The sequence below is a fragment of the Streptomyces sp. NPDC057694 genome, assembly GCF_042799415.1.
Taxonomy (GTDB): Bacteria; Actinomycetota; Actinomycetes; order Streptomycetales; family Streptomycetaceae; genus Streptomyces.
Genome location: NZ_JBHVIX010000013.1, coordinates 118,391 through 174,226, shown reverse-complemented (window position 1 = coordinate 174,226; position 55,836 = coordinate 118,391). Strand labels below are relative to the sequence as shown.

Genomic DNA, 55,836 nt, shown 5'->3' with positions numbered 1-55,836 from the left:
GCCCCAGTCGCTGAGCACCGCGGCCGGCAGGTCGTGCAGCCGGTCCAGGATCATCAGCAGCCCCGGGCGGACATGGCCCGACGAGGTGCCGGGCCGGGGCGGCTCCTCGCCCGCGAGGTGGAACAGGTGGTCGCGCTCGACGTCGGTCAGCCGCAGCGCCCGGGCCAGCGCGCCGAGCATCTGCCGCGAGGGGTGCGAGCCGCGGCGCTGCTCCAGGCGCGTGTAGTAGTCCGCGGACATCCCGGCGAGCTGTGCCACCTCCTCGCGGCGCAGCCCGGGCGTGCGGCGGCGCGCTCCCTCGGCCAGGCCCACATCGGAGGGGCTGAGGCGGGTGCGGGCGCGGCGCAGGAAGTCGGCGAGTTCGGCTCTGTTCACCTCTCCAGCATCGCGCGGCGGCGGGCTCGTATCCAGCGCGCATCCAGGGAGTGCCGCTCCCTGGATAACCGCGTCTCTCCCGCCGGGCGACGGTTCCGCGCACGCTTCAGTCATGGCTCATGACAGCGATATCAAGGAGGCGGCCATGCTGACGTTGGTGACCGGAGCGACGGGACAGGTCGGACGACGGTTCGTGCCGCGGCTGCTGCAGAGCGCGCCGCAGGGCGACCGGGTCCGGGTGCTCGTACGGGACGAGGCGCGCGGGGAGCGGTTCGCCGAGCTGGGCGCGGAGGTCGTGATCGGCGATCTGCGGGACGCCGAGGTGCTGGGCAAGGCGACGGCCGGGGTGGACGCCGTGGTGAACGTCGCGGCGGCGTTCCGCGGGGTGCCGGACGAGGAGGCGCGGGCCGTGAACCGGGACGCGGCGATCGAGCTGGGCCGGGCCGCGGTGGCCTCCGGCGTGCGGCGGTTCGTGCAGGTCAGTACGGGGATCGTGTACGGGGTCGGGCGGGGCAGGCCGCTCGTCGAGACGGACGAGACGGTGCCGGGCGGGCATCTGTGGGGCGTCTACCCCGAGTCGAAGTGGGAGGCCGAGCGGGCGCTGGGCGCGCTGGAGGGCCTCGACGACCTGCGGATCGCGCGGCTGCCGTTCGTGTACGGGGACGGGGATCCGCATCTCGACACCGCGATCGAGTGGGCGCCGGCCTGGCCCGCGATGCAGCGGCTGCACATGGGGCATCACGCCGATGTGGCGCAGGGCCTGCGGCGCATTTTGTACGCGGATGGGGCCTCCGGCGTCTACAACATCGCAGATGACGCACCCGTGACGACGGTGGACATCCTTCAACTCGGCGGGGTCGACATCCCGTCGGACTCCTACGAGAAGGAGACCCCGGACCCGTGGCACGCGGTGCTGTCCACGACCCGCATCCGCCACGAGCTGGGCTACCGCCCCCTGTACCCGTCGGTCTGGACGGCCCGCGACGCCGGGGCGCTGTAGCTCCGCCAGGGGCGCGGGGCTGTATCGATTTGCGGCTCCGCCGCGTGGGCGCGCTCAGCCCCCACCGGGCGTGCACCCGCGAACGGCGCTGTACTGTCCGCCCATGAGGCGCTCACCCCGCGCCGTGGGTGCCGCCTTGCCCACCCTGCCGCCCCAGGCGGCAGATTGCCCAAGGCGGCGGCCGACCGGAGCGGCGGTGGGGGCGGCGGCCGACAGGCCGCCCGAGGCGCGGGCTGCTGGCAGCCCCGTCAGGGGCGCGGGGAACTGCGCGAGAAGCGGCCACCGGCCGTCAGCCGACAACGAACCCAGGGGCGCGGGGAACTGCGCGACCAGCCACGACGAGAGCCGCGCCTGAAGGCAGACCTCAGGCAACCCCCTTGATCCGCCGCACCAAGAGGGCCCCGGCCAACCCCACCCCCGCCGCCACCAGATAGAGCACCCGGTACCCGCCCAACTGATTCACCAGCGGCGCGGCCAGCGCAGGCGCCGCGACCTGGGGCAAGGAGTTGGCGATGTTGATGACGCCGAGGTCCTTGCCCCGGGACAGCGCGGCCGGCAGCACATCAGTCATCAGCGCGAAGTCCACCGAGGTGAACACCCCGAACCCGACCCCGAGCACAGCGGCGGCGACCACGGCCCCCGGCCACGTCTGCCAGAACGCCAGCATCCCCGTGGCGACAGCCATGAGCACACCGGCCCACAGCACGAACGGCTTGCGTCGCCCCACCCGGTCCGACCAGGCCCCGCCGACGACGACGGTGCCGAGCAGCGTCACCCCGTTCACGGCGGTCAGGATCAGCACCCCGGAGTCCGGATCGGCGTAGTGCAGCCGGTCGCGCAGGTAGTAGAAGAGGTACAGCAGCACCAGCGCGTTGCCGAGGTTGATCAGGAACCGGGTCAGCCACGCCCACCCCAGATCCGGATACCGGCGCGGGCTCAGCCAGAACCCGGCCGCGAACCTGCGCCAGGACCACGCGGGCCGCGCCTCGGCACCGAGCCGCAGATCCGCGTACCGCACCACGTACGGCACGACGCCCACCACGGTGAACACGGCGCACGCCACGTACCCGGCGCGGACCCCGCCCGCCACCGTCGCGAGCCCCGTCCCGGCGACCACGCCGAGGATCTGCGCGGCGCCGAGCCACCCGCCCACGGACCCGCGCTGGAGCCGCGGCACCCGGTCGGGCACGGCGGCGGTCACCGCCGCGAACGCCGCGTTCAGCGTCAGCTGCACCAGGCACCACCCGGCGAACAGCACCCAGACCGCGTTCGCCCCGCCGAGCACCAGCAGTGACAGCGCGCCGCCCGCCGCGCCCGCCACGATCCACGGGGTGCGCCGCCCGTACCGTGACACCGTGCGGTCGGACAGGGCGCCGAAGACCGGGTTGGCGGCCAGCGACACCACCGCTCCGACCCCGGTCACCCAGGCCAGCAGCGACTCCTTCGACATGCCGGTGCCCGGCGCGAACTGCTCGGACTGCCGGGCGAGCAGGATCTGCAACGGGCCGTACCAGCCCACCCAGATCGCCCCGTTGGCCAGCGACAGTGCCGCCGTCCAGCCGCGGCCGACCCGCTCGGACGGCTCCGCGAGCGCCGAGGCGGTCATCCCCGCTGCCGGCGCAACTGGTCCCGCAGCCATCCGTACGACGCCTTCGGGGTGCGCCGCTGCGTCGCGTAGTCGACGTGGACGAGCCCGAACCGCTTCGTGAAGCCCTCGGCCCACTCGAAGTTGTCCATCAGCGACCACACGAAGTAGCCGCGCACGTCGACACCGGCCTCGATGGCCCGGTGCAGTGCGCGCAGATGCCCGTCGAGGAAGGTGATCCGGTCCTGGTCGTCGATGCCGTCGTACGCGCAGCCGTTCTCGGTGACGACGAGCGGCGGCAGCCGGTCGCCGTAGCGCTCGCGCAGCCCGGTGAGGAGTTCGGCGAAGGCGTCGGGGACCACCGGCCAGTCGAAGTCCGTACGCGGATGGCCCTCGATCTGCCTTACGGAGAAGGGGAGTTCGGCGGGGAGGGTGAGCCCGGAGAACTCGACGTCCCCCGCTCCCGGGGCGCCCACCTTGGTCGGCTGGTAGTAGTTCACCCCGTACCAGTCGAGGGTGCCCTCGGAGATCGTTCTCAGGTCGCCCGCCACGTCCCCGCCGGGCATCGCCTCGGCGAACCCGTCCGGGTAGCGGCCGAGGATCAGCGGGTCGGAGAACAGCCGGTTCAGGAGGATGTCGTACAGGTCGGCGGCCCCGGTGTCGGCCGGGTCGGCGGAGGCGGGCCAGGTCGGGCCGTGCGAGTTGGCGACGCCGATGCTCGTGGCGCCGTGCTCGCGCAGTACCCGGGCGGCGAGCCCGTGCGCGAGGAGCTGGTGGTGGGCCACCGGCAGCGCGTCGAAGAGCAGCTTCTTGCCGGGCGCGTGCTCGCCCAGCGCGTGCCCGAGGAGGGTGTGCTCGGCCGGTTCGTTGAGGGTGATCCACCGGTCGACCCGGTCGCCGAGCCGGTCCGCGACCGTCGCCGTGTACGCGGCGAACCGCTCCGCCGTGTCCCTCGACAGCCAGCCGCCGGCCTCCTCGACCTCCAGCGGGGTGTCCCAGTGGAAGAGGGTCGGCACGGGCCGGACGCCCTGCGCGCGCAGCTCGTCGACGAGCCGGTCGTAGAAGTCGAGGCCGCCGGGGGAGAGCACCCGCGGCCAGGAGACCGAGAAGCGGTACGCGTCCACGCCCAGGTCGCGGATCAGCCCCACGTCCTCGCGGTAGCGGGCCACGTGGTCGCAGGCGGTTTCGGCGGTCGTGCCGTCCCTGACCCGGCCGGGCTCGGCGGTGAAGGCGTCCCACACCGACGGGGCGCGCCCGTCGACGGCGCCCTCGATCTGGTGCGCGGACGTGGCCACGCCCCACAGGAAGCCGGGCGGGAACGGGGGGAGCGCGTCCGGGGTAGCTGCCATGGGCGCGATCATCCGTACCGGTGGGTAGGAAGTCAACGCCCATGACAGCGACGGCAGTTACGCCCCTTCTTTGAATACGCGGCTGATCAGTCGGCGCTGTTCGTCGGTGAGGCGGGGGTCGGCGCAGTACACGGTCCGGCCGTCCACGGTGATGGTGTACCTGAACCCGTCCGGTACTCCGACGGGTGGCGTGTCCCGGCCTGCGGCCATCGCCTTCTCGGCGAGGTCGTGCCACTCGTGGGAGTCGGGCCGGCCCGCGGTGTCGATCTCGGCGTGCCGGTCGATCCCGGCGAATCCGCCCGTGCGCGAGACGTGGATACGCATGGATCCTGTCTACTCCACTCGGCGGGCCGGCGGGGGTGTGTCGTCGGGTGCGGGTTGCGTCGTGGCTGGTCGCGCAGTTCCCCGCGCCCCTGGAGATGCGCACTTCGTGCGGCATCTCATCAGAGGCGCGCCACCTGCCCCAGGTGGAGGCGCGCCCCGTCCCTCCAGGAGAGGCGCGCGAAGCGCAGCCTCAGGGGGAGGCGGCGCGAAGCGCCTGCCTCAGGGGCGCGGGGAACTGCGCGAGAAGCGGCCACCGGCCGTCAGCTGAAGGTCGACCCTTCAGGGGCGCGGGGAACTGCGCGACCAGCCCCCACCGGCCCGCAGACGGACGACAGCTCACCCCGCCGGGGCTACTGCGCGGGGACGCCTACCTGTTCCCAGGACTTGAGGACGGCGTCGTGTTCCTCGGCGGCGCCGTAGCGCGTCTTGGCGGACTTGGCCGTCGCGCGGGCGAAGTCGGCGAACGAGCTGTCCGGCTTCAGCTCACCGCCGGTGAGGGTGTCGAACCAGATCTGCCCGGCCCGCTCCCACGCGTTCCCGCCCAGCGCGTCGGCCAGGATGTAGAAGGCGTGGTTGGGGATGCCGGAGTTGATGTGCACCCCGCCGTTGTCCCGCCCGGTCGTCACGAAGTGGTCCATGTCGGCGGGCTGCGGGTCCTTGCCGAGGACGTCGTCGTCGTACGCGGTGCCCGGCGCCTTCATGGAGCGCAGGGCCACCCCGTGGACGCGCGGCGCGAGCAGCCCGGCGCCGATCAGCCAGTCGGCCTCGGCGGCGCTCTGGCCCAGCGAGTACTGCTTGATGAGCGAGCCGAAGACGTCGGAGACCGACTCGTTGAGCGCGCCCGGCTGGTCGTAGTAGGCCAGGTTCGCCGTGTACTGGGTGACGCCGTGGGTCAGCTCGTGGCCGATGACGTCGACGGGCAGCGTGAAGTCGAGGAAGATCTCGCCGTCACCGTCGCCGAACACCATCTGCTCGCCGTTCCAGAACGCGTTGTTGTAGTCCTCGTCGTAGTGGACCGTCGCGTTCAGCGGCAGACCGTCGCCGTCGATCGAGTAGCGGGAGAAGTTCTTCAGGTACAGGTCGAAGGTCGCGCCCAACCCCGCGTACGCGCGGTTGACGGTCGCGTCCTGGCCGACGGCGTCGCCCTCGCCGCGCACCTTGTGGCCCGGCAGCGTCGTCGTGTGACGGGTGTCGTAGATCGTGCGGTGGGGTGTCCGCTCCGCGCCGGCGTCGGCGTAGGAGGGGGCGGCGGCGCGGGTGCCGATGACGGTCGTCATGCGGCGGCGGGTGCGTTCGAGGGCGTCGCGCTCCAGGGACCTGCGGGCCCGGGAGGCGAACTCGGAGTCGCCGGAGCGGGCGACCTTGTCGAGGATGTGCGGCGGCACGATGGTGCAGAACACGGGCTCGACCCTGTCCGGGTTTCCCGAGGTGGGGTTGGCGGTCATGCGACGCAATGTGGCACTGGGTCATGCCGCTGTCACTACCTGGAGCCATGATTAGTGAAATAGAGGGATCGATCACCTCTTACCCGTTACCTTCTTGCGGTCCCGCATACTGATACGGGTTCTCGCGTCCGGCGCGGCTCGACTAAGGTGCGATGCATCATGCGTTTCGGGCTGCTTCTCCTTAGCTGCCGCGGCGAGGGCCTGTAGTCGAGGCCGACCCCCTCCCCGCGGAGTTTGGCGTTGCGCCGTCGGCCGACTGAAGAAGGCCACCTCTGAGGAGCCCCACGCATCATGCCGAACCACCAGCAGCCCAGCAGCATGCCGATCCGCAAGTACGGCCAGTACGACCAGGTGGACATCCCCGACCGCACCTGGCCCGACCAGCGGATCACGAAGGCCCCCCGCTGGCTCTCCACGGACCTGCGTGACGGCAACCAGGCACTGATCGACCCCATGTCGCCCGAGCGCAAGCGCCGGATGTTCGACCAGCTGGTCAAGATGGGCTACAAGGAGATCGAGGTCGGATTCCCCGCCTCCGGGCAGACCGACTTCGAGTTCGTACGTTCGATCATCGAAGAGCCGGGCGCCATCCCGGACGACGTGACGATCTCCGTACTGACCCAGGCCCGCGAGGACCTGATCGAGCGCACGGTGGAGTCCCTGAAGGGCGCCAAGCGCGCCACGCTGCACCTGTACAACGCGACCGCGCCCGTCTTCCGCCGCGTGGTCTTCCGCGGCTCGAAGGACGACATCAAGCAGATCGCCGTCGACGGCACCCGCCTGGTGATGGAGTACGCGGAGAAGCTGCTGGGCCCCGAGACGGTCTTCGGTTACCAGTACAGCCCCGAGATCTTCACCGACACCGAGCTGGACTTCGCCCTGGAGGTCTGCGAGGCCGTCATGGACGTCTACCAGCCGGGCCCGGACCGCGAGATCATCCTCAACCTGCCCGCCACGGTGGAGCGTTCGACGCCGTCCACGCACGCGGACCGCTTCGAGTGGATGAGCCGCAACCTGTCGCGCCGCGAGTACGTCTGTCTGTCGATCCACCCGCACAACGACCGCGGCACCGCCGTGGCCGCCGCCGAGCTGGGCGTCATGGCGGGCGGCGACCGCGTCGAGGGCTGCCTGTTCGGCCAGGGCGAGCGCACCGGCAACGTCGACCTGGTGACCCTGGGCATGAACCTGTTCTCGCAGGGCGTCGACCCGCAGATCGACTTCTCCGACATCGACGAGATCCGTCGCACGTGGGAGTACTGCAACCAGATGGAGGTCCACCCGCGCCACCCGTACGTGGGCGACCTGGTCTACACGTCCTTCTCCGGCTCCCACCAGGACGCCATCAAGAAGGGCTTCGACGCCATGGAGGCCGACGCGAAGGCCAAGGGCGTCACCGTCGACGACATCGAGTGGGCCGTCCCGTACCTGCCGATCGACCCCAAGGACGTCGGCCGGTCCTACGAGGCCGTGATCCGGGTCAACTCGCAGTCCGGCAAGGGCGGTATCGCCTACGTCCTGAAGAACGACCACAAGCTGGACCTGCCGCGCCGCATGCAGGTCGAGTTCTCCCGGGTCATCCAGGCGAAGACGGACGCCGAGGGCGGCGAGGTCACGCCGAAGGACATCTGGAGCGTCTTCCAGGACGAGTACCTGCCGAACCCGGCGAACCCGTGGGGCCGCATCCAGGTCCGGGCCGGCCAGACCACGACCGACACCGACGGCGTCGACACGCTGACCGTCGAGGCCGAGGTCGACGGCACCGAGCAGGTCCTGGTCGGTACCGGCAACGGTCCGATCTCCGCGTTCTTCGACGCGCTCCAGGCCGTCGGCATCGACGCCCGGCTGCTGGACTACCAGGAGCACACGATGAGCGAGGGCGCCTCCGCCGTCGCCGCCTCGTACATCGAGGTCGCCATCGACGACAAGGTTCTGTGGGGGATCGGCATCGACGCGAATACGACGCGTGCCTCGCTGAAGGCCGTCGTCTCCGCCGTCAACCGCGCGGCCCGCTGAAGCAGTTGACCTGCACTTTCCCGGCCCCGTACACCTACTTGCGGTGTGCGGGGCCTGGTCGTTTCTCGGCCATGGTCACAAGATCTCCGTGACCGGGGCGTGACCAAGGTGCTGACGCAGCCTCACCAATGTGGCTAACATCACGCCAACGCCGCGATGTTGCGGCGCCGTTACGGAGGTGTGCGACGTGCTGCCGAACAGGGGACTGGGGCGACGGACCGGGATCTCGCGGGTCCTGGGCGTGCACACCACATGGACGACCGTCGGCGACGGCGAGTTCTTCTGCCCGGGCTGCGGCGGCGACCGCAACTACCAGCGGCGCACCGGCCGGCGACGCTTCCTCGTGCTCGGGGTGCCGGTGCTGCCGCGCGGCGAGACCGGGCCCGTGGTGGAGTGCGCGGCGTGCCAGGAGCGGTTCGGCACCGACGCCCTCGACCACCCGACCACGCACCGCTTCTCCGCGATGCTGCGCGACGCCGTGCACACCGTCGTCCTCGCCGTCCTCGCCGTGGGCGGGGCCGCGCCCCGGACGTCCCTGGAGTGCGCGGTGGGCGTGCTGCGCGGCGCCGGGTTCGACGACACCTCCGAGGACCGGCTCGCGGCGCTCGTCGAGGCGCTGGTGACCGACGCCGGGCGGATGCCGGAGCACGCCGGTCCCGGCGCGTCCCTCGCCATCGAGCTGCACGAGGCGCTCGACCCGCTGGCACAGCATCTGGCCCCCGCAGGGCGGGAATCGATTCTGCTCCAGGGCGCGCGCATCGCCCTTGCCGACGGCCCGTACTCGGCCGGCGAGCGCGATGTCCTCGGCACCGTGGGCGCCGCTCTCACCATGTGCTCGGACGAGGTGGGCCAGTTGCTGGTGGCCGCCGCGCGGACGCCCAGCTGAGGGCTTGTGGCGGCCCTTAGGGTGGCCGCATGCCGTACGTTCCCGCGCTCCTCGTCATCGACATGCAGAACGCCCTGCTGCCGATCATGCACCGGCCCGCCGCCACCATCGCGGCCATCGCCGCCCTGCGCACCCGGGCGCGGGCGGCCGGGGTGCCCGTCGTCACCGTCCAGCACCACGGCGGCGACCTCGAACCCGGTACGGAGGGCTGGCGCATCGTCCCGGAACTCGACCCGGCGCCGGGCGAGCCGGTGGTCGCCAAGACGACCTCTGACGCCTTCCTGCGCACGGACCTCGCCACGGTGCTGGGCTCGCTCGGTGTCACCGAGGTGCTGATCACCGGGTTCGCCACGGAGAACTGCGTGGAGACGACGGCGCGGCAGGCGCTGAGCCGGGGGTTCGACCTCGTACTCGTCGCGGACGGCCATACGACGTCGGTCCGCCCGGCGGTGTCGGACTTCGTCCCGGCGGACCTGTCCATCGCCCACCACAACGAGATCTACCGGCACATCGACTTCCCGGACCGCCGGGTACGGGTGCTTCCGGCGGCCCGGGTGGACTTCGGCGCGCTCTAGGGCGTGCCCGCCCTAGGGCCTGCTGCCGACCTCGCCGCACTGCCCGTCGGACGGCGGCGGGGCGTGGTCGATGACGTCCAGCGTCTGGGGGCTGGTCGCCGCGAGCACCTTGCGGCAGATCTGCCCCAGCTGCTCCAGCTCCTGCGGGCTGAGCACGTCGATGACCGTCCTGCGCACCTCGCGCACGTGACCGGGAGCCGTCTCCACCACCTTGGCCATACCGCTGTCGGTGAGCACCGCCTCGACCGCGCGGTTCTCGGTGGGGCACGCGCGCCGCTGCACCCAGCCGAACTTCTCCAGCCGCCGCACGGCGTGCGAGAGGCGGGACTGCGAGCCGTTCGCGAGCTGCGCCAGCAGGTGCATCTGACGGGTCCGGCCGGGGCTCATGGAGAGCTCGGCGAGGATCGAGTACTCGAAGAAGTTGAGCCCCGCGTCCTGCTTGAGCTGGGCGTCGATCGTCGGTGGCAGCGCCATGAGCGCCCCGACCAGATGGACCCAGCCCCGGGCCTCCTCGCAGCTCAGCCAGGGAGTGTCGTCATCGCTCACGCCCCCAGCATACCGGGGTTGAACATTCAATCCAAAGGTGTCAGCATCGAGATTGAACATTCAATTCATGATTTGAGGAGTTCCCCATGAGTCTTCTGCGCATCGACGCCAGCATCCTCGGCCCCGCCTCCGCCGGTTCGGAGCTGGCCGACCTCGTCGTGGACACCTGGACCGCCGAGCACCCGCAGGAGCAGGTCGTCACCCGCCACCTGGGCACGGACCCGCTCCCCGCGCAGGCCTGGGCCGACGCCGTCAGCGCCGGGTACGCGCCCGAGGACCAGCGCACGGACGCCCAGAAGGCCGCCGTCGCCCTCGCCGCCGAACTCCGCGCCGAGCTGACCGACGCCTCCCAGGTCGTGCTCGCCTCGCCCTTCTACAACTTCGGCGTCTCCCAGCACCTGAAGACCTGGATCGACCTGGTGATCGCCAGCGGCGACCCGGGCGACCGGCTCCTTGAGGGCAAGAAGGTCGTCCTGCTCGTCACGCGCGGCGGCTCCTACGGCACCGGCACCCCGCGCGAGGGCTGGGACCACATGACCGACTACCTGCGCCGCATCCTCGTGGACGTCTGGGGCGCCGATCTCACGGTGGTGGAGCGCGAGTTCACCCTCGTCGGTGTGAACCCGGCGCTGGACCAGTTCAAGGACCTCGGCGCCGAGCTGAAGGAGAACGCCCAGACGGCCGCCCGCGAGGCCGGCAAGGCCCTCGCCGCCGCGCACTGACGACGGGCCTCCGGTGAGTTCCCCTCGCCCCGCAGCACGGTCACCGCGCTGCGGGGCGAGGGGCGGAGCCGAATCTCAGCGCGCGGCCCGGACGCCCCGGCTGACGAACGCCTGCCAGGCGTCGGCGCCGATCACGATGACATCGCCGCCGGTGACCTTGGAGTCCCGGACAGGGACGACGCCGGGGAGGTTGTCGGCTACCTCGACGCAGTCGCCGCCTTGGCCGTTGCTGTACGTGGACTTGCGCCAGTGGGCGGCGCCGGTGAAGTCGTGGGCGACCTCGACGCAGTCGCCGCCGTTGCCGTCGCTGTAGGTGGACTTGCGCCAGCTTGCGGTGCTCAGGTCGTACTCGCGCATCGTCTGTAGTCCTCCGCCGCCGATTCGACCAGGGGCAGGGACACCTCCGGCGACAACGCGGCGGCCCTGAGCTGATCGTAAGCCGTCTGTGAACGGTGCACCACGGCTGGATCGTCCAGCAGATTCCCCGAATACACGGCTTCTGTATAGGCAGTTGGCGGGGCGTCCTCGAACCGCATGAGCTTCAGCTGCCCCGTCATGATGGCGTACGCCCCTGCCGCGTACGGCAGTACCTGCATCACGACGACTCGGCGCTGCGCCAGCGCCACGATGTGTGCCAGCTGCTGGGCCATCACGGCGGGGCCACCGACCGGGATGCGCAGCACGTTCTCGTGAAGGATCACCCAATACACAGGGCGTGTAGCGCCCTGAAGGATCTGTGCGCGCTCCAGTCGGCCGGACACCTTCTCCTCGATGTACTCGTCCTCGGCGAATCGGTTCATGGAGAGCGTGATGGCCCGCGCGTAGTCAGCCGTCTGCAAGAGGCCCGGCACCAACGCCGGCGCGAACTCGCAGATCTCGGTTGCCGTTGCCTCAAGTTCCGCTGCGGCAGCGAAGTACTCGGCGTACCGATGGTCATCGATCAGGCTGCGCCACATGCGCTCGAAAATACCGTCGGATTGCAGGATGTCGTCGATCCTCTGGGCTACATCGAGCTGCGGCTTGCGAATTGCCTGTTCGAATTGGCCGATGTATCCGCCGGAGACGAAAACCTGTATGCCCAGCTCGACCTGAGTGAGCCCGGCGTCTTCCCGGCGCCGCTTCAGTTCCTGCCCGAAGAACTCCCAAGCCGCCTGCCGCGATCCATTGGACACCGCCAACCCCCAAGCTCTGCCCTGCACTTGTAGTGCACAGACCCCTCCTCACTGTAGATCCGAAGCGTCACCGTTGAGGCACGAAGCGTGAAATCGAATCGGGCAGGGGAGCCAGATGACGGGACGGACGAACCACTCGGCGCAGTGCGTGGAGGAGGCGGAGGAAACGGTGAACGGATTGCGGGCCGCGCTCGCGAGGGCGGGAATTGTGCTGCCCTCGCTCGGACTCGATCAGGGGTCAATCGCGCGAACTGCCCCGTGTCCCTCGGTGGAATTGGGGCGTTGTTCGGTTGACGCGGCGGCGCGCCTGGCTGCCGTGCTCAGGTCAGACCCGGACGACAGGAGCGCCACCGAATGAAACCGCCGATCGGTTCCTACGCCGTCGACACGAGCACGGGTCAGGTCGGCATGGTGATGGGGCACGAGGGGCCGTACGTACAGTTGCGGCCCTTCGGGGGCGGCCGGGAGTGGGACTGTCCGCCGGACGGGGTGCGGGAGGCGACGATGCGGGAGCGGCTGCGGGCCGCGACGTCGTACGCGAACCGTCGGAGCCGGGGCGAGGTGCCCTGAGGGGGCGGGCCGCTCAGAACGCGGGGAACGCGGCGCCGGACGGATGGAACGGCTCGCGTTCGCCCCGGAAGGCGCGCGAGGCCGCCCGCGCCGCGCCGGGGCGCAGTTCCTCGATCCGGCCGGCGGCGGCGAGCGCCGACAGGGTGGGGCCGCCCAGGTAGGCCGAGGCGAGCGCGGACACGGGGACGCGCACGTCGGCCGCCGCGGTGGTGCGGGTGCAGGAAGCCTGGTCGGCGCCGTCGGTCAGCAGTCGGTAGCGGCCGCTGTTCCAGGGGCAGAAGTCGTCCTCGACGTCGAGAACCAGGTCCAGGGCGGTCGCGTAACGGCGGGCCGTCAGTGCCCGGCCGACGTCCACCAGCCTGACCCAGAGATTGTCGACGACCGTGGCGCTCGCCGCGCGCGGGTCGACCAGGAGATGGGTCAGCGGCTCGTCGGTCGCGGCGTCGTAGGTGAGGCGGTCGTGCGCGTCGAGATCGCTGAAGTAGCGCCACAGCGTCGCGTACGACTGCCGTGTGGTGGCGACGAGTTCGACGATCCGGGCCGTGGTGCGGTGCGAGCGGTAGACGGCGTAGCCGGTGACCTCACCGGCCGGGTCGGTGTGGACGACGTACCGCAGGGCGGTCGCGCCGTCCCGGATGTGCGGGGCGTCGGCGTCGTGGAGGCGGGCGTTCCAGTACTTCTCCGTACGGTCGACCCAGCCGGGCGTGTGCTGCCGGGCCGCGTCGAAGACCTTCTCCAGGAGCGGGCGGGCCGCGGCGGCGTCGAGCAGGCGGAGAGTGCCGGTGCCGAAGTCGGTGTCCGGGCGCAGGGCCATGGCCCGCTGGTCGGCGTCGACGACGGCGCGATGGCTGGCGACGCCGTAGCCGAAGCGGCCGTAGATGGTGGCCTCGGCCGCGTTCAGCGCCGCGAGCGGCTCGCCCTCGCCGGACTCGTACAGATCGGTGAGCTGGCGGCGCATCAGCGCGGTGAGGATGCCGCGGCGGCGATGCGTCGGCAGCACGCCGACGAGCGTGATGCCCGCGCAGGGCACGAAGGCGCCGGGCACCGTCAGCGTGCGGCCGTAGACGGAGGCGCCGCCGACGATGTCGGTGCTGCCGACGGCGTCGTACGCGGCGAGTGTGCGCCCGGGGTCGATGGTCTCGCGGGCGTTGCGCAGCGAGCCCTCGCGCAGGTCCTGGCCGTACGTCGTCGTGATCATCGTGGCCCAGGCGTCGAACTCGTGCGCCTCGATGGTGCGGATCGGGTGGTGCATCGGGTGTTGTTTCGGCTGGTGGGGAGCGCTCATGTTGTTCATGCCGTGAGCCTGACCGGATAAACAGGCCCGCCACATCGGGTGAGTGGGGTATTTATGCTGGCCGGATGATGGCCGATCGTGTGGTGAGCCCGGTGTGCGTCGGCCGTGACGACGCGCTTCGGACGCTGGCGCGGACCTGGCGCGACGCGCTCGGGCAGGGGCCCGCGGTGGCGCTGGTCGCCGGTGAGGCGGGCATCGGGAAGTCGCGGCTGCTCGCCGAGTTCGCGCGGGAGGCGGAGCCCGGCGCGCGGACGGCCGTGGGCGCCTGCACGGAGTTCGGTGCGGACGGGCTCGCGTACACCCCGTTCGTGGCCGTGCTGCGGCGCCTGATCCGCGGCGGCGACCTCGTCCCCGAGACCGGCCGCTACCGCGAACTCGGCCGCTGGTTCCCGGAGTTCGGCGAGCCCGCCGCCGCGGACACCGGCAGACACCGGCTCTACGAGGAGGTCCTCGATCTCGTCGAGCGGGCCGCCACCGACCGGCCGCTCGTGCTGGCCGTCGAGGACCTGCACTGGGCCGACGCCGCCTCCCGCGAACTGTTCGCCTTCCTCGCCCGCAACCTCACCCGCCCCGGCATCCTGCTGCTCGCCACCTACCGCCCCGGCGAGACCGGCGCGGGACAGCTCGGCCCGCTGCTCGCCGAACTCGCCCGCGGCCCGCGCACCGTCACCGTGCGGCTGTCCCGGCTGAGCCCGGACGACGTCGGCCGGCAGCTCACCGAGATCCTCGGCGCCGTCCCCGACGAGGCGACGGTGCGCCGCGTGCACCGGCGCAGCGACGGCAACCCGCTCTACGTCGAAGCCCTCGCCCACGCCGACGAGCGCACCCCGGACAGTCTGCGCGACCTCCTCCTGCACGGCCCCCGGGCGCTGGACGACCCGCCCCGCCGCCTGCTCGGCCTGCTCGCGGCGGGCGGCGGCCGCGTCCCGCACCGCCTCCTGGAGGGCGTGGCCGACGACAGTGGCGTCCAACTCGACGCACAACTGCGGGCGTTGGTCGACCGTGGTCTGCTGGTGACGTCCGGCGACGGTTACGACTTCCGGCACGCGCTCATCCGCCAGGCCGTGTACGAGGACCTGCTGCCCGGCGAGCGGGCCCGGCTGCACGCCCGCTACGCCGAAGCCCTCGACGGCACCGACGCGCACGCCGAACTCGCCGCCCACGCCCGCGCCGCCGGCCGGCACAAGACCGCCCTCGCCGCCGGGTTCCGGGCCGCGCGCCGGGCCCGGTCCTCGTACGCGTACGGGGAACAGGCCCACCTGCTGGAGCTGGTCGTCGAACTCTGGGATCAAGTCCCCGACGCAGCCGCGGAGTTGAGCGTCGATCTGGCCGCCGTGCTGACCGACGCCGCCGAGGCCTGCATGCTCAGCGGGGACTACGCCCGCGGCGTCGAGCACGCCACCGCCGGACTCGCCGCCCTCGACGAGCGGGCCGAGCCCGAGCGCGCCGCCCTGCTCCTGGAACATCGCGGGCGTCTCCTCATCCGGCAGCACGAAGTCGGCACCCCCGACTTCGAACGGGCGCTGCGGCTGCTGCCCGACCGGCCCGACCACGTCCAGCGCGGCCGGGTCTTCGGAATGCTGGCCATGGGCGGGCTGCCCAGGGACCCCGCGACCCTGCGCGCGTTCGACGAGGCGCTGCTCGCCGGGCGGCGCACCGGCGACGCGACGGTCACCGTGCGCGGCCTGCTCGGCGCGGGCGCCCGTCACCACGACCTCGGCGCGCTCACCGAGGCGCGGGTCCTCGCCGAGCGCCTCGACACCCAGGACCTGCTGCTGACCGTGCCGATGTACGAGGCGATCCTGCACCTGTGCGACGGGGAGCAGCGGCGGGCCGCCGAGGTGGCCCTGGCGGGCGCGCGGCAGGCCCACCGGTCCGGGCTCGGCCTCAGCCGGGGCGCCGACCTCACCTGCTACGCGGTGCGGGCGCTGCTGGCCGCGGGCGAGTGGGACCGGGCCGCCGCCCTCGTCGCCGAGACCCTGGAACAGGGGCCGCCGCCCGTACAGGAACAGGTGCTGCGCTCGCTGGCCGGACAGCTGGCGCTGCTGCGCGGCGACCGTGCGTCGGCGCAGGCCACGCTCGACGCGACCGCCGGCGCCCCGCGCGAGGTGGTCCGGTGCCACCAGTACGCCCTGCGGTGCCTGCTCGCGCTCGCCCAGGGCGACGCCGAACGCGCCGACCGGCTGCTCGGCGACGCCCTCGCCGACCCGGACCTCGCCCTCGTCCACGGCTTCGAGTCGCGTCCCGTGCTCATCGCGGGCGCCCTCGTCCAGCGGGCCAGGGCGGCCGGTGCCGGGGACGGGGCCGCGGCCCGGCGAGCCGAACTAGCCGCCCTCGACGACCGGTTCGGCGTCGACGGCAGGCTCGACAGCGCGCAGCGCACCTTCCTGCGGGCGCTGCTCGACGACACCGGGTGGGCGGCGGCCGTCGCCGCGTGGCGCGACCTCGGGCGGCCCTACGAACTGGCGCAGAGCCTGCTGTACGGCGCTCGTGCCGCGGCCGACGGCGGGCGGGTCCTGCTCACCGAGGCGGCCGCCCTGGCCGAGACGCTGGGCGCGCGGCCGCTCGCCCGGGAGATCGCGCTCACCGCCGGGCGGGGCACCGCCGACGGGCCCGGCCTGACCGCCCGCGAACACGACGTGCTCGCCCTCGTCGCGGAGGGCCTGAGCAACCGGCAGATCGCGGGCCGCCTGCACATCTCCCCGAGCACGGCGGGGGTCCACGTCTCCCACATCCTGGCCAAGCTCGGCGCCTCCACCCGCACCGAGGCGGCGACACTCGCCCACAGGGAGGGCTGGGCATGAGGGACAATGGGCCCCATGAGTCTGTTCCGCGACGACGGCATCGTGCTGCGCACCCAGAAGCCGGGTGAAGCGGACCGCATCATGCTGTTCTCCCCCGGGGGACAACCCCGGGACCCCCGGCCGGACACCCGTGGGGGCGTGCGATGAGTCTCTTCCGGGACGACGGCATCGTGCTGCGGACTCAGAAGCTCGGGGAAGCCGATCGCATCATCACCCTCCTCACTCGCGGGCACGGGCGCGTGCGTGCCGTCGCGCGGGGAGTGCGGCGCACCAAGTCGAAGTTCGGGGCGCGGCTCGAACCCTTCTCCCACGTCGACGTGCAGTTCTTCGCGCGGAACAGTGAGCTGGTCGGCCGCGGGCTGCCGCTGTGCACGCAGAGCGAGACGATCGCCCCGTACGGCGGCGGGATCGTCAGGGACTACGCCCGGTACACGGCCGGTACCGCCATGCTGGAGACGGCGGAACGGTTCACCGACCACGAGGGCGAGCCCGCCGTCCAGCAGTACCTGCTCCTCGTCGGCGCCCTGCGCACCCTCTCCCGCGGCGAGCACGAGCCGCACCTCATCCTCGACGCGTTCCTGCTCCGCTCCCTCGCGGTCAACGGCTACGCGCCCACCTTCGGCGACTGCGCCAAGTGCGGAATGCCCGGTCCCAACCGGTTCTTCTCCGTCGGCGCGGGCGGCTCGGTTTGCGTCGACTGCCGGGTACCGGGCAGCGTCGTACCCTCACCGCAGGCCCTCGTCCTGCTCGGTGCGCTGCTGACCGGAGACTGGGAGACGGCGGACGGCTGCGAGGCGAGGTTCGCGCGGGAGGGCAGCGGGCTGGTGTCGGCGTACCTGCACTGGCACATGGAGCGCGGACTGCGCTCGCTGCGATACGTAGAGAAAAGCTGAAGCTGAGCTAGGGGAGAGGCCCACCACCATGGCACGTCGCGGAATTCTCGGCCGGTCGTCACGACGCGAGTACGTCGTACCGGAACCGCACCCGTCGGGCGCGCGGCCGCCGAAGATCCCCGGCGAGCTGGTTCCCGAGCACGTCGCCATCGTGATGGACGGCAACGGCCGCTGGGCCAAGGAGCGCGGGCTGCCGCGCACCGAGGGGCACAAGGTCGGCGCCGAGCGCGTTCTCGACGTCCTTCAGGGCGCCATCGAGATGGGCGTCGGCGCCATCTCGCTGTACGCGTTCTCGACGGAGAACTGGAAGCGGTCCCCGGACGAGGTGAAGTTCCTCATGAACTTCAACCGGGACTTCATCCGCAAAACCCGTGATCAGCTCGACGAGCTGGGTGTGCGGGTGCGGTGGGTGGGGCGGATGCCCAAGCTGTGGAAGTCGGTCGCCAAGGAGCTGGAGATCTCCCAGGAGCAGACCAAGGACAACGACAAGCTGACGCTGTACTTCTGCATGAACTACGGCGGGCGGGCCGAGATCGCCGACGCCGCGCAGGCTCTTGCCGAGGACGTGAAGGCGGGGCGGCTGGATCCGTCCAAGGTCAGCGAGAAGACGTTCGCGAAGTACCTGTACTACCCGGACATGCCTGACGTCGATCTGTTCCTGCGGCCCAGCGGTGAGCAGCGCACGTCGAACTATCTGCTGTGGCAGAGCGCCTACGCCGAGATGGTCTTCCAGGACGTTCTGTGGCCGGACTTCGACCGGCGTGACCTGTGGCGGGCCTGCGTCGAGTACGCGTCCCGGGACCGCCGCTTCGGCGGGGCCACGCCCAATGAGGTGCTGCTGCAGCTGGAGGCCGAGGGCTAGGCCCCACTTGGGTTGTCGGTCGTCTACCGGCCGGTGGCCGCTTCTCGCGCAGTTCCCCGCGCCCCTGGAAGCGAGCTCCGCTCGCCCAGGGGCAGCCCAGCTTCAAGGGGGAAGGCGCGCGAAGCGCAGCCTTCAGGGGCGCGGGGAACTGCGCGACCAGCCACGACGAGAGCCGCGCCCGATCGCGAGACCAGTCAACCCGCGGAGCACTCCGCGCAGGTGCCGAAGATTTCCACCGTGTGGGCCACGTTCACATAGCCGTGCTCGGAGGCGATGGCCTCCGCCCACTTCTCCACTGCCGGGCCCTCGACCTCCACGGCCTTGCCGCACATCCGGCAGACCAGATGGTGATGGTGGTCACCCGAGGAGCAGCGCCGGTACACGGCCTCGCCCTCCGAGGTGCGCAGCACGTCGACCTCGCCGGCGTCGGCGAGGGACTGGAGCGTGCGGTAGACCGTGGTCAGGCCCACCGAGTCGCCCTTGTGTTTGAGCACGTCGTGCAGTTCCTGGGCGCTGCGGAACTCGTCCACCTCGTCGAGCGCCGCCGCAACTGCCGCGCGCTGGCGGGTCGACCTGCCTCGAACCGGGGCTGCCACGGGTTTCTCCTCACATCCCTGCCACGTGCGTACGGCCGCCATTGTGCCAGGCGGCGCCGTGGCCGAGTCAGCCATGAAGGGAAGGGGCCGCCGCCTGCTGCTCCGGGATCGGGCAGGCGGCCGGGTCGGCGGAAGGGGCGGCGGCGGCCCGCGCGCGGCGCCGGGCGAGCGGCGTGGCCAGCAGGGTCAGCACGATGAAGACGGCGATGGTCAGGAGCACGATCGTCGCGCCGGGCGGCACGTCCTGGTAGTAGGAGGTGACGGTGCCGCTCAGGGTCACCACGACGCCGATGGCCACCGCGCAGATGAACGTGGCCCGGAAGCTACGGGTGAGCTGCTGCGCCGCCGCGACCGGCACCACCATCAGCGCCGACACCAGGAGCAGGCCCACGACGCGCATGGCGACGGTCACCGTCACCGCGGCGGTGACCGCGATCAGCAGGTTAAGGGCGCGCACCGGCAGGCCCGTGACCCGCGCGAACTCCTCGTCCTGGCTGACGGCGAAGAGCTGCCGGCGCAGGCCGACCGTCACCAGGACCACGAACGCGGCGAGCCAGCAGATCGCCGTGATGTCGGCCGGGGAGACCGTCGCGAGCGAGCCGAAGAGGTACGAGCTGAGATTGGCCGTCGAGCCGCCGGGCGACAGGTTGATCAGCATGACGCCGCCCGCCATGCCGCCGTAGAAGAGCATGGCGAGCGCGATGTCGCCGCGCGTCTTGCCGTACCAGCGGATCAGCTCCATGATCAGCGCGCCGAGCACGGAGACCGCCGTCGCCATCCACACCGGCGACGTGGACAGCAGGAAGCCGAGGCCGACACCGGTCATCGCGACGTGCCCGATGCCGTCGCCCATCAGGGCCTGGCGGCGCTGGACGAGGTAGATGCCGATGGCGGGCGCCGTGATGCCGATGAGGACGGCGGCCAGCAGCGCCCGCTGCATGAAGGCGAAGTCGAGGAATTCCATGTCAGCTCAGCAGTCCGGTGCGTACGGGCTCCGCCTCGGCGGAGTGCGGGTGGACGTGGTCGTGGCCGGGCAGCGCGTGCTGGCCGACGGCCTTCGGGGGCGGGCCGTCGTGCCGGACGCAGCCGTCGCGCAGGACGACGGCCCGGTCGATCAGCGGCTCCAGCGGGCCCAGTTCGTGCAGGACGAGCAGGACGGTGGTGCCCGCCGCGACCTGCTCGCGCAGCGTCGCGGCCAGCACCTCCTGGCTGGCCAGGTCGACGCCCGCCATCGGCTCGTCCATGATCAGCAGCTCCGGCTGGGCGGCCAGCGCGCGGGCGATCAGCACCCGCTGGTGCTGGCCGCCGGACAGCGCGTCGACGGAGTCCTTGGCGCGGTCGGCCATGCCCACCGACTCCAGGGCGCGGGTCACCGCGTCCCGGTCGGCCCGGCGCAGGATGCCGAACCGGGCGCGGGAGAGCCGCCCCGAGGAGACGACCTCGGTCACCGTCGCGGGCACGCCGCCCGCGGCCGTCGTGCGCTGGGGGACGTACCCCACACGCGCCCAGTCCTTGAACCGGCCGCGGGCCGTGCCGAACAGCTCTATCTCGCCGCCGGTGACCGGCACCTGGCCGATGATGCTGCGCACCGCGGTCGACTTGCCCGAGCCGTTCGCGCCGAGCAGGGCGACGACCTCGCCGCGGCGGATCGTGAGGTCGATGCCGCGCAGCACGGGGCGCGAGCCCAGCTCGGCCGTCACCTTGCGCAGGGTGATCACCGGTTCGCCCAACGGTTCACTCATGTCCGCCCCGTCCTTCGCGTCGCCTGGTCCGTGTGTCACTTCGTGCCGAGCGCCTTCTGGAGCGCGGCCAGGTTCGACTCCATGACCGCGATGTAGTCGTCGCCCTGGGACTTCTCGGTGATGCCCTCGATCGGGTCGAGTACGGCCGTCTTCAGTCCGGTGTCACCCGCGAGGGTCTTCGCCGTCCGGTCGCTGACGAGCGTCTCGTAGAAGACGGTGGTGACGCCGTCGGCCTTCGCCATCTTCTGGAGGTCCTTGACGCGGGCGGCGCTGGGCTCGCTCTCCGGGTCGAGGCCGCTGATGGCCTCCTCGGTGAGGCCGTAGCGCTCGGCGAGGTAGCCGAAGGCCGCGTGGGTGGTGATGAAGACCTTGCTGTCGGTGCTCTTCAGGCCGGCCTCGTACTTCTTGTTCAGGCCGTCCAGCTTGCCGACCAGCGTCGCGGTGTTCTTCTTGTACTCCGCCGCGTGGTCCGGGTCGGCCTTCTCCAGGGCCTTGCCGACGCCCTCGGCGACCTCGGCGTACTTCACCGGGTCGAGCCAGATGTGCGGGTCCGTGCCCTCTTCGCCGCCGTGGTCGTGGTCGTGCTCGTCGGCGTGCCCGCCGACCTCGCTGCCGTGCTTCTCCAGCTCGGTCAGGGTGGCGGCGTCGACCTTGGCGCCGATGCCGGACTGGCTGATCGCCTCGTCGACGGAGGGCTGCAGGCCCTTGAGGTAGACCGCGACATCGGCCTCTTCGAGCTGGCCGCGCTGCTTGGCGCTGACTTCGAGGTCGTGCGGCTCCTGGCCGGGCTCGGTCAGATTGGTGACGGCGACGTGGTCGCCGCCGATCTGCTCGGCGAGGTACTGCATCGGATAGAACGACGCCACCACGTCCAGCTTGCCGTCGCTGTTCTTGCCATCGGCGGCGGACGACCCGCACGCGGACAGCACGGTCAGGCCGAGCACCGTGGTTCCGGCGACGGCGGCGGTGGATATGAGGCGGCGGGAGGGACGCGGGGAGCGGCGTACGTTCATGACAGTCATTTTCAACAAAAGTGGAAACGATTGTCAACAAGCTCTTCGCGAGACCTTCGTCCCGCTCGGTCCCGCTCTGTGACCAGGAACCGATTTGGTTCGGGAGGTGGGCCCGCCGGTAACCTGAGGCATTCGCTCCCGGAGCGCGTATCCAGCGCGCTCACCGTCGCCGTAATGAAGAGAGCACCGTGGCCGCCGACAAGATCGAAACCATCGTCAGCCTCAGCAAGCGCCGTGGCTTCGTCTACCCCTGCAGCGAGATCTACGGCGGCCAGCGTGCCGCCTGGGACTACGGTCCGCTGGGTGTGGAGCTGAAGGAGAACCTCAAGCGTCAGTGGTGGCGCTACATGGTCACCGCGCGCGAGGACGTCGTCGGTATCGACTCGTCGGTGATCCTGGCCACCGACGTCTGGCAGGCCTCCGGCCACGTCGCCACCTTCACCGACCCGCTCACCGAGTGCACCGCCTGTCACAAGCGGTTCCGCGCGGACCACCTTGAAGAGGCGTACGAGGAGAAGAAGGGCCGTCTCCCCGAGAACGGCCTCGCGGACATCAACTGCCCGAACTGCGGCACCAAGGGCGCCTTCACCGAGCCCAAGCAGTTCTCCGGCCTGCTCTCCACGCACCTCGGCCCGACCCAGGACAGCGGCTCGGTCGCCTACCTGCGTCCCGAGACCGCGCAGGGCATCTTCACCAACTTCGCTCAGGTGCAGACGACTTCGCGCCGCAAGCCGCCGTTCGGCATCGCCCAGATGGGCAAGTCGTTCCGCAACGAGATCACGCCCGGCAACTTCATCTTCCGCACCCGCGAGTTCGAGCAGATGGAGATGGAATTCTTCGTCAAGCCGGGCGAGGACGAGCAGTGGCAGGAGTACTGGATGGAGCAGCGCTGGAACTGGTACACCGGCCTGGGCCTGCGCGAGGAGAACATGCGGTGGTTCGAGCACCCGAAGGAGAAGCTCTCCCACTACTCCAAGCGCACCGCTGACATCGAGTACCGCTTCCGCTTCGGCGGCAGCGAGTGGGGCGAGCTGGAGGGCGTCGCCAACCGCACGGACTACGACCTGTCCGCGCACTCCAAGGCCTCCGGCCAGGACCTCTCCTACTTCGACCAGGAGAAGGGCGAGCGCTACACGCCGTACGTCATCGAGCCCGCCGCCGGTGTCGGCCGCACGATGCTGGCGTTCATGCTCGACTCGTACTTCGAGGACGAGGCGCCCAACGCCAAGGGCAAGATGGAGAAGCGCACGGTCATGCGCTTCGACCACCGCATCGCCCCGGTGAAGGTCGCGGTGCTCCCGCTGTCCCGCAACCCGGAGCTGTCGCCGAAGGCGAAGGGTCTGGCCGCCGCGCTGCGCCAGAACTGGAACATCGACTTCGACGACGCCGGTGCCATCGGCCGCCGCTACCGTCGCCAGGACGAGATCGGCACGCCGTTCTGCGTCACCGTCGACTTCGACACCCTCGAGGACAACGCGGTGACCGTGCGCGAGCGCGACACCATGAAGCAGGAGCGCGTCTCCCTCGACCAGATCGAGGGCTACCTGGCCGCGCGCCTGGTCGGCTGCTGATCAGGGTCCGCGTCAGGGTTCGCGACTGAGGCACTGAAAGCCCCGGCCCGCCGTTTCGGCGGTGGGCCGGGGCTTTTTGCTGCACACTGCGGCGTGTGCCTCACATGACGAGCAGCAGAGTCAGCCGCTGGGACCAGCACGGGCGCGGTCATGTCGTGCGGGTCGAAAAAGCGGGTATGCAGCGCCAGTTGACGTGCGACACGTGCGGCTGGCGAAGAACGGCGCAGTTCCTGCCGTGGCTGAAGGCCGAGGAACACCTGGAGCAGGCGCACCAGGCGACGGTGGACCCGGGTTCCGACAACAGCAACAGCAACAGCAACGACAAGGACAAGGGCGGGGACAGGTCCTAGCGGTCGCCGAGCACGCACTCGGCGGCCGCCACCACCGTGGCGACCTGATGGGCGACCTGTCGCTCGACCGGTACCCGGCGCAGGCCCAGCGCCTTCTCGAAGTCGGCGCACCATGTGCGGAACAACTGCTCCAGCTCCGCGTGCAGCGCCGGTGCGGCCGGATCGGGTGACGCGTCGAGGAGCCGCAGCAGCAGGCCGGCGGCGCGCAGCGGCTGCCGGCGGGCCGCGATCTCCAGTGCGGTGAGCTGCGCCGTCGGCAGCGCGGCGGCCCGGCCGATCAGCGGCTCCCAGGAGGCGGCGACCAGGTCGAAGAGGTCCTCGGCCATCCAGTCCAGGACGCGGCGCGGCGCGCTGTCGGCGGCGGAGGGGAGGAATGCGGCGGCCTTGTCGAGGACCGAGGTCACCTGGGCGCCACCGCCCCGCACCAGCCGGGACAGCTCGCGCAGGGCGTTCCCGGTGTCGGGGTACGGCGCCGGATCCGCGGCCGACTCCGCCGCCCAGATGGGGACTTCGACGATGGCCGTGACCCCGCCGTAGATCTGTGGGGCGCACCAGGTCGTCGGCCCGATGTCGTCCGTGCCCTGCGGCAGCCGGCCCGCGGCGTCGCGCGCGGGCAGGACGAAGACGCCGGGACTCGGGTTGTCCCAGTTCGGCGCGTCGTAGGTGCCGTGCTGGAGCGGGATCGCGCAGGCGTCGGCACTGGCCGCGAACGGGGCGGCCAGGCCCGGCAGTTCACGGGTCAGCTGCACCCAGCTGCCGCCCGCGTCGGTGCCGTGCAGCGAGCACTGGAGCACCGGCCGCACCTCGTCGATGAGCCGGAACAGGGCGCGGGTCTCCGGCAGCGGGCCCCCGGCGATCGGCGCCCACTCCGGCTGGTGCGCGGCGACCGGGCGGAACGCGGTGCGGTAGTAACCGGCCAAGGTGTCGTCGGGGGCGGGCCCGCTCAGCGCGGCGCCGTCCGGGTCGAGGCACAGGACGATGTCCCAGGTGACCCGAGCAGGGCCGGTCGCGGGCGAGGGGTGCTCACCGCCCGCCACGCGCCCGGCGAGGGCCAGCGCGCTCGCCCCGCCGACCGGCTCGTCGGGGTGCGGTCCCGCGACGACGAGGACGTGCTCCCGTCCGTGGCCCACGGACAGGAGCAGGATCGGCCGCCCGGCGCGCGAGAGCCCGATCCGGCGCAGCCGGCAGGTCCCGGGATGCCGGGCGGCCAGCCGCCGGGCCGACGTGACGACCTCGGCGGCTGTGGGGCAGCGGTCCACGGTCGGATCAGGATCCGCCGTTGCCGCCGCTCTCGCCTGTGGTCTCTTTCTTGTCCAGCGGACGGATCCTGATCCGGGTCGCCGGCTTCGCCTGGTGCGTCATGCCCTGTCCTTCCTGTGGGGTGATCCCTGTGGGGGTGATCCCCGTGGGGGTGGTCGGTCAGTTCGCTGACGTGCTCTTGCCAGCCTTCGCGCTGGGCGGCAGGGTTGTCAATCACCGTTAGCCCAGGGCCTGTTGGGACTCACGAGATTGGCGCGAAGATGACGGTGCGAGCGATGCGGCGGCCCCGGATCAAACCCGAGCACCGGGCCTACCGGACCGTGGACGGCAACATCAGGATCGGCAGCGTCGTGCACGGCATCGGCGCCGAGGTCGCCGACCCCCAGGGCTGGCTGTGGACGCTGGTGGAGTCCATGGACGGCACCCGCGACGCCGCGGCCGTCGTCGCCGAGGTGACCCGGCACCACCCCGGGCAGCCGCTCCCGGACACGGAGATCGTCCAGGCGATGACCGACCTGGCCGCGGCCGGCTTCGTCGAGGACGCCGGCGCCGAACCGCCCCCTGAGCTGTCCGCCCCGGAACAAGAGCGCTACAGCCGCGGCATGACCCTGCTGCGCTGGATGGACCTCACCCCGCGCACCGGCCCCTGGGAGCCCCAGGTGCGACTGAGCCGGGCCCGGGTCCTGCTGCTCGGTGTCGGCGGCACCGGCGGGGCCGCCGCCCGTGACCTCGTCGCCTCCGGGGTGGGCGCCCTGCACTGCGTCGACCCGGACGTCGTCGAACTGTCCAACCTCAACCGGCAGACCCTGTACCGCGAGACGGATCTCGGCGCGCCCAAGACCGACGCGGCCCTGCGCGCCCTGCGGGCCCTGAACCCGGCGGTCCGCCTCACGGGCGAGCGCACCGAGGTGCGCGGCCCCGACGACCTGTACGCCCTGCTCGGCGGCGGCCCGGCGGCGTACGACGTACTGCTGCTCGCCGCCGACCGGCCCGCGGTGATCCGCCGCTGGGCCAACGAGGTCTGCCTCGCCACGGGCACGCCCTGGGCCGAGGCCGGGTACCGGGGGCCACTGGTCGCTGTGGGCGTCTTCGTGCCCGGCAAGGGCCCGTGCTGGCAGTGCCTGCGCGACGCCGAGATCGAGCGGCGGGATCTGCGGCTCGCCCCCGGCCAGGACGAGGACGTCGCCTCGCCCCGCATGCCGTGGAACCCGGCCAACGCCGTCACCGCGAGCCTGTCCGGCAGTCTCCTGGCACAGGCCGCGCTCACGCTGCTGTGCGGCATCCCGCCGGTCGACCCCGGCTACCGCCACGGCCTCAACCTCATGGTCCCCGGCGATCCCGTCCTCCAGCGCTGCGAGCCCCGCCCCGACTGCCCCGCCTGCGGCACACCGGGGAAGGCGGACCGCCCGTGACGGACACCGCCGACCTGCCCCGGATCACGCCCGAGACCCAAGTGGTCCTGCACGACCTCGCGGTGCGGCGCGACCGGGACGACTGGATCGTGGGCCGGATGGCCACCCGCACCTTCGTCGCCCTGCCGTACGCCGGAGCGCGGGCCGTCCAACTCCTGCGCGGGGGAGGGACGGTGGCCGACGCCGCCGAGACGCTGCGCGCCGAGACGGGCGAGGAGTTCGGGATCACGGAGTTCGTCGAGGATCTGGCCGCCCTCGGCTTCGTGGCCCGGATCGGCGCACGCCCGCTGCCGGACACCGCGCCGCCGCCCGCGTCGCTGCCCCGGCTGCGCCCGCGCCACGCCAGACTCGCCCTGCACCCGGTGCTGCCCTGGCTCGTCGCGGCACTGCTCGCGGCGGCGCTCGTCGCCCTGGTCCGTGATCCCGAACTGCTGCCCGGCTACCGCGATCTGCTGTGGAGCAGGCACGGCAGCCTGGTCCTGCTCAGCGGGGCGGCGGCAGGCTGGGCGCTGGTCCTCGCCCACGAGCTGGCCCACCTGGTGACGGCCCGCGCCGCAGGCGTGCCGGGGCGCATCCGGCTCGGCACCCGATTGCAGTTCCTCGTGATGCAGACCGACATCAGCGGCATCGAACTGGCCCCGCGCCGCCACCGGATGACCGCCTACCTGGCCGGCATCGCCCTCAACCTGTCCGTCGCGTCCTGCCTGCTGCTGGTCCTCGCCGCGGCGGACCCCGGCCCGACGGCCCACCGGCTGCTCGCGGCCGGACTGCTGCTCGCCCTGCTGCCGCTGCCCTTCCAGCTCATGGTGTTCACCCGCACCGACCTGTACTTCGTCCTCCAGGACCTCACCGGCTGCCGGGATCTGTACGGGGACGGGCTCGCGTACGCCCGGTACGCGGCCCGGCGCGTGACGCGCCGCGCGGGGCACGATCCGAGCCGCGAACTGCCCGCGCACGAGCGCCGGGCGGTACGCGGCTACAGCGTGGTCCTCGTCGTCGGCACCGTGCTCTGCCTGGCGTTCATGGCCTGTGTGACGCTGCCCGCCGACGTGACCCTGCTGGTCCGCGCGGCGCGTGGCCTCGGCCCCGGGCACGGACTCGCGGGCAACGCGGACGCGGCGACGGTGCTGCTCGTCCTCGGTTCGGTCAACGTCCTGTGGGCGGTGACCTGGTGGCGGGGAAGAAAGGCGTCCCGCGCCGCCAGAAGGCGTTAGCGCTTCTCGATGCCCCGCATCACCAGGTCCACCACCGCGCCGAACGCCGCCTGTGCGTCCGGGCGGGTCCACTCCGGGGCGTACACCGGGTCGTGGAAGTGGGCGGTCGCCTCGAAGATCGCGCGGACCGTCGCCGTGGTGTCGGGGACGTCGAACTCGCCCTGAGCCACGCCCTGTTCGACGATCGTCGTGAGCTGGCCGAGGAGTTCGGCGATGTGGGCGTCGACCACCTCGCTGTTCTCCGTCGTCAGAACCGTGTAGGTGGCGAACAGCTCCGGGTCGTCGCCCGCCTTGTGCCGCTTGGCGTCGAAGAGGGCCGTCAGCCACTGCCGCAGCTTGGCCGCGGGCCGCTCGGCGCCGTCCGTGACCGCCGACAGGACGCCGGTGGTCCGGTCCAGCCAGCGCTTGGTCACCGCGCCGCGCAGCTCGGCCTTCGTACGGAAGTGGCGGTACACCGAGCCGTGGCTGACGCCGAGCGCGCGGGCCACGTCGACCACGGTCGCCTTCGCGGCGCCGTGGCGGCGCAGCACGTCCTCGGTCGCGGCGAGGATGCGCTCGGGGGTCAGGGTCTCGGTGGTCGGTGCCATGTCAGTGACCGTACCCGGACACGGTCAGCGCTCGCTGTCGAGGTCAGCCATCTGTGCCGCCGCGTAACGGTCGCCGGCGGCGGCGCCCACGGGCACGGCCCGCTCGATCGCGGCGAGGTCGGCGTCGTCCAGCGTCACGTCGAGCGCGCCCAGTGCCTCGGTCAGCCGGGTCCGGCTGCGGGCGCCGATCAGCGGCACGATGTCCTCACCACGGCTGAGCACCCAGGCGATCGCGATCTGGGCGACGCTGACGCCCTTCTGCTCGGCGATCTTGCGGAGCTGCTCGACCAGGTTCAGGTTGTGGTCCAGATTCTCCCCCTGGAAGCGGGGCGAGAAGGAGCGGAAGTCGCCCGGGGCGAGCTGCCGGTCGCGGGTGTAGTGCCCGGAGATCAGCCCGCGCGAGAGCACGCCGTACGCGGTGATGCCGATGCCCAGCTCGCGGGTGGTGGGCAGGATCGTGTCCTCGATGCCGCGCGAGATGAGCGAGTACTCGATCTGGAGGTCCGAGATCGGGGCGGTGGCGGCGGCCCGGCGGATGGTCTCCGCGCCGACCTCGCTCAGCCCGATGTGCCGCACATGGCCCTTCTCGACCAGCTCGGCGATGGCCCCGACCGTCTCCTCGATCGGCACGTCCGGGTCGAGCCGGGCGATCCGGTAGACGTCGATGTGGTCGACGCCGAGCCGCTGGAGCGAGTACGCCACGAAGTTCCGCACGGCCTCGGGCCGCCCGTCGTAGCCCGACCAGCCGCCGTCCGGGTCACGCAGGGCGCCGAACTTCACGCTGGTCAGCGCATTGGCCCGGGCCGCGGCGGGCGCCGAGCGCAGGGCCTCGCCGATCAGCATCTCGTTGTGCCCCATGGCGTAGAAGTCGCCGGTGTCGAGGAGCGTCACGCCCGCGTCGAGCGCGGCATGGACGGTGGCGATGGACTCGGTCCGGTCGCTCTCGCCGTACAGCGCCGACATGCCCATGCAGCCGAGGCCGACGGGGGCGGTGCGGGGGCCGGTGGTACCGAGGGTTCGCGTGGGAAGGTTCATGCCTCCAGCCTGACATGACAGATAACAGATTTCAATATCTGTCATCTGTTACTTGTCACCTGTCCACCTGCCACCTGCCACCTGTCGTCTGTTGCCTGTCCGTCGTTGTTCGCCATGGCGCGGTCGGTGGGGCCTACGCCCCGATCACCCCGTCGATCCGCTCCCTCAGCAGATCCGCGTGGCCGTTGTGCCGCGCGTACTCCTCGATCATGTGCACCACGACCCAGCGCAGGCAGACCCTGCCGCGCCAGGGGTCGGTGCCCTCGATGTCCAAGTCCGGTGCGGTGGTGATGAGTTCGTCGGCGAAGGCGGCCTCCGCGTGCCAGGCCGCCCAGGCCGCCGCCGGGTCCGCCGTGGCGGCGTCGTCGAAGTCGCCGTCCGGGTTGTCCGGGGACGTGTACAGGCGCGGGACGTCCTGCCCGGCCAGCACCCGTCGGAACCAGTGCCGCTCCACATCGGTCAGATGCCGTACGAGGCCGAGCAGGGAGAGCGTCGAGGGTGCGGCCGGACACGTCGCCAACTCGTCGTCCAAGCCGACGCACTTGAGCTCCAGCGTGGCGCGCTGTGCGGTGAGCATCGCGGCGAGCAGGGTGCGTTCGTCGCCGGTGGCGGGGAAGGTGAAGCGGGCCTCGGAGCCGGGGGCGTCGATGATGTCGCCGCGGCGGGACCGTGCGGTGGTGGCGGAAGGGTCGGTCATGGCCGTCATCCTTGACTCCCGGGGGTCGGGCCGGGGGTGTTGTGACACGCCTGTGGCCGGAGGAGTGGCTTCCGTCACGGTGGGCGCCGTCGCGGGCGTGCTGAAGTCGCCGGATGTCGACGCTCGCGATCTTCCTCGCTGTGGTGGTCACCGGGTTCGCGCTCCTGCTGACCGGGTCCGGTCTGCTGTTCCGATCCGCGCGGCGGGAGGGTGAACACGGGCCGCTGCTCCAGGCGTTCGCGGTCGTCGCCGCCGGGCTCGCGGTGCTGATGTACGCGTGGGGGATGCTCTTCGTCGCGGGCGCCGTGGTGAGCGCGGAGGACGGCGGGACCGACTCGGCGCCGCTGCGGCCGTGCCGGTCCCTCGGGCAGGAGGTCGCCTTCCACACCGTCGGCTACGACGTGGACTACGTTCCCCTGCGCTTCGTGTGCGTGACGAGCGACGGCGGCCACCACCCCGCCGACGCAGTCCCCGGCTATGTGAACCCGGCGCTCGCCGTCCTCGGCCTGACGGCGGCCGGGCTCGGCGCCTGGGCCGCCGTCGAGTCCGAGCGGCGCGCCCGGCGCGTCCACGCGTCAGGCGATCCGGCGCGGTAGCCGCAGGCTCAGCGCCACCGTCACGGCGATCGCCACGAGCTGCACCACGAGCGTCGTCACCAGGGCGTCGCGCATGCCGACGTGCGGGGCCAGCGACAGGAACAGGGTGCCGAGCGTGGCCACGCCCAGGGCCAGGGACGCCTGCTGGGTCGTGGTCATCACGCCGCCGCCGACGCCCGCCCTGGTCGCCGGTACCTCGGAGAGGATGATCCGGAACAGCACGGGGAGCTGGAGCGCCTGCCCGATTCCGGCGACGACCGCGCCCGGCAGCAACTGCACGATGCCCAGGTCGGGCCAGGTCCGCCAGGCCGCGAGGGCGATCAGGCCGATGCCGAGCCCTTGCAGCAGACCGCCGGCCGTGACGACGCGGGTGCCCCAGCGGGCCACCAGACGCGGGCCGAGCAGCGAGGTCACGAAGAACGCGCCCGCCATGGGAGCCAGTGCGAGCCCCGCCGTCGTCGCGGCGACCCGCTCGCCCTGTTGCAGCGCGACGGCGATCACGAACATGAAGCCCGAGAAGCCGATCGAGAACGGCACCATCATGACGAGACCGCGGCGCAGGGACGTCAGGCGCAGCAGGGACGGCGGGATCAGCGGAGTCCGGCCCGCCCGGTCGGCCCGGGCCTCGACCGCGTAGAAGAGGTACGCGAGGAGCGGGAACGCCGCGAGCGACAGCCAGGTCCACAGCGGCCAGCCCGACGCCTGGCCCTCGGTGAGCGGCACGAGCAGGGAGAGCAGGGCGAGGGTGAGCAGCACCGTGCCGGGGCCGTCGAGCGGCTCGGGGCGGGCCGAGCGGGTCTCGGGGACCGTGCGGACGGCGAGGATCAGGGCGACGACCGCGACGGGCACGTTCACCAGGAACACCGAGCGCCAGCCGGTGCCGAACAGGTCGGCGGAGACCAGCACCCCGCCGAGCACCTGACCCGCGACCATCGAAAGCCCTGCCGTGGCTCCGTACAGGCTCATGGCCTTGGCCCGGCGCTGCCCGGTGGTCGTCGCCTGGATCGTGGCGAGCACCTGCGGCAGCATCGCCGCCGACGCCGCGCCCTGCGCGATCCGCGCCGCCACCAGCGTCCCGGCGCTCGGTGCGAGACCGCAGGCCAGCGAGGTCAGGCCGAACGCGGCCATGCCGCCGATGAACAGCCTGCGGCGTCCGACCGCGTCGCCGATCCGGCCGCCGAGGACGAGCAGCACGGCGTACGCGATGCCGTACCCGGCGACGACGAGTTCGAGAACGGGCTCACTGGCGTGCAGATCGTGGTCGATGGTGGGCAGGGCGACGTTGACGATGAAGAAGTCGATCAGCGGGAGGGCCGCGCCGAGGAGCACGGTCAGCAGGCCCGCGCCGGACAGCGACGGGCCCGGCGCCGGTGCGGTGACGACCGGCGGGGCCGGTGAGGTGGTGGTCATGACATTGAGCGTCCGCCTTCGCGGAGACTGGTACCAGAGAGTCTTTATCCTGGTAGAAGAACCACCTGGAAACAGGATCGGCCCGCCCTCACCATGGAGGCATGACCACGATGACGCAGGACGTGCGGGGCATCCCGGCCATCCAGGACGTGCGGCCCACCGAGATCCGGCGCCACGAACTCGCCGGGTTCCTGCGCTCGCGCCGCGAGCGCATCACCCCGGAGGACGTCGGCCTGCCGCGGGGCCCGCGCCGTCGCACGCCGGGCCTGCGCCGCGAGGAGGTCGCGCACCTCTCCGCGGTCGGCGTCACCTGGTACACGTGGCTGGAGCAGGCCCGCGACATCCAGGTCTCCGCGCAGGTGCTCGACGCGCTCGCGCGCACCCTGCGCCTGGACGCGGGGGAGCGGACCCACCTGTTCGGGCTCGCCGGGGTGATCGACCCGAGCCCGGTGCCGGGCTGCGCCCGCGTCACACCCGAACTCCAGGACGTGCTGAGGCAGTTGGAGCCGTACCCGGCGTCCGTGCAGAACAGCAAGTACGACATCCTCGCCTACAACCGCACGTACGGAGAGCTCTTCTGCGACCTGGACGCGGTGCCGGTCGAGGACCGCAACCTGCTGCTGCTCGCGTTCACGAACGAGCAGTGGCGCTCCTCGGTCGTCCACCTCGACGAGGTGCTGCGCACGATGACCGCCAAGTTCCGCGCCGCGATGGCCGACAACATCGGCGGCTCCGGCTTCAAGGTGCTCCTGAAGCGGCTGCTCGACGAGTCCGATGAGTTCGGCGCGCTGTGGGAGCGCTACGAGGTCCTGCGCTCCGTGGACAGCCGCACCAAGTACTTCCGCCACCAGGTGGTCGGCCCGGTCACCGTCGCCCACACCGATTTGTGGATCGGCCGCAACGGCGCCGCGCGCCTGGTCACCTACACCCCGGCCGACGACGAGAGCCGCGACCGTCTGGAGCGGCTCCAGGCGCTGGCGACCGCCCGCGCTCAGGCCCCGGCCGAGGCCTGAGCTGCGGCCGCGTCCTCCGGCTCCTCCAGGCGCTCCGCCGTGCGCCGCGCCGTCTCCCGTGCCCACGGCCCGCTGGTCACCGCGCCGAGTACCAGGACCGCGAGGCCGCACCCGGCGATGATCCACCAGCAGGCCCGGCTCGCGCCGACGAACGTCTGGGCGTACGCGGACGAGGCGATGCCCGAGGCGAGCACCGCGCCGATCACGGCGACCCCGAGGGTCTGGCCGATCTGCCGGCTGGTGGAGGCGACGGCCGCGGCCACCCCTGCCTGGGCGCGCGGCATCCCGGAGACCGCCGTGTTGGTGATCGGCGCGTTCACGAAACCGAAGCCGATGCCGAACAGGACGTAGGCGACGACCAGCGACCAGTTCGACGTCTCGGCGTCGAAGGCCGCGAACATCACCCCGCTCACCGTCATCGTGGAGCCCGCGATCAGCAGCGGCAGCCTTGGCCCCCGGTTGCCGACCAGCCGGCCCGACAGCGGCGCGCACACCAGCGCCATCGTCGCCATCGGCAGCATCCACAGACCGGCGTGCAGCGCGTCCAGGCCCCGTACGTCCTGGAGGTACAGCGTCGACACGAACAGGAAACCGCCGAGCGCCGCGAAGCCGCACACCGCGATCACCGCGGCCCCGCTGAACGGCGCCGAACGGAAGAACCGCAGGTCGATCAGGGGCTCCGTGCGGCGCGGCTCGTACCGCAGGATGCCGGCGAGGGCGGCCGCAGCGACCACCGCGCAGCCGACGATCCGCGCCGAGGTCCAGCCCGCCGACGGCGCCTCGATGATCGCGTACGTCAGTGAGCCGAGCAGCGCGATGACCAGGATCTGGCCGACCGGGTCGGGGCGGCGGGCCCTGGGGGCACGGGACTCGGGGACGTAGCGCAGGGTGAGCAGGAGGGCCGCGACGCCGACCGGCAGGTTGATCCAGAAGATCGAGCGCCAGCCGACCGAGTCCACGAGGAGGCCGCCCATGATCGGGCCCGCGGCCATCGAAATGCCGACGACGCCGCCCCACACCCCGATGGCGCGGGCCCGCTCGCGCGGATCGGTGAAGGTGTTGGTGATGATCGACATCGCGACCGGGTTGAGCATCGAACCGCCGACCGCCTGCACCATGCGGAAGGCGACCAGCGACTCCAGGGTGGGGGCCAGCGAGCAGGCCACCGACGCGGCCGTGAAGATCACAAGCCCGGTCATGAAGACCTTGCGGCGGCCGATCCGGTCGGCCGTCGACCCGGCCAGCATCAGCAGCGAGGCGAGGACCACGGTGTAGCCGTCGATCGTCCACTGCATGCCCGACAGCGGGGCGTCGAACTCCTTCGCCATGGAGGGCAGGGCGACGTTCAGGACGGTGATGTCGAGGCTGACGATCAGCAGGCTCATGCAGCAGATCGCGAGGATCAGCGTGCGCCGCCGGGACGTCAGGGTGGGCTGGTTGGGTGCATCGGGCATGTATTCGACGGTAGCCGCAGTGGGCTCGGGACGGGTACGCGAGGTGGGAGCCATGACGCCGACGATCCTCCGCCGCTCAGCCTGGTACCAGAGCCTCTTCATCCTGTTACAGGCAGTACCTGGCAACGGGATGGGGGCGGGCGCATCCTGGTGGCATGTCCAGCGTCCCCGCCGCCTCCGCCGCCGAACTCCGCCGCACCGAGCTGGCCGCTTTCCTGCGCAGCCGCCGCGAGCGCATCACCCCGGACCGGGTCGGGCTGCCCGGCACCACCCGGCGCCGCACCCCGGGTCTGCGCCGTGAGGAGGTCGCGCACCTCGCCGCTGTCGGCGTCACCTGGTACACGTGGCTGGAGCAGGGCCGCGCCATCAACGTATCGGCCGGTGTCCTCGACGCCATCGCCCGCGCTCTGCTCCTGGACCCCGCCGAGCGCGCCCACGCCTTCGCGCTCGCCGGGGCCGTCGATCCGCGGGCCGCGACCGAGTCCCCGGCCGTCACCGACACGATCCTGCGCATGCTGCGGCGCCTGGAGCCCTACCCGGCCGAACTGAAGAACGCCCGCTACGAGATGCTCGCCCACAACCGCGCCCACACCGACGTGTTCGGCGCCCCGGAGGAGTCCGCGCCGGAGCACCGGAGTGCCCTGTGGGGGATGTTCATGAACGACCGCTGGCGGACCCAGTTCCTGGACCTCGACGCGATGCGGCGCGACCTGGTCGCCAAGTACCGCAAGGCGATGGCCGAGCACGTCGGCGAACCCGCCTGGCGGGCACCGGTGGACGCGCTGCTCGCGGTGTCACCGGAGTTCCGCGAGCTGTGGGAGCGGCGGGACGTCGCGCCGGTGGTGTCGCACGTCAAGCGGTATCTGCACCCGGACCCGGCGATCGGCCTGCTGCGCCTCGAACACCGGCACATGTGGCTGGCCCCGGACGACGACGCGTACCGGGTGGTCGCCTACATCCCCGCCGACGACGAGACCGAGGAGCGGCTGGAGGCGCTGGCGCGCTCCTCCGCCGTCTCTTCCCCCGCCGTCGCTTCCTCCGCCACCGCCTGACCCGGGCCGCTCCGGTCGGATCCCCCGGTCGGCAGGTCGCGGTCGCGGCGCATCGGTGAGGTCAGCAGGATCAGGCCGCACAGCGGCAGCAGCGCCACCGTCAGCCACATCGCGGGGCGCAGCCCGAGCGTCTCGGCGAGCACGCCGCCCAGCAGGGCGCCGAGCGGGATCGTGCCGTAGTTGACGAACGCGGAGGCGGTGCGCGAGCGCCCGTAGAGGGCGGCCGGGACGTGGTTCTGCTGGAAGGTCGCGGTGAGGGTGTTCTCGGCGACGACGGAGAATGAGACGGCGGTGTAGCCGACGGCGAACAGCGTGATGCCGAGCGGGGTGGCCGCCGCGAGCGGAATGAGCAGGGCCAGACACGGGGTGCCCAGCGTGAGGACGTACACCGCGCGGGCCGTGCCGAGCCGTGACCCGAGCCGGCGTGCGGCGAACGCGCCCGCGATGCCGCCGAGCCCGCCCGCGCCCATCAGGAGACCGATCGTGCCGGCCGTCAGATGCGCCTCACGGACCAGGAAGGCGACCAGGATCGACTGGTACGCCATCAGGGCGAGGTTGGCGGCGGCGCCGCACAGTACGAACGCCCGGATGTAGCCGTCCCGGAAGGTGAAGGCGAGGCCCTCGCGGATCTCCTGGAGCAGGTTCGTGCCGCCGGCCTCCGGCCGCTCGACGCTCCGCTCGCGGTGCCGGAGGCCGAGGACCGACGCGAAGGACACCGCGAACGCCGCCGCCTGCGCGCACAGGGCGCCCGCAGGGCCCAGCAGCGAGATGAGCAGGCCCCCGCCGCTGTACCCGGCGAGCTGCCCCGCTTCCTCGCTGGCGTGCAGCGTGGAGTTGGCCGCCGCGCGGTCCTCGCCGTCGACCAGGCGGGGCAGCAGCACCTGGTACGAGGTCTGGAAGAAGACCGTCGCGGTTCCGGTGAGCAGCGCTGTGACCAGGAGTTGTGTGTACGTCAGCAGGTCGAGCCAGTAGGCGACGGGTGTCGCCGCGATGGCCGCGAACGACACCGCGTCGCAGATCAGCATCAACGGCCTGCGCGGCAGCCGGTCCACCCAGGCGCCCGCGACCAGGCCGATGAGCAGCCACGGCAGCCAGGCGGCCGCGGTCAGCAGCGACACCTGGAACGGGGAGGCGCCCAGGAGCGTGAGCGCGGTCAGCGGCAGGGCGACCGAGGCGACGGAGGCTCCGGTGCGGCCTGTGGTGGACGCGGTCCACAGGCGGCGGAAGTCGCGGTGGCGCAGGAGGAGGGGCCGCGAGGACGACGGCGGCGGCGAGGTGGGCATGGCGAGGAGCGTAGCTTGCAGAGAGTTCTCTGCATAGAGATATCTGCAGAGAACTCTCTGCAATGTGGTCAGGGGTCGGCCCGGGCCGACGTGCGGGCGGCGCCACGGGTCAGGGGCGCTCGCGGCGCGGGAACAGTTGGACCTGTGCCTTCACCGGGTGGGCGCCCGGTTCACGCGGGGCATCGGCGTACCGGTTGACCAGCTCCATCAGCTCGTCCCGCAGCGATTTGAGACCGGCGGGCGTCAGGCGCAGGTCGTTCCAGTCGGCGAGCAGGGAGGCGCCCTCCCACTCCTCGCCCCACTCCTCGGCCAGGTACGTGGTGACGTGGTCCGCCATGTCCTGGACCATCTGACCGAGATAGATGTCGAGCGACGCGCGGGCCGCCGGGTCCTTGCGCAGCTTCGACGTGGGCAGCACCTGCGTCTTGTGGACCGCCTTCCACCAGCGCTCGCGCCGGGTGCCGCGCTCCTCGTCCTCCTCGATGAACCCGTTTTCCGCGAGGTGACGCAGATGCCAGCTCAGGGTGCCGGTGTTCTCGCCGAACCGGGTGGCGAGGACCGCGGAGGTGGCTGGCCCGTCGCTGCGCAACGAGTCCATGATCTTGATACGGAGGGGGTGGGCCAGGGCGCGCAGACTGCGGGTGTCGAGGGTGTGCGTGCCCTCGCCCTTCGGGAGGTTTTCCCCGCTGGTCGGGGCGGTGGGCTGCTCGGCGGTCATGGGCGCAGGGTAATCCGTGCGGAGCCCCGTCCGGCGTACGGGACAATGGGTGGCATGACCGCTACGACCCAGCCCCTCACCGTCGGACCGCACACCGTCACGCCGCCCGTGGTCCTCGCACCCATGGCGGGCATCACGAACGCGCCGTTCCGCACCCTGTGCCGGGAGTTCTCGGGCGGCAAGGGGCTCTTCGTCAGCGAGATGATCACCACCCGCGCCCTGGTCGAGCGCAACGAGAAGACCATGCAGCTGATCCACTTCGACGAGACCGAGAAGCCTCGCTCGATCCAGCTGTACGGCGTCGACCCGGCCACCGTCGGCAAGGCCGTCCGCATGATCGCGGAAGAGGGTCTCGCCGACCACATCGACCTGAACTTCGGCTGCCCGGTCCCCAAGGTGACCCGCAAGGGCGGCGGCTCCGCGCTGCCGTACAAGCGGCCGCTGCTGCGGGCGATCCTCGCGGAGGCCGTTTCGGGCGCGGGTGACCTCCCGGTCACCATGAAGATGCGCAAGGGCATCGACGACGACCACATCACGTTCCTGGACGCCGGACGCATCGCCGTCGAGGAGGGCGTCACGGCGATCGCCCTGCACGGCCGGACCGCGGCCCAGCATTACGGCGGCACCGCCGACTGGGACGCCATCGCGCGGCTCAAGGAGCACGTGCCCGAGATTCCGGTGCTCGGCAACGGGGACATCTGGTCGGCCGACGACGCGCTGCGCATGGTCCGCGAGACCGGGTGCGACGGGGTGGTCGTGGGGCGTGGGTGCCTCGGGCGGCCGTGGCTCTTCGCCGACCTGGTCGCCGCGTTCGAGGGGCGGGACGAGCGGGTGCGGCCGACGCTTCGGGTGGTCGCCGACGCGATGGTGCGGCATGCCACGCTGCTCGGGGAGTGGATCGGGGACGAGGCTCGCGGGGTCATCGACTTCCGCAAGCACGTGGCCTGGTATCTGAAGGGCTTCTCGGTCGGCTCCGAGATGCGCAAGCGACTGGCGATCACTTCGTCGCTGGACGAACTCCGTTCCGGGCTCGACGAGTTGGACCTCGACCAGGACTGGCCGGCCGGGGCCGACGGCCCCCGGGGGCGTACTTCTGGCAACAACCGGGTGGTGCTTCCGGATGGTTGGCTGAAGGACCCGTACGACTGCGTGGGGCTCTCCGAGGATGCCGAGCTGGACACGTCGGGCGGCTGATCGCGCAGTTCCCCGCGCCCCTGGAGCCTAGCGCTGCGCGCGGCTCGTCCTTGTCGGGTGCCGGTCTCGTCGTGGTTGCTCGCGCAGTTCCCCGCGCCCCTGAAGCGAGCTCCGCTCGCCCTTGTTCTCGGGTGCGGCCCGGTGGCCGCTTCTCGCGCAGTTCCCCGCGCCCCTGAGATGCGCACTTCGTGCGCCATCTCATCAAAGGCGCGCCACCCGCCCTCCAGGAGAGGCGCGCCACCCGCCCTCCAGGAGAGGCGCACCATCCGCCCTCCAGGAGCGGCGCGCCACCCCGCTCTCAGGAGAGGCGCGCGCCACCCGCCCTTCAAGAGGCGTGCCACCCGCCCCTCATCAGAGGCGCGCCAACCGCCCCTCAGGAGAGGCGCGCGGAGCGCAGCCTCAAGGGGAGGCTGCGCGCAGCGCACGCCTCAGGGGCGCGGGGAACTGCGCGAGAAGCGGCCACCGGCCCGCAGGCGGACGACAACCCGTTGAGGGGCGCGGGGAACTGCGCGACCAGCCACGACGCAAGCCGCACTCGGCCCCCGGCCTAACCCCCCACGGCACTCAACAACGCCAGCGGCGCCGCCGCCGACCGGGACTCCCTTGCGCACGCGTAGGGGAAAGGGACCGGCGCCGGGTAAGCGGCACGGTCGTAGCCCGCGACCACCTCCGGCAGCCGCCCACCGCAGGCGACCGCCGCCGCGACCACCCCGCCCGCGACCACCCGCGCCTCGTCATGCAGCCCGTACCGCGCGAGCCCCAACGCGATCAGCGCGTTGTCGTGCGGCCACACCGACCCCCGGTGGTACGAGAGGGGATGGTAGGCGGCCTGCCCGGCGGCCAGCGTGCGCACGCCCCAGCCCGAGAAGAAGTCCGGTTCGAGCAGGCGCCGCCCCACCGCCTCCCCGTACTCCTTGTCGAGCAGCCCGGACCACAGCAGATGCCCGGCGTCGGACGCCAGCGCGTCGACCTGCTGCCCGTCGCCGTCCAGCGCCAGCGCGGGGAACCCTTTCTCCGCCATCCAGAAATCCCGCAGGAAACGATCCCGCAGATCGGCCGCCGCCTGTTCGAGCAGCTCCGCGTAGACCACGTCGTCCCAGACCGTCCGGGCCAGCACGGCGGTGCGCCGCAGCGCGTCGTACGCGTATCCCTGCGCGCCCGCCGCCATCACGGGACCGGTCGCCCGGCTGCCGTCGGCGGAACAGATCGCGCCGGGGGAGTCCTTCCAGTTCTGGTTCGCCAGGCCGCCCTGGTCGGCGCGGTAGACGAGGTACCCGCGCGACGTCAGCCCGCCGTGGTCCAGCATCCAGCCCACCGCGGCCCGCGCATGCGACTCCAGGCCCCGGGCGAGCCCCGAGTCCCCGGTGTGCTCCGTGTACGCCCCGAGCAGCACCAGGAACAGCGGCGTCGCGTCGACCGAGCCGAAGTAGCGCCCGTACGGCACCTGCCCGAAGTGCGCCAGCTCCCCGTGCCGCACCTCGTGCACGATCTTGCCGGGCTGGGCGACGGCCCCCTCGATCTGCTCGGTGGCCTGGGCCGCGGCGAGCACCGGCAGGGTGGCCGCGGCCAGTTCGGGCCGGTAGGGCAGGGCGAACAGGGACGTCAGCAGGGCGTCGCGGCCCAGCAGCGTCAGGAACCACGGCACCCCGGCCGCCGGCACCAGATGCCGCTCCCCGTCGGGCCCCGCCGCCGGTACCCGCAGCACCGCCAGATCGGCGAGCCCCCGCGAGCAGGCCGCGGCCAGCTCCGGCCAGGCGCCGGGAAGTGTCACACCCGCGCTGAACTCCCTTACAGAGGCCACAAGTTGGGCGGATGCCGCGGCCGGGCTCACCGGCACCGGCACCGTGCCCGCGCCCGGCGGCCGTGCCGCCACCCGCAGGGTGAGGGCGGCGCTGCCCTGGGCCGCCAGCTCCAGGGTCCACACCAGGCGGCGCGCCCCGGTGCCCGTCTCCTCGACGGCCTCCGGCGCCGGGTCGCTGGTCACCGTCGTCGACGAGCGCCAGTCGCCCCGCGTGTAGGTGAACTCCACGCCGTCGTCGAGGGCTTCGCGGGTGCGGACCGCGCCCGGCTTCGCATAGGTGCGATGGTCGGAGCGCAGCTCGAACTGGTCGGCGAAGTCGGCGTCGACGGTCAGCCCCACCCGGACCGTCGTCGGCACCGGCCGGTTCGACACGATCCGCAGCAGCTCCACCAACGAGCCCTCGCCCAGAGCCTGTTCACGGAAGAGCGTGTAAGCGGGCGGCTCCTGGCGGCCGCCGCGCGGCACCAGGACGCAGCGGGCCGGCCCGCCGTCGCTCCCGTCCTCGTACGACAGGGGCGTGAGCACCTCCGGCGCCGACCCGTCGACGGTGAGCTGCCAGCGGGACAGGTGCCGGGCGTCCTGGACGAACAGCCCGTCCGACGAGACCGCGCCGCGTACCGCGCTCAGTCCGCCGCCCGCGTCGAGCGCGGCGAACGTCCCTCCGCAGACGAGGAGTTGAGGAGTACGGCTCTGCCCCTGACCGTATCCGTGTCCACCGAATGTCTCCGTCATCGAGAGGTTCCTTCCCTCCGGCCCCTCGGGCCCTGTCCCCGCGGTCCCGCCCGCCCGGCGCTGTCCGGCACGCGCGCCCACGACGGCAGCGGCCGCCGGTGCTCCGCGCCCGCCTCGCCGTCGGCGTCCCGCGCCGGCTGCCCGTCCAGCAGATCCAGTGTGAGTGCGGCGGTCCAGCCGAAGCCGCGGGCGCCGCAGCCCGCCCCCGTGTACGGATCGACGTACTCGGCGAAGTCCGATGCCCCTGCCGTCTCCAGCAGCGCCGCCCGCAGCCGTGCCGCCCGGGCGTGCTCGCCGTGCAGCCGAAGTCCGCGCTCCAGCAGCCAGTTGGTGTTGAACCAGGCCGGGCCGCGCCAGTACCGGTGCGGGTCGAAGGCGGGCCCGAGCAGGTCGTAGCTCGGCGCGAGCCGCACCCCGTCGCCGAGGCCGAAGTGCGGGCCGCACGCGGTGCGCAGCAGCGCGCGGACCACCGGGCGCGGCAGCGCGGGCAGGATCAGCGGGATCAGGCCCGAGACGCCGTACTCGCGGATCGGCGCACCGCCGCGTACGTCCCGGCAGAAGAACATGCCGGCCTCCGGGTCCCACAGCCGGTCGACGAGCGCCGCCGTCAGCCGCTCGGCGCGCGCGTGCCGGGCCGTCCCCGCCGCGCCCAGCTCACAGGCGATCCGGGCGAGCGCGTGCTCGGAGGCGGCCAGCAGCGCGTTGAAGGACGGGTCCTCGACGGCGAACTCGCTTGACCCGTCGGCGTATTGACCGTCGCGGTAGTCCATCGCGAGGCGGACGTAGCGGCCGTAGTCGAGGTCGGTGGGGCGGTCGTCCGCGGCGCCGTGCGCCAGGTCGGCCCGCCGGAAGGTGCGCGGTCCGGCCGGGGTGATCCGGCTCAGCGGGGCGTCCCAGCAGGGGCTGTTGTCCATCCCCTGCTCCCAGGGGTGCACGACCGAGACGAGCCCGCCGCCGCCCAGGTCGCGGCGGTGCAGTAGATAGCGGTGCCAAGCGGCGAGTGCGGGGTACACGCGGTGCAGGAAGCCGCGGGAGCGCGAGAGTTCGGGGTCGGCGCGGTGCACCAGCCAGGTGGCCAGCGCGTGCACGGGGGGCTGCACGATCCCCGAGGTCTGCACGGCGGCCGGGGCGCCGGCGGCGCGGCCCGCGGTGGAGGAGCGCCAGAAGTCCGGGCTCGGGAAGTAGGCGTCCAGCGCGACGGCGGGGTTGAACACGATGTGCGGGATCCGGCCGTCGCCCCACTGGGCGCCCAGCAGCGTCTCCAGCTCCGTCTGGGCGCGTAAGGGGGAGACATGCCGCAGCCCGATCGCGATGAACGCCGAGTCCCACGACCACTGGTGCGGATACAGCGTGCGCGAGGGGACGGTCGACGCCCCCGTCCAGTTGGCGTCGAGGGCGTCGGCGGCGCGGTCCCACAGCGGATCGGGCGGCTGCCCGCGCCGCCCGGCGCCGGCCGCGGTCCTGTGCCGCTCGGTCGTGTGCTCCACATGGTCTCCCGTGGACGTGGACTGCGTCTCCTGCTCACTGCCGGTCCGCAGGCCTGCCGTACTGCCGGGGCCGATCCGCTGACGGGGTGTCGGTTACGCAGGAGGAAGCATAGAGTTACGTCTACTTAACACGCAAAACCTAGAATGTAACGCGCAGTTGATGAACGCAAGGGGGTTGACCCGATGGCGGGGAACCAGGCGAACGCCGGGGAACTTCTGCGGCTCGTGCGCAGTGGCCGGGCGACCACGCGCGGCGCGCTCCAGGAGGCCACCGGGCTGTCCCGGGCCACCGTCGGCCAGCGGCTCGACCGGCTCTTCCGGGCCGGCTGGCTGCGCGAGGGAGCCGCGGAGACCGTCAACTCCCGTCTGGGCGGCCGCCCTTCGATCCATCTGGAGTTCGACGACACCCATGCGGTGGCACTCGCCGCCGCCCTCGACACCCGGCACGCCCGCGCCGCCGTCCTGACCCTGTCCGGCGAGGTCCTCGCCGAGCGCACCGGCGATCTCACCGTCGACGAGGGCCCGGAGACCGTCCTGTCCCAGCTCGGCGTCTGGTTCGGGGACCTGCTCAAGGAGGCCGGCCGGGACCCCGGCACCGTATGCGGCATCGGGCTCGCCGTGCCGGGGCCGGTGGACATCGACAGCGGCCGCGTCATACAACCGCCGATCATGCCGGGCTGGGACGGCTACGACATCGCCGGGCGCCTCGCCCGCTCCGCCGCCGAGCACGCCGCCACCCCGCCCGAAGTGCCGGTCCTCGTCGACAACGACGCCAACCTCATGGCGTACGGGGAGCAGCGCGCCGCACACCCCGACTGCCGCGCCTTCGTCCTGGTCAAGGTCTCCACGGGCATCGGCGCGGGCGTCGTCGTGGACGGCGCCGTCTACCGCGGCATCGACGGCGGCGCGGGCGACATCGGCCACATCCGCGTACCGCAGGCGCCCGGGGCGGCGGCCGCGCTGTGCAAGTGCGGCTCGTACGGCTGCCTGGCCGCCGTCGCCAGCGGCCGGGCCCTTGCGCGCCGGCTCACCGCGGCGGGAGTGCCCGCCGCCTCCGGCTGGGACGTGCGGGAACTTCTCGCCGCCGGACACCCGGAGGCGGTGCGGCTCGCGCGGGAGGCGGGGCGGGACGTCGGCGAGGTCCTCGCCACCGTCGTCACCCTCCTGAACCCCGGCGTTCTCATGATCGCCGGAGATCTGGCCGGAACTCCCTTCCTGACGGGCGTGCGCGAACTCCTCTACCAGCGGGCGCTGCCCCGCTCGACCGCGCACCTGGACGTCGTCACGGCGCGGCTCGGCGAGCGCTCCGCGCTCATCGGAGCGGGAGCCCTGGTGGTGGAGGAGCTGTACGCCCCCGAGCGGGCGGAGCGCCGGCTCGCCGCGCTGGGCGTGTGACAGGCCCGTTTCGCCCGCCTCACCGCCCGTATCGCTGTCCGCATGCTGACATCCGGGCGTCCGCGAGGCGCTTCAAACGGCGTGATTCTCGCCACCCCTGATCACCCTTGCGCTCAGATGAGCGAGAAACTCTCGTCTGTGCTTCTTCAAGACCTGGCACTGAGTGCCACTGCTCGATCATTTATCTCTTGAACGCATCTGAGTGGTGAGTATGCTCATGTGAGCGATATCCGGGCTCTACGGGGGTAGCGTTTTCGAGACTTGAAGGCGAGTGGAGTGGGTGGCCTACCCGCTGGTCACTTTCGATCTCCTGGCGGACGGGTGGTTACGGCCGCATGACGCTTGAGTGGACGTACCCACAGCCCTTGGATCTGGGTATGTTCCTCGCCGTCAGGGCAGCCAGCCGAGCCTCGAGGAGTCGAGACCCGTGTCGGAAAACAAGGATCCTCAGGTAGCGAAGTTCGTTTACGACTTCACCGAGGGCAACAAAGATCTCAAGGACCTCCTCGGCGGCAAGGGTGCCAACCTCGCCGAGATGACCAACCTGGGTCTTCCGGTCCCTCCGGGCTTCACCATCACCACCGAGGCCTGCAAGGTCTACCTCGACAGCGGCGAGGAGCCGGTGGCACTGCGTGACGAGGTCACCCAGCACCTCGACGCACTTGAAGCGCGGATGGGGAAGAAGCTCGGCCAGCCCGACAACCCCCTTCTGGTGTCGGTCCGTTCGGGCGCCAAGTTCTCCATGCCCGGCATGATGGACACCGTCCTCAACATCGGTCTCTCCGACAAGTCGGTGCAGGGCCTCGCCAAGCAGGCCGGCGACGACCGCTTCGCCTGGGACTCGTACCGCCGCCTCATCCAGATGTTCGGCAAGACGGTCCTCGACGTCGACGGCGACCTCTTCGAGGAGGAGCTGGAGAAGGCCAAGCGCACCAAGAAGGTCGCGGTCGACACCGATCTGGACGCGGCCGACCTGAAGAAGCTCGTCACGCGCTTCAAGAAGATCGTCAAGACCGAGGCCGGGCGGGACTTCCCGCAGGACCCGCGCGAGCAGATGGACCTGGCCATAAAGGCCGTCTTCGAGTCGTGGAACACCGACCGCGCCAAGCTCTACCGCCGCCAGGAGCGCATCCCCGGCGACCTCGGCACCGCCGTCAACGTCTGTTCGATGGTCTTCGGCAACCTCGGCCCCGATTCCGGTACGGGCGTCGCCTTCACCCGCGACCCGGCCTCCGGCCACCAGGGCGTGTACGGCGACTACCTCCAGAACGCGCAGGGCGAGGACGTCGTCGCGGGCATCCGCAACACGGTCGCGCTGGCCGATCTCGAGGACATCGACAAGAAGTCGTACGACCAGCTCATGCAGATCATGGAGACCCTGGAGAACCACTACAAGGATCTCTGCGACATCGAGTTCACCATCGAGCGCGGCCAGCTGTGGATGCTCCAGACCCGCGTCGGCAAGCGCACCGCCGGTGCCGCCTTCCGGATCGCCACGCAGCTCGTCGACCAGGGCCTGATCGACGAGGCCGAGGCCCTTCAGCGCGTCACGGGCGCCCAGCTCGCGCAGCTGATGTTCCCGAAGTTCGACGAGGACGCGAAGGTCGAGCAGCTCGGGCGCGGCATCGCCGCCTCCCCGGGCGCCGCGGTGGGCAAGGCCGTCTTCGACTCGTACACCGCCATCAAGTGGTCGCGCTCGGGCGAGAAGGTCATCCTGATCCGCCGCGAGACCAACCCCGACGACCTCGACGGCATGATCGCCGCCGAGGGCATCCTCACCTCGCGCGGCGGCAAGACCTCGCACGCGGCCGTCGTCGCGCGCGGCATGGGCAAGACCTGTGTCTGCGGCGCCGAGGACCTGGAGGTCGACACCAAGCGCCGCCGGATGACCGTCGGTGACGTGGTCGTCGAGGAGGGCGACGTCGTCTCCATCGACGGCTCCAGCGGCAAGGTGTACCTCGGCGAGGTGCCCGTCGTGCCGTCGCCGGTCGTCGAGTACTTCGAGGGCCGGATGCACGCCGGCGCCGACGACGCCGACGAGCTGGTCGGCGCGGTCCACCGGATCATGGCCTACGCGGACCGGGTACGCCGCCTGCGGGTACGGGCCAACGCCGACAACGCCGAGGACGCGCTGCGCGCCCGCCGGTTCGGTGCCCAGGGCATCGGCCTGTGCCGCACCGAGCACATGTTCCTCGGCGAGCGCCGCGAGATGGTCGAGAAGCTGATCCTCGCCGACACCGACGTCGAGCGCGAGGAGTCGCTGAAGCAGCTGCTGCCGCTCCAGAAGCGCGACTTCGTCGAGCTGTTCGAGGCGATGGACGGCCTGCCGGTCACGGTCCGCCTGCTCGACCCGCCGCTGCACGAGTTCCTGCCCGACATCACCGAGCTGTCGGTGCGCGTCGCCCTCGCCGAGTCCCGCCAGGACGCCAACGAGAACGACCTGCGCCTCCTCCAGGCCGTGCACCGGCTGCACGAGTCGAACCCGATGCTGGGCCTGCGCGGCGTCCGCCTCGGCCTGGTCATCCCCGGCCTGTTCGCCATGCAGGTACGGGCCATCGCCGAGGCCGCCGCCGAGCGCAAGAACGCCAAGGGCGACCCGCGCGCCGAGGTCATGATCCCGCTCGTCGGCACCGTCCAGGAGCTGGAGATCGTCCGCGAGGAGGCCGACCGGGTCATCGCCGAGGTCGAGGCCACCAGCGGCGTCAAGCTGAAGCTGGCCATCGGCACCATGATCGAGCTGCCCCGCGCCGCGCTCACCGCCGCCCAGATCGCGGAGGCCGCCGAGTTCTTCTCCTTCGGCACCAACGACCTCACGCAGACCGTCTGGGGCTTCTCCCGCGACGACGTGGAGGCCAGCTTCTTCACCGCGTACCTGGAGAAGGGCATCTTCGGGGTGTCGCCCTTCGAGACGATCGACAAGGACGGCGTGGGCTCCCTCGTCCGCAACGCCGTCGAGGCGGGCCGCGCCACCCGCCCCGGCCTCAAGCTCGGCGTCTGCGGCGAGCACGGCGGCGACCCGGAGTCGGTGCACTTCTTCCACGAGGTGGGCCTCGACTACGTCTCCTGCTCGCCGTTCCGCATCCCGGTCGCCCGCCTCGAAGCGGGCCGGGCGGCCTCGACGTCGGCGGGCAGCGACCACCGCTGACGTATCCATGACAGCCGGAGCCGCCGTCGGTCCCCGACCCTCACCGATCGCGGCGGCTCCGGTGCGCAAGGCAAGGGCGGCACCCCTGTGCGGGGGGTGCCGCCCTTGCGCATGGGGTGCCCGCCGCGTGGCCGGGAAGGCGCGGTTGAGCGGAACCTGACCGACCGCTTGACTGTCGGTCAACCACCTTCCCCTTCCGTCCAGGGAGCACAGCCATGACCGGCTGGAACGCGACTGACATCCCCGACCAGCGCGGCCGTACCGCCGTGGTCACCGGGGCCAACAGCGGGATCGGGTACGTCACCGCGCGAGAGCTGGCCCGCGCGGGCGCCCGGGTCGTCCTCGCCTGCCGGAGCGCGGCGCGGGGCAGCGCGGCCGTGGACCGGATCAGAGACGAGGTGCCGGGCGCCGCCGTCGAGTTCGGCGCACTCGACCTGGGCGACCTGGCCTCCGTACGCGGCTTCGCCGACGGCTGGGCGGACCGGCCGCTCGACCTCCTGGTCAACAACGCCGGGGTCATGGCCCTGCCGTACGGGCGCACCGCCGACGGGTTCGAGACGCAGTTCGGCGTCAACCACCTGGGCCACTTCGCGCTGACCGGGCTGCTGCTGCCCAGTCTGCTGGAGGCGCCCGAGCCGCGCGTCTGCGCGGTCTCCAGCGTGCTGCACGCCCTGGCCGACATCGACATCGGCGACCTCAACAGCGAGAAGCAGTACCGCCGTTGGCCCACGTACGCCCGCTCGAAGACCGCCAATCTCCTGTTCGTGCACGAGCTGGCCCGGCGCGCCGCCGCCAGCGGCCCGGTGGCCGTCGCCGCGCACCCCGGCTACGCCGCCACGTCCCTGCACGCGCGCGGCGCGCAGATGGAGGGCCGCAAGGGGATGGAGCGGTTCTACGAGACGGGCAACCGGGTGTTCGCCCAGTCCGCCGAGGGCGGCGCGCTCCCGACGCTGTACGCGGCGACGGCGCCGGGCGTGCGCCCCGACGACTTCTACGGGCCGCGCCTGCTGATGTGGCGCGGCGCGCCCGTCAGATCGTGGCGCGCGTCGTGGACCGTCGACGACGCGGCGGGGGAGCGGCTGTGGGCGGCCTCCGAGCAGTTGACCGGGGTCAAGTACGAGGGGCTGAAGGGGTGAGGAGCTGAAGGGGTGACGAGCTGAAGGGCTGACGGCCTCGGGGGCTGAACGGCTCGGCGGCCGACGGCGACACGCCGCCGTAGTGCCCCTGTCGTAATTCCGCTGCATGGTTGATCGTTGGGGCCGGTAAGGCCTCACAGCGAAGCCATGAGGAACAGACGGACGGACAGGGGGACACCCGCGATGACCATCAGCCGCAGGGGACTGCTCGCCACCGGAGCCGCCGGCTCCGCGCTGGGTCTGCTCAGCGCGTGCGGGTCCAACACCGGGCGCGACGGCGGCGGGTCCAAGGGCGGCCCGAAGCTGTCGCAGTGGTACCACCAGTACGGGGAGCAGGGCACCGAACAGGCCGTGAAGAAGTACGCGGCCGCCTACGACAAGGCGAGCGTCACCGTCCAGTGGCGCCCGGGCAACTACGACCAGCAGACCGCCGCCGCCCTGCTCACCGCCTCGGGGCCCGACGTCTTCGAGGTCAACGGCCCGAGCCTGGACATGATCCAGGGCAAGCAGGTCGCCGACGTCACCGACCTCCTCAAGGGCGTCGAGGACGACTTCAACCAGGCCGTCCTCGCCCCGAAGCGGTACGACGGGAAGATCTGGGGCATCCCGCAGGTCATCGACATGCAGATGCTCTTCTACCGCAAGAGCCTGCTCGACGACGCGGGCGTCCGGCCACCGGCCACGCTCGACGAACTCGTCGACGTGGCGCGGAAGTTGACGACCAAGAAGGTCAAGGGGCTGTTCCTCGGCAACGACGCGGGCGCCGGAGTCCTCGGCGGCACCCCGCTCTACGCGGCCGGGCTCAGCCTCGTCACCGAGGACGGCGCGGTCGGCTTCGACGACCCGGCCGCCGCCCGCACCCTCGGCAAGGTCCGGCAGCTGTACGCCGACAAGTCGCTGCTGCTCGGCGCGCCCGCGGACTGGTCGGACCCGTCGGCGTTCACCCAGGGGCTCACCGCCATGCAGTGGTCGGGCCTGTGGGCGCTGCCCGCCGTCCAGAAGGCGCTCGGCGACGACTTCGGCGTGCTGCCCTTCCCGAAGGACGGCGCGCAGGGCAAGCCGTCCGTCCCGGTCGGCGCGTACGCCGCCGCCGTCTCCACGCGCAGCAAGCACCAGCAGGCCGGCAAGGACTACCTGAAGTGGCTCTGGGTCGAACACACCGACCACCAGGAGGACTTCGCGCTGAGCTACGGCTTCCACATCCCCGCCCGCATCTCGCTCGCCAAGAAGGCGGCCGCGCTGCGCAAGGGCGCGGCGGCCGACGCGGTCCGCTACACCACCGACCACGGCTACGCCCAGCCGCTGCTGTGGACACCGGCCGCGCAGACCGCGTACCAGGACGCTCTCAACCGCATCATCAAGAGCGGCGCGAACCCGGACAGCGAGCTGAAGAAGGTCGTACGGAAGGTGTCGGCCGAGCTCGACCGAGTGAAGAAGAAATGACGCGCACGGCTGCCCAACTCCGTCAACGCAACCGGGCGTTGTGGTTCTGGGTGTTCGTCGGCCCGTTCGTCCTCGGACTGGTCGTCTTCACCTATGTCCCGCTCGTCTGGAGCGTCTGGCTCAGCTTCTTCGACGCGCACAACACCGTCACGCCCGACACCTTCGTCGGCCTCGACAACTACACGGCGCTGCTCAAGGACGACGCCTTCACCAGCAGTCTGTGGACGTTCTGCGTCTTCACGCTCTTCATCGTCCCCGCCACGTACGCCGCCTCGCTCGCCCTCGCCCTCATGGTGAACCGGCTGCGGCGCGCGCAGGCGTTCTTCCGGTCGGTGTTCTTCCTTCCGGCCGCGTGCAGTTACGTCGTCGCCGCCCTGATCTGGAAGATGTCCCTCTTCAACGGGGTGCGCTTCGGGCTCGCCAACACCCTGCTCGGTTACGTGGACGTGGACCAGGTCGCCTGGCTCTCGACGACCGACCCGCCCTGGTACTGGCTCGTCATCGTCACCGTACGACTGTGGTTGCAGGCGGGCTTCTACATGATCCTGTTCCTGGCCGGGCTCCAGCGCATCAGCCCGACGCTCTACGAAGCGGCGGCCGTCGACGGCGCGCGCCCCGGCTGGCAGGTGTTCCGGCACATCACGTTCCCGCAGCTGCGCGCCACGTCCGTCGCCGTCGTGCTGCTCCTCGTCATCAATGCCTTCCAAGCATTCGACGAGTTCTACAACCTGCTCTCCGACGCCCGCGGCTACCCGCCCTACGCCCGCCCGCCGCTCGTCTACCTCTACTACACCGCCCTCGGACAGGGACAGAACCTGGGCCTCGGCAGCGCGGGCGCCGTGCTGCTCGCCCTGATCATCGCGGTGGTGACGGTCGGTCAGGCCCGCTGGTTCGGCCTGGGCAGGAAGGAGGCCGACTGATGGCCCGTGCCACCCGTGTCCACGACGACGCCCTGGTCCGGGTGGGCCGCGCGCTGCGGCTCGCCCTGCTCGTGGCGCTCGCGCTGCTCTTCCTGATCCCCTTCTACCTCCTGGTCCGCAACGGCCTGGCGCGCGAGGAGGACATCACCTCGCCCGACTGGACGTTCTTCCCGGCGCACATCCAGTGGGGCAACCTGAGCGAGCTGTTCGACGACAGCTCCGTGCCGTTCCTGCGCTCCCTGCTCAACTCCGCGCTGATCGCGGTCGCGACGACCGCGGGTACGGTACTGCTCGCGTCCCTCGCCGGATACGGCCTCGCCCGCATCCCGTACCGGCACGCGAACAAGGTCTTCTACGCGATCCTGGGCACCCTCATGGTCCCGGCGGCCGTCACCTTCGTCCCGACGTTCGTCCTGGTGTCGTCGCTCGGCTGGGTCTCGACGCTGCGCGGCCTCATCGTGCCGACGCTGTTCTCCGCGTTCGCGTGCTTCGTCTTCCGGCAGTACTTCCTGGGGTTCCCCCGGGAGTTGGAGGACGCGGCGCGGGTCGATGGGCTCGGCTACTGGCGCACGTACTGGCGTGTGGTCGTGCCGAACGCGCGGCCCGTGTTCGCCGCGGTCGGCACGATCGTCTTCATCGGGGCCTGGAACTCGTTCCTGTGGCCGCTGGTCATCGGGCAGGACCGCAACGCGTGGACGGTGCAGGTGGCCCTGTCGTCGTTCACCACGTCGCAGGTGGTGCGGCTGCATGAGCTGTTCATCGCTGCGGCGGTGTCGATCGTGCCGCTGCTGTTGGTGTTTCTGCTGTTCCAGCGGTGGATCGTGGCCGGGGTGGAGCACTCCGGGATCGACTGAACGGCATTTTGCGCAGTTCCCCGCGCCCCTTGAGAGGTTGTCGGTCGACTGACGGCCGGTGGCCGCTTCTCGCGCAGTTCCCCGAGCCCCTGGAAGCGAGCTCCGCTCGCCCAGGGGAGGCTGAGCGGAGCTCCCCCTTCAAGGGGAAGGCGCGCGAAGCGCAGCCTTCAGGGGCGCGGGGAACTGCGCGACCAGCCACGACGAGAGCCGCAGCCGCCGGGGGACGGAACACGGCAGACGCGGCTGCGGACCAGTGATCAGGCGGCAGCCCCACCGTCGATCACCAGGTCCGTGCCCACCACCGCCCCGGCGTCGTCCGAGGCCAGATAAAGCACGGCGGCAGCCACCTCGGCGGTGGCCGCCACCCGGCCGAGCGGCGAATCGGCCTTCATGCGGACCTCCCGCTCGGCCACGCTCTCGCCCGGCCGCAGCGACATCGAGGTGGCGGCGGCGCCGGGGCTCACCGCGTTGATGCGGACGCCGTCGCCGATGTGGTCCAGCGCGGCGCCCCGGGTGAGCGCGGAGACGGCCGCCTTGGCGGCTCCGTACGCGGTGACGCCGGACTGGGTGCGGTGCGGGCCGATGTTCGAGGCGATGTTGACGATGGCTCCGCCCGTTTCCTGCCCGCGCATCTGGGCGATCTCGGCCTGGAGCGCGTACAGGACCCCCGTGACGTTGATGTCGAGCAGTGTGTGCCAGTCGTCGGCGGGCAGGTCCGCGACGGGGCCGCCCCCGCGGAAGACTCCCGCGTTGTTCACCGCCACGTCCAGCGAGCCGAAACGGTCGACGGCCGCGCGGACGACGGCCCGCATGTCCTCGGCGCGGCGGACGTCGGCCGGGTGCGCGACGGCGGTGCCGCCCGCCGACCCGACGAGGGCGACGGTCTCCTCCAGCGGGCCGGGCGTACGGCCCGCGACGACCACGTTCGCCCCCTCCGCGGCGAGCGCCAGCGCGACGGCCCGGCCGAGACCGGAACCGCCGCCGGTCACGAGGGCGGTCCGGCCGGAGAAGCGGGTGCGGGACATGACGTACCTCTTTCTTGAACGAACGGTTCAGTATGAGGGCAGGCGAAAAGGAGCCCCAGGGAAGGGCTCAGTCCAGCAGAGTGAGGGCCTGCTCGGCCGCGTCGCGGACCCGGGCCGGGTCCTGGGAGACCTTGCCGGTGACCCGGATGCCCTGGAGCAGGACGAGCAGCATCCGGGCGAGCGCGCGGGGGTCGCGGTCCTCGGGGAGTTCGCCCCGGGCGCGTGCCCGGACGAGCGCCGAGTGCAGCAGCGTCTCGATCTCCTCCCACGACCGCTCCACGCGGCGCGCCGCCTGGTCGTCGTGCGGGCCCAGCTCGGCCGCCGTGTTGGTCACCAGGCAGCCCAGCAGGCGCTGTTCGCCCGAGGCCGCCTCGGCCGCGAACCGGCGCACCAGGGCGCGCACGGCCGCCAGTGGCGGACTGTCCCCCGACAGCTCGGCGACGGTGACCGCGCCGGTGGACTCGGCGTACCGGTCCATCGCCTTCAGGTACAGCTCGTGCTTGCTGCCGAACGTCGCGTAGAGGCTCGCGCGACCGATGCCGAGACGCTCGACGAGGTCCGCCATCGACGTCGCCTCGTAGCCGCGCGCGTGGAACAGCTCCACGGCTGCCTGCAACGCGACGTCGGGGTCGAATTCCTTGGTCCTGGCCACGAGGTGACCTTAGAGGTTTCTGGAACGAGCGGTCAACTGATCAACTGCTCAACTGTCCTCCGGTCAGGCGCCGGTGCGCACCGCGTACGCCCGCACCGCGACCCCGTCGTCGTCCAGGCAGCGCCCCGTCTCCAGGTCGAAGCGCTGCTTCAGCAGGGGCGACGCCACGAACGGGCGGCCCTGCGCCGAGCCGAGCAGCCCGCGCGACAGCACGGCCGCGCCGGTGAACGGATCGGTGTTGTCGATGGCGTGCAGCCGGCCGGAGCGGTCCAGGAACACCGCCGCCTGCCGGCCGTCCGGCAGCAGGGCCGCGACACCGCGCCCCGGCGTGAGCCGGGCCAGTTCACACACCGTCAGCCAGGCCTCCTCGAAGTCCAGTTGGACCGTGACGGTCGTCTTCTCGGGGGCGATCGGAGCCGTGGTCATCGCAGAGTCAGTCCTTCCAGGGGGATCAGCGGCAGTTCGGGCTTGATCTGGTCGCGCTCGGGCACGAAGCGGATCGTCGGGTCGGGTGTCCCGGGGGCGTTCACGAAGGACACGAAGCGGCTCAGCCGCTCGGGGTCGTCGAGCGTGTCCGACCATTCGTCGCGGTAGTGCTCGACGTGGGCCCGCATCAGGGCCTCCAGCTCGTCGCAGATGCCGAGCGAGTCGTGCACGACGACGTCCCGCACATGGTCCAGGCCGCCCTCGACGCGCTCCAGCCAGACCGAGGTGCGCTCCAGGCGGTCGGCGGTGCGGATGTAGAACATCAGGAAGCGGTCGATCAGCCGGATCAGCTCGGCGTCGCTCAAGTCCTGCGCGAGCAGGTCGGCGTGACGGGGTGTCATGCCGCCGTTGCCGCCCACGTACAGGTTCCAGCCGTTGGCGGTGGCGATCACGCCGAAGTCCTTCGACTGGGCCTCGGCGCACTCGCGGGCGCACCCGGAGACGGCCGACTTCAGCTTGTGCGGGGAGCGCAGGCCCCGGTAGCGCAGCTCCAGATCGATCGCCATCCGCACGCTGTCCTGCACGCCGTAGCGGCACCAGGTCTGCCCCACGCACGACTTCACGGTGCGCAGCGACTTGCCGTACGCGTGCCCCGACTCGAAGCCCGCGTCCACCAACCGCGCCCAGATCATCGGCAGTTGCTCCACCCGGGCGCCGAAGAGGTCGATCCGCTGGCCGCCCGTGATCTTCGTGTAGAGGCCGAAGTCGCGGGCGACCTCGCCGATCACGATGAGCTTCTCCGGGGTGATCTCGCCGCCGGGGATGCGCGGCACGACCGAGTACGAGCCGTTCCTCTGGAGGTTCGCGAGGAAGTGGTCGTTGGTGTCCTGGAGCGCGGCCTGCTCGCCGTCCAGGACATGGCCGTCCGCGCCGATCGCGGGCGCGAGCGAGGCGATGACCGAACCGACCGTGGGCTTGCAGATCTCGCAGCCGTCACCGCCGCGCGCCGCCGCGCGCCCGTGCTCGTCGAGCAGTTGGGCGAAGGTGGTGATCCGCCGGACGCGCACGATCTCGTACAGCTCCTGGCGGGTGTGCTCGAAGCAGCCGCACAGTCCGCCGTCACCGCTCTTCGGCAGCAGCTGCCCGATCAGCTTGACGCAACTGCCGCAGCCCGTACCGGCCTTGGTGCACTTCTTCACCTCGGGCAGGGTGGTGTGCGCGAGGATCGAACCCTTGGTGACGTTGTGGCAGGAGCAGACGACGGCGTCGTCGGGCAGCGCCTCGGGACCGAGCTGCGCGGCCCCGCCGGAACCCGCCGGGAGCACCAGCGACTCGGGGGCGACCGGCGGCACCGTGCCGGTGAGCGCCCGCAGCGTGCCGTACGCCTCCGCGTCGCCCACCAGGATCCCGCCGAGCAACTGCCCCTCGCCGCCGATGACGAGCTTCTTGTACGTGCCCGAGCGCGCGTCCGCGTAGACGACGTCGAGACAGCCGTCGGTCGTGCCGTGCGCGTCGCCGAAGGAGGCCACGTCCACGCCGAGCAGCTTCAGCTTGGTGGAGAGATCGGCGCCGGTGAAGGCGGTCAGGGAGGTGCCGGAGACGATGGCGTCGGCGGCGGTGAGCGCCATCTCGTAGCCGGGGGCGACCAGCCCGTACACCCGGCCGTCGCTCGCCAGCGCGCACTCGCCGATCGCGTAGACGTCCGGGTCGCTGGTGCGGCACTGCTCGTCGACGGCGATGCCGCCGCGCTCACCCACCGACAGGCCCATGTCGCGGGCGAGCTGGTCGCGCGGGCGGACCCCGGCGGAGAAGACCACGAGATCGGTGGCGAGTTCCCGGCCGTCCGACAGCCTCATGCCGGTGACCCGGCCGTCCGCGCCCGCCACGACCTCCTGCGTGCCGACCCCGGTGTGCACGTCGAGTCCCATGTCGCCGATGGTCCGCAGGAGGGCCGCGCCGCCGCCCTCGTCGACCTGTACGGGCATCAGCCGGGGCGCGAACTCCACGATGTGGGTCGCGAGGCCGAGCCCCTGGAGGGCGCCCGCGGCCTCCAGGCCGAGCAGGCCGCCGCCGACCACGGCGCCGACCGTGGCGCTGCTCTTCGCGTACTCCTCGATCGCGTACAGGTCCTCGATGGTCCGGTACACGAAGCAGCCGGTGGCGTCCTTGCCGGGCACCGGCGGCACGAAGGGGTAGGAGCCGGTGGCG

The 55,836-nt window shown here is 71.8% G+C and carries 51 protein-coding genes (2 of these 51 only partly in view); 24 read left to right on the top strand and 27 right to left on the bottom strand.

Annotated features, from left to right (window positions below; all coding sequences use genetic code 11):
- On the bottom strand, window positions 1–375 hold the 5' portion of the coding sequence (locus ACFVDP_RS26410; RefSeq protein WP_383494376.1) for a helix-turn-helix transcriptional regulator. 459 nt of this gene lie to the left of the window's left edge; the window shows 375 of its 834 coding nt (coding positions 1–375); its start codon is at window positions 373–375; the stop codon falls past the left edge of the window.
- 145 nt (window positions 376–520) lie between these two features.
- On the opposite strand from ACFVDP_RS26410, the gene ACFVDP_RS26405 reads away from it, so the two are divergent.
- On the top strand, window positions 521–1,375 hold the full coding sequence (locus ACFVDP_RS26405) for an NAD-dependent epimerase/dehydratase family protein (RefSeq protein WP_383494577.1): 855 nt from the start codon (window positions 521–523) through the stop codon (window positions 1,373–1,375).
- 364 nt (window positions 1,376–1,739) lie between these two features.
- On the opposite strand, the gene ACFVDP_RS26400 is transcribed toward ACFVDP_RS26405, so the two are convergent.
- The 4 genes from ACFVDP_RS26400 to ACFVDP_RS26385 form a co-directional block, all read right to left on the bottom strand.
- Entirely contained in the window at window positions 1,740–2,981 is a 1,242-nt protein-coding gene (locus tag ACFVDP_RS26400; RefSeq protein WP_383494373.1) for an MFS transporter, read from the bottom strand.
- Window positions 2,978–4,321 (bottom strand): GH1 family beta-glucosidase, encoded by a 1,344-nt coding sequence (locus ACFVDP_RS26395; protein ID WP_383494370.1) that lies wholly within the window; start codon window positions 4,319–4,321, stop codon window positions 2,978–2,980. The genes ACFVDP_RS26400 and ACFVDP_RS26395 overlap by 4 nt, the downstream gene beginning before the upstream one ends.
- A 45-nt stretch (window positions 4,322–4,366) precedes the next feature.
- Window positions 4,367–4,633 (bottom strand): protealysin inhibitor emfourin, encoded by a 267-nt coding sequence (locus tag ACFVDP_RS26390; RefSeq protein ID WP_383494367.1) that lies wholly within the window; start codon window positions 4,631–4,633, stop codon window positions 4,367–4,369.
- Window positions 4,634–4,983: 350 nt separating this feature from the next.
- On the bottom strand, window positions 4,984–6,078 hold the full coding sequence (locus ACFVDP_RS26385) for a M4 family metallopeptidase (protein ID WP_383494364.1): 1,095 nt from the start codon (window positions 6,076–6,078) through the stop codon (window positions 4,984–4,986).
- 291 nt (window positions 6,079–6,369) lie between these two features.
- Here ACFVDP_RS26385 and leuA point away from each other — a divergent pair, with 291 nt between their 5' ends.
- From leuA to ACFVDP_RS26370, 3 genes are all read left to right on the top strand, one after another.
- The gene (gene leuA, locus ACFVDP_RS26380) at window positions 6,370–8,091 is read left to right on the top strand and encodes a 2-isopropylmalate synthase (protein WP_383494361.1); all 1,722 of its coding nucleotides are present in this window, start codon (window positions 6,370–6,372) and stop codon (window positions 8,089–8,091) included.
- Window positions 8,092–8,278: 187 nt separating this feature from the next.
- Window positions 8,279–8,977, top strand: a complete 699-nt coding sequence (locus ACFVDP_RS26375; protein WP_383494358.1) for a TerB family tellurite resistance protein — start codon at window positions 8,279–8,281, stop codon at window positions 8,975–8,977.
- Window positions 8,978–9,006: 29 nt separating this feature from the next.
- On the top strand, window positions 9,007–9,552 hold the full coding sequence (locus tag ACFVDP_RS26370; protein ID WP_383494355.1) for an isochorismatase family protein: 546 nt from the start codon (window positions 9,007–9,009) through the stop codon (window positions 9,550–9,552).
- A 12-nt stretch (window positions 9,553–9,564) separates the two neighbouring features.
- Here ACFVDP_RS26370 and ACFVDP_RS26365 read toward each other — a convergent pair whose 3' ends face one another.
- Window positions 9,565–10,098 (bottom strand): MarR family winged helix-turn-helix transcriptional regulator, encoded by a 534-nt coding sequence (locus ACFVDP_RS26365; protein WP_383494352.1) that lies wholly within the window; start codon window positions 10,096–10,098, stop codon window positions 9,565–9,567.
- A gap of 86 nt (window positions 10,099–10,184) precedes the next feature.
- Here ACFVDP_RS26365 and ACFVDP_RS26360 point away from each other — a divergent pair, with 86 nt between their 5' ends.
- Complete coding sequence (locus tag ACFVDP_RS26360; RefSeq protein WP_383494349.1) at window positions 10,185–10,820, top strand: FMN-dependent NADH-azoreductase; 636 nt, start codon at window positions 10,185–10,187, stop codon at window positions 10,818–10,820.
- A 75-nt stretch (window positions 10,821–10,895) separates the two neighbouring features.
- Here ACFVDP_RS26360 and ACFVDP_RS26355 read toward each other — a convergent pair whose 3' ends face one another.
- Both ACFVDP_RS26355 and ACFVDP_RS26350 read right to left on the bottom strand, forming a co-directional pair.
- Window positions 10,896–11,177 (bottom strand): DUF397 domain-containing protein, encoded by a 282-nt coding sequence (locus ACFVDP_RS26355; protein ID WP_383494346.1) that lies wholly within the window; start codon window positions 11,175–11,177, stop codon window positions 10,896–10,898.
- Window positions 11,159–11,992, bottom strand: coding sequence for a Scr1 family TA system antitoxin-like transcriptional regulator (locus ACFVDP_RS26350; RefSeq protein WP_383494343.1), 834 nt, complete (start codon window positions 11,990–11,992; stop codon window positions 11,159–11,161). Before ACFVDP_RS26350 ends, ACFVDP_RS26355 begins: the two co-directional genes overlap by 19 nt.
- A 354-nt stretch (window positions 11,993–12,346) precedes the next feature.
- Here ACFVDP_RS26350 and ACFVDP_RS26345 point away from each other — a divergent pair, with 354 nt between their 5' ends.
- The gene (locus ACFVDP_RS26345; protein ID WP_383494340.1) at window positions 12,347–12,562 is read left to right on the top strand and encodes a hypothetical protein; all 216 of its coding nucleotides are present in this window, start codon (window positions 12,347–12,349) and stop codon (window positions 12,560–12,562) included.
- 13 nt (window positions 12,563–12,575) lie between these two features.
- Here ACFVDP_RS26345 and ACFVDP_RS26340 read toward each other — a convergent pair whose 3' ends face one another.
- On the bottom strand, window positions 12,576–13,856 hold the full coding sequence (locus ACFVDP_RS26340; protein ID WP_383494337.1) for a GNAT family N-acetyltransferase: 1,281 nt from the start codon (window positions 13,854–13,856) through the stop codon (window positions 12,576–12,578).
- Window positions 13,857–13,921: 65 nt separating this feature from the next.
- Here ACFVDP_RS26340 and ACFVDP_RS26335 point away from each other — a divergent pair, with 65 nt between their 5' ends.
- From ACFVDP_RS26335 to ACFVDP_RS26320, 4 genes are read left to right on the top strand one after another with little or no spacing between them, the layout of a single operon-like run.
- Window positions 13,922–16,660: an ATP-binding protein gene (locus ACFVDP_RS26335; RefSeq protein WP_383494334.1), complete on the top strand. Its 2,739-nt coding sequence runs from the start codon at window positions 13,922–13,924 to the stop codon at window positions 16,658–16,660.
- A 15-nt stretch (window positions 16,661–16,675) separates the two neighbouring features.
- A complete protein-coding gene (locus ACFVDP_RS26330; RefSeq protein WP_383494331.1) occupies window positions 16,676–16,807 on the top strand; it encodes a hypothetical protein in 132 nt (43 codons plus the stop codon).
- Complete coding sequence (recO, locus tag ACFVDP_RS26325) at window positions 16,804–17,553, top strand: DNA repair protein RecO (protein WP_383494328.1); 750 nt, start codon at window positions 16,804–16,806, stop codon at window positions 17,551–17,553. The genes ACFVDP_RS26330 and recO overlap by 4 nt, the downstream gene beginning before the upstream one ends.
- Window positions 17,554–17,581: 28 nt before the next feature.
- Entirely contained in the window at window positions 17,582–18,415 is an 834-nt protein-coding gene (locus ACFVDP_RS26320; protein WP_383494325.1) for an isoprenyl transferase, read from the top strand.
- Between the two features lie 194 nt (window positions 18,416–18,609).
- Here ACFVDP_RS26320 and ACFVDP_RS26315 read toward each other — a convergent pair whose 3' ends face one another.
- The 4 genes from ACFVDP_RS26315 to ACFVDP_RS26300 form a co-directional block, all read right to left on the bottom strand.
- Window positions 18,610–19,011: a Fur family transcriptional regulator gene (locus ACFVDP_RS26315; protein WP_383494322.1), complete on the bottom strand. Its 402-nt coding sequence runs from the start codon at window positions 19,009–19,011 to the stop codon at window positions 18,610–18,612.
- Window positions 19,012–19,078: 67 nt separating this feature from the next.
- Window positions 19,079–19,975, bottom strand: coding sequence for a metal ABC transporter permease (locus tag ACFVDP_RS26310; protein WP_383494319.1), 897 nt, complete (start codon window positions 19,973–19,975; stop codon window positions 19,079–19,081).
- 1 nt (window position 19,976) lies between these two features.
- Entirely contained in the window at window positions 19,977–20,753 is a 777-nt protein-coding gene (locus ACFVDP_RS26305; RefSeq protein WP_383494316.1) for a metal ABC transporter ATP-binding protein, read from the bottom strand.
- Between the two features lie 35 nt (window positions 20,754–20,788).
- A complete protein-coding gene (locus tag ACFVDP_RS26300; protein WP_383494313.1) occupies window positions 20,789–21,766 on the bottom strand; it encodes a metal ABC transporter substrate-binding protein in 978 nt (325 codons plus the stop codon).
- Window positions 21,767–21,954: 188 nt separating this feature from the next.
- Between ACFVDP_RS26300 and ACFVDP_RS26295 the strand changes: the two genes are divergently transcribed.
- Both ACFVDP_RS26295 and ACFVDP_RS26290 read left to right on the top strand, forming a co-directional pair.
- On the top strand, window positions 21,955–23,337 hold the full coding sequence (locus tag ACFVDP_RS26295; protein WP_383494310.1) for a glycine--tRNA ligase: 1,383 nt from the start codon (window positions 21,955–21,957) through the stop codon (window positions 23,335–23,337).
- A 95-nt stretch (window positions 23,338–23,432) separates the two neighbouring features.
- Complete coding sequence (locus ACFVDP_RS26290; RefSeq protein ID WP_383494307.1) at window positions 23,433–23,687, top strand: hypothetical protein; 255 nt, start codon at window positions 23,433–23,435, stop codon at window positions 23,685–23,687.
- Here the strand turns inward: ACFVDP_RS26290 and ACFVDP_RS26285 are convergent.
- Window positions 23,684–24,946 carry a M14 family zinc carboxypeptidase gene (locus ACFVDP_RS26285; protein WP_383494304.1) on the bottom strand — a complete coding sequence of 421 codons (1,263 nt, stop codon included), beginning with the start codon at window positions 24,944–24,946 and terminating at the stop codon, window positions 23,684–23,686. The genes ACFVDP_RS26290 and ACFVDP_RS26285 overlap by 4 nt on opposite strands.
- A gap of 261 nt (window positions 24,947–25,207) precedes the next feature.
- Between ACFVDP_RS26285 and ACFVDP_RS26280 the strand changes: the two genes are divergently transcribed.
- Together ACFVDP_RS26280 and ACFVDP_RS26275 are read left to right on the top strand one after the other, a co-directional pair.
- The gene (locus ACFVDP_RS26280) at window positions 25,208–26,359 is read left to right on the top strand and encodes a ThiF family adenylyltransferase (RefSeq protein WP_383494301.1); all 1,152 of its coding nucleotides are present in this window, start codon (window positions 25,208–25,210) and stop codon (window positions 26,357–26,359) included.
- The gene (locus ACFVDP_RS26275) at window positions 26,356–27,573 is read left to right on the top strand and encodes a hypothetical protein (protein WP_383494298.1); all 1,218 of its coding nucleotides are present in this window, start codon (window positions 26,356–26,358) and stop codon (window positions 27,571–27,573) included. The genes ACFVDP_RS26280 and ACFVDP_RS26275 overlap by 4 nt, the downstream gene beginning before the upstream one ends.
- Here the strand turns inward: ACFVDP_RS26275 and ACFVDP_RS26270 are convergent.
- The 3 genes from ACFVDP_RS26270 to ACFVDP_RS26260 form a co-directional block, all read right to left on the bottom strand.
- Window positions 27,570–28,160, bottom strand: coding sequence for a TetR family transcriptional regulator (locus tag ACFVDP_RS26270; RefSeq protein WP_383494295.1), 591 nt, complete (start codon window positions 28,158–28,160; stop codon window positions 27,570–27,572). The two genes, ACFVDP_RS26275 and ACFVDP_RS26270, sit on opposite strands and share 4 nt — an antisense overlap.
- A 24-nt stretch (window positions 28,161–28,184) precedes the next feature.
- Window positions 28,185–29,195: an aldo/keto reductase gene (locus ACFVDP_RS26265; protein WP_383494292.1), complete on the bottom strand. Its 1,011-nt coding sequence runs from the start codon at window positions 29,193–29,195 to the stop codon at window positions 28,185–28,187.
- 133 nt (window positions 29,196–29,328) lie between these two features.
- Complete coding sequence (locus ACFVDP_RS26260; RefSeq protein WP_383494289.1) at window positions 29,329–29,892, bottom strand: DinB family protein; 564 nt, start codon at window positions 29,890–29,892, stop codon at window positions 29,329–29,331.
- 113 nt (window positions 29,893–30,005) lie between these two features.
- On the opposite strand from ACFVDP_RS26260, the gene ACFVDP_RS26255 reads away from it, so the two are divergent.
- Entirely contained in the window at window positions 30,006–30,488 is a 483-nt protein-coding gene (locus ACFVDP_RS26255) for a hypothetical protein (RefSeq protein WP_383494286.1), read from the top strand.
- On the opposite strand, the gene ACFVDP_RS26250 is transcribed toward ACFVDP_RS26255, so the two are convergent.
- On the bottom strand, window positions 30,468–31,898 hold the full coding sequence (locus tag ACFVDP_RS26250; RefSeq protein ID WP_383494283.1) for an MFS transporter: 1,431 nt from the start codon (window positions 31,896–31,898) through the stop codon (window positions 30,468–30,470). The genes ACFVDP_RS26255 and ACFVDP_RS26250 overlap by 21 nt on opposite strands.
- A 101-nt stretch (window positions 31,899–31,999) precedes the next feature.
- On the opposite strand from ACFVDP_RS26250, the gene ACFVDP_RS26245 reads away from it, so the two are divergent.
- The gene (locus tag ACFVDP_RS26245; RefSeq protein WP_383494280.1) at window positions 32,000–32,911 is read left to right on the top strand and encodes a helix-turn-helix transcriptional regulator; all 912 of its coding nucleotides are present in this window, start codon (window positions 32,000–32,002) and stop codon (window positions 32,909–32,911) included.
- Here the strand turns inward: ACFVDP_RS26245 and ACFVDP_RS26240 are convergent.
- The gene (locus tag ACFVDP_RS26240) at window positions 32,890–34,365 is read right to left on the bottom strand and encodes an MFS transporter (RefSeq protein ID WP_383494277.1); all 1,476 of its coding nucleotides are present in this window, start codon (window positions 34,363–34,365) and stop codon (window positions 32,890–32,892) included. The two genes, ACFVDP_RS26245 and ACFVDP_RS26240, sit on opposite strands and share 22 nt — an antisense overlap.
- A 155-nt stretch (window positions 34,366–34,520) precedes the next feature.
- Between ACFVDP_RS26240 and ACFVDP_RS26235 the strand changes: the two genes are divergently transcribed.
- Window positions 34,521–35,417: a helix-turn-helix transcriptional regulator gene (locus ACFVDP_RS26235; RefSeq protein ID WP_383494273.1), complete on the top strand. Its 897-nt coding sequence runs from the start codon at window positions 34,521–34,523 to the stop codon at window positions 35,415–35,417.
- On the opposite strand, the gene ACFVDP_RS26230 is transcribed toward ACFVDP_RS26235, so the two are convergent.
- A complete protein-coding gene (locus ACFVDP_RS26230) occupies window positions 35,318–36,700 on the bottom strand; it encodes an MFS transporter (RefSeq protein WP_383494269.1) in 1,383 nt (460 codons plus the stop codon). The two genes, ACFVDP_RS26235 and ACFVDP_RS26230, sit on opposite strands and share 100 nt — an antisense overlap.
- A gap of 109 nt (window positions 36,701–36,809) precedes the next feature.
- Window positions 36,810–37,418 carry a winged helix-turn-helix domain-containing protein gene (locus tag ACFVDP_RS26225; protein ID WP_383494267.1) on the bottom strand — a complete coding sequence of 203 codons (609 nt, stop codon included), beginning with the start codon at window positions 37,416–37,418 and terminating at the stop codon, window positions 36,810–36,812.
- A 54-nt stretch (window positions 37,419–37,472) separates the two neighbouring features.
- On the opposite strand from ACFVDP_RS26225, the gene dusB reads away from it, so the two are divergent.
- Entirely contained in the window at window positions 37,473–38,612 is a 1,140-nt protein-coding gene (gene dusB / locus ACFVDP_RS26220) for a tRNA dihydrouridine synthase DusB (RefSeq protein WP_383494264.1), read from the top strand.
- 547 nt (window positions 38,613–39,159) lie between these two features.
- Here dusB and ACFVDP_RS26215 read toward each other — a convergent pair.
- Both ACFVDP_RS26215 and ACFVDP_RS26210 read right to left on the bottom strand, forming a co-directional pair.
- The gene (locus ACFVDP_RS26215) at window positions 39,160–41,145 is read right to left on the bottom strand and encodes a glycogen debranching N-terminal domain-containing protein (protein ID WP_383494261.1); all 1,986 of its coding nucleotides are present in this window, start codon (window positions 41,143–41,145) and stop codon (window positions 39,160–39,162) included.
- Window positions 41,142–42,632, bottom strand: a complete 1,491-nt coding sequence (locus tag ACFVDP_RS26210; RefSeq protein ID WP_383494259.1) for a hypothetical protein — start codon at window positions 42,630–42,632, stop codon at window positions 41,142–41,144. The genes ACFVDP_RS26215 and ACFVDP_RS26210 overlap by 4 nt, the downstream gene beginning before the upstream one ends.
- A 183-nt stretch (window positions 42,633–42,815) precedes the next feature.
- On the opposite strand from ACFVDP_RS26210, the gene ACFVDP_RS26205 reads away from it, so the two are divergent.
- The 6 genes from ACFVDP_RS26205 (at window position 42,816) to ACFVDP_RS26180 (ending at window position 51,525) form a co-directional block, all read left to right on the top strand.
- Window positions 42,816–44,027, top strand: a complete 1,212-nt coding sequence (locus tag ACFVDP_RS26205; RefSeq protein WP_383494256.1) for an ROK family protein — start codon at window positions 42,816–42,818, stop codon at window positions 44,025–44,027.
- A 427-nt stretch (window positions 44,028–44,454) separates the two neighbouring features.
- Window positions 44,455–47,172: a pyruvate, phosphate dikinase gene (ppdK, locus tag ACFVDP_RS26200; protein ID WP_383494253.1), complete on the top strand. Its 2,718-nt coding sequence runs from the start codon at window positions 44,455–44,457 to the stop codon at window positions 47,170–47,172.
- Between the two features lie 215 nt (window positions 47,173–47,387).
- Window positions 47,388–48,308, top strand: coding sequence for an oxidoreductase (locus ACFVDP_RS26195; RefSeq protein WP_383494251.1), 921 nt, complete (start codon window positions 47,388–47,390; stop codon window positions 48,306–48,308).
- 183 nt (window positions 48,309–48,491) lie between these two features.
- A complete protein-coding gene (locus ACFVDP_RS26190) occupies window positions 48,492–49,751 on the top strand; it encodes an ABC transporter substrate-binding protein (RefSeq protein WP_383494249.1) in 1,260 nt (419 codons plus the stop codon).
- Entirely contained in the window at window positions 49,748–50,671 is a 924-nt protein-coding gene (locus ACFVDP_RS26185; protein ID WP_383494246.1) for a carbohydrate ABC transporter permease, read from the top strand. The genes ACFVDP_RS26190 and ACFVDP_RS26185 overlap by 4 nt, the downstream gene beginning before the upstream one ends.
- Window positions 50,671–51,525 carry a carbohydrate ABC transporter permease gene (locus tag ACFVDP_RS26180; protein ID WP_383494244.1) on the top strand — a complete coding sequence of 285 codons (855 nt, stop codon included), beginning with the start codon at window positions 50,671–50,673 and terminating at the stop codon, window positions 51,523–51,525. Before ACFVDP_RS26185 ends, ACFVDP_RS26180 begins: the two co-directional genes overlap by 1 nt.
- Before the next feature lie 257 nt (window positions 51,526–51,782).
- On the opposite strand, the gene ACFVDP_RS26175 is transcribed toward ACFVDP_RS26180, so the two are convergent.
- From ACFVDP_RS26175 to nirB, 4 genes are all read right to left on the bottom strand, one after another.
- Window positions 51,783–52,550, bottom strand: coding sequence for an SDR family NAD(P)-dependent oxidoreductase (locus ACFVDP_RS26175; RefSeq protein WP_383494241.1), 768 nt, complete (start codon window positions 52,548–52,550; stop codon window positions 51,783–51,785).
- Window positions 52,551–52,617: 67 nt separating this feature from the next.
- On the bottom strand, window positions 52,618–53,202 hold the full coding sequence (locus tag ACFVDP_RS26170; protein WP_383494238.1) for a TetR/AcrR family transcriptional regulator: 585 nt from the start codon (window positions 53,200–53,202) through the stop codon (window positions 52,618–52,620).
- A gap of 63 nt (window positions 53,203–53,265) precedes the next feature.
- Complete coding sequence (nirD, locus tag ACFVDP_RS26165) at window positions 53,266–53,628, bottom strand: nitrite reductase small subunit NirD (RefSeq protein ID WP_383494235.1); 363 nt, start codon at window positions 53,626–53,628, stop codon at window positions 53,266–53,268.
- On the bottom strand, window positions 53,625–55,836 hold the 3' portion of the coding sequence (gene nirB / locus ACFVDP_RS26160; protein ID WP_383494232.1) for a nitrite reductase large subunit NirB. 341 nt of this gene lie beyond the right edge of the window; the window shows 2,212 of its 2,553 coding nt (coding positions 342–2,553); its start codon lies off the right edge, out of view; its stop codon occupies window positions 53,625–53,627. Before nirB ends, nirD begins: the two co-directional genes overlap by 4 nt.

Bases quoted from the DNA above. Each gene is read 5' to 3' on its own strand.
- ACFVDP_RS26405 (WP_383494577.1), top strand. From the start codon at position 521: ATGCTGACGTTGGTGACCGGAGCGACGGGACAGGTCGGACGACGGTTC.
- ACFVDP_RS26400 (WP_383494373.1), bottom strand. From the start codon at position 2,981: ATGACCGCCTCGGCGCTCGCGGAGCCGTCCGAGCGGGTCGGCCGCGGC.
- ACFVDP_RS26395 (WP_383494370.1), bottom strand. From the start codon at position 4,321: ATGATCGCGCCCATGGCAGCTACCCCGGACGCGCTCCCCCCGTTCCCG.
- ACFVDP_RS26390 (WP_383494367.1), bottom strand. From the start codon at position 4,633: ATGCGTATCCACGTCTCGCGCACGGGCGGATTCGCCGGGATCGACCGG.
- ACFVDP_RS26385 (WP_383494364.1), bottom strand. From the start codon at position 6,078: ATGACCGCCAACCCCACCTCGGGAAACCCGGACAGGGTCGAGCCCGTG.
- leuA (WP_383494361.1), top strand. From the start codon at position 6,370: ATGCCGAACCACCAGCAGCCCAGCAGCATGCCGATCCGCAAGTACGGC.
- ACFVDP_RS26370 (WP_383494355.1), top strand. From the start codon at position 9,007: ATGCCGTACGTTCCCGCGCTCCTCGTCATCGACATGCAGAACGCCCTG.
- ACFVDP_RS26360 (WP_383494349.1), top strand. From the start codon at position 10,185: ATGAGTCTTCTGCGCATCGACGCCAGCATCCTCGGCCCCGCCTCCGCC.
- ACFVDP_RS26355 (WP_383494346.1), bottom strand. From the start codon at position 11,177: ATGCGCGAGTACGACCTGAGCACCGCAAGCTGGCGCAAGTCCACCTAC.
- ACFVDP_RS26345 (WP_383494340.1), top strand. From the start codon at position 12,347: ATGAAACCGCCGATCGGTTCCTACGCCGTCGACACGAGCACGGGTCAG.
- ACFVDP_RS26340 (WP_383494337.1), bottom strand. From the start codon at position 13,856: ATGAACAACATGAGCGCTCCCCACCAGCCGAAACAACACCCGATGCAC.
- ACFVDP_RS26335 (WP_383494334.1), top strand. From the start codon at position 13,922: ATGATGGCCGATCGTGTGGTGAGCCCGGTGTGCGTCGGCCGTGACGAC.
- ACFVDP_RS26330 (WP_383494331.1), top strand. From the start codon at position 16,676: ATGAGTCTGTTCCGCGACGACGGCATCGTGCTGCGCACCCAGAAGCCG.
- recO (WP_383494328.1), top strand. From the start codon at position 16,804: ATGAGTCTCTTCCGGGACGACGGCATCGTGCTGCGGACTCAGAAGCTC.
- ACFVDP_RS26320 (WP_383494325.1), top strand. From the start codon at position 17,582: ATGGCACGTCGCGGAATTCTCGGCCGGTCGTCACGACGCGAGTACGTC.
- ACFVDP_RS26310 (WP_383494319.1), bottom strand. From the start codon at position 19,975: ATGGAATTCCTCGACTTCGCCTTCATGCAGCGGGCGCTGCTGGCCGCC.
- ACFVDP_RS26305 (WP_383494316.1), bottom strand. From the start codon at position 20,753: ATGAGTGAACCGTTGGGCGAACCGGTGATCACCCTGCGCAAGGTGACG.
- ACFVDP_RS26300 (WP_383494313.1), bottom strand. From the start codon at position 21,766: ATGAACGTACGCCGCTCCCCGCGTCCCTCCCGCCGCCTCATATCCACC.
- ACFVDP_RS26280 (WP_383494301.1), top strand. From the start codon at position 25,208: ATGACGGTGCGAGCGATGCGGCGGCCCCGGATCAAACCCGAGCACCGG.
- ACFVDP_RS26270 (WP_383494295.1), bottom strand. From the start codon at position 28,160: ATGGCACCGACCACCGAGACCCTGACCCCCGAGCGCATCCTCGCCGCG.
- ACFVDP_RS26265 (WP_383494292.1), bottom strand. From the start codon at position 29,195: ATGAACCTTCCCACGCGAACCCTCGGTACCACCGGCCCCCGCACCGCC.
- ACFVDP_RS26260 (WP_383494289.1), bottom strand. From the start codon at position 29,892: ATGACCGACCCTTCCGCCACCACCGCACGGTCCCGCCGCGGCGACATC.
- ACFVDP_RS26255 (WP_383494286.1), top strand. From the start codon at position 30,006: ATGTCGACGCTCGCGATCTTCCTCGCTGTGGTGGTCACCGGGTTCGCG.
- ACFVDP_RS26250 (WP_383494283.1), bottom strand. From the start codon at position 31,898: ATGACCACCACCTCACCGGCCCCGCCGGTCGTCACCGCACCGGCGCCG.
- ACFVDP_RS26245 (WP_383494280.1), top strand. From the start codon at position 32,000: ATGACCACGATGACGCAGGACGTGCGGGGCATCCCGGCCATCCAGGAC.
- ACFVDP_RS26240 (WP_383494277.1), bottom strand. From the start codon at position 34,365: ATGCCCGATGCACCCAACCAGCCCACCCTGACGTCCCGGCGGCGCACG.
- ACFVDP_RS26235 (WP_383494273.1), top strand. From the start codon at position 34,521: ATGTCCAGCGTCCCCGCCGCCTCCGCCGCCGAACTCCGCCGCACCGAG.
- ACFVDP_RS26230 (WP_383494269.1), bottom strand. From the start codon at position 36,700: ATGCCCACCTCGCCGCCGCCGTCGTCCTCGCGGCCCCTCCTCCTGCGC.
- ACFVDP_RS26225 (WP_383494267.1), bottom strand. From the start codon at position 37,418: ATGACCGCCGAGCAGCCCACCGCCCCGACCAGCGGGGAAAACCTCCCG.
- dusB (WP_383494264.1), top strand. From the start codon at position 37,473: ATGACCGCTACGACCCAGCCCCTCACCGTCGGACCGCACACCGTCACG.
- ACFVDP_RS26215 (WP_383494261.1), bottom strand. From the start codon at position 41,145: ATGACGGAGACATTCGGTGGACACGGATACGGTCAGGGGCAGAGCCGT.
- ACFVDP_RS26205 (WP_383494256.1), top strand. From the start codon at position 42,816: ATGGCGGGGAACCAGGCGAACGCCGGGGAACTTCTGCGGCTCGTGCGC.
- ACFVDP_RS26195 (WP_383494251.1), top strand. From the start codon at position 47,388: ATGACCGGCTGGAACGCGACTGACATCCCCGACCAGCGCGGCCGTACC.
- ACFVDP_RS26190 (WP_383494249.1), top strand. From the start codon at position 48,492: ATGACCATCAGCCGCAGGGGACTGCTCGCCACCGGAGCCGCCGGCTCC.
- ACFVDP_RS26185 (WP_383494246.1), top strand. From the start codon at position 49,748: ATGACGCGCACGGCTGCCCAACTCCGTCAACGCAACCGGGCGTTGTGG.
- ACFVDP_RS26180 (WP_383494244.1), top strand. From the start codon at position 50,671: ATGGCCCGTGCCACCCGTGTCCACGACGACGCCCTGGTCCGGGTGGGC.
- ACFVDP_RS26175 (WP_383494241.1), bottom strand. From the start codon at position 52,550: ATGTCCCGCACCCGCTTCTCCGGCCGGACCGCCCTCGTGACCGGCGGC.
- nirD (WP_383494235.1), bottom strand. From the start codon at position 53,628: ATGACCACGGCTCCGATCGCCCCCGAGAAGACGACCGTCACGGTCCAA.